56 protein-coding genes are annotated in these 56641 nt (G+C 71.1%); 48 read left to right on the top strand and 8 right to left on the bottom strand.

Annotation, left to right across the window (positions count from 1 at the left end):
* Positions 1-174: 174 nt before the first annotated feature.
* The 19 genes from rpsH to truA all read left to right on the top strand — a co-directional run bounded on the left by rpsH (position 175) and on the right by truA (position 12187).
* Positions 175-573, top strand: coding sequence for a 30S ribosomal protein S8 (rpsH, locus tag ACFZBU_RS22465; protein ID WP_020549223.1), 399 nt, complete (start codon positions 175-177; stop codon positions 571-573).
* Between the two features lie 18 nt (positions 574-591).
* Positions 592-1131, top strand: a complete 540-nt coding sequence (rplF, locus tag ACFZBU_RS22460) for a 50S ribosomal protein L6 (RefSeq protein WP_020549222.1) — start codon at positions 592-594, stop codon at positions 1129-1131.
* Positions 1132-1133: 2 nt separating this feature from the next.
* A complete protein-coding gene (gene rplR, locus ACFZBU_RS22455; RefSeq protein WP_020549221.1) occupies positions 1134-1517 on the top strand; it encodes a 50S ribosomal protein L18 in 384 nt (127 codons plus the stop codon).
* Positions 1518-1563: 46 nt separating this feature from the next.
* Complete coding sequence (gene rpsE / locus ACFZBU_RS22450) at positions 1564-2169, top strand: 30S ribosomal protein S5 (protein ID WP_020549220.1); 606 nt, start codon at positions 1564-1566, stop codon at positions 2167-2169.
* Positions 2169-2351 (top strand): 50S ribosomal protein L30, encoded by a 183-nt coding sequence (gene rpmD / locus ACFZBU_RS22445; protein WP_020549219.1) that lies wholly within the window; start codon positions 2169-2171, stop codon positions 2349-2351. Before rpsE ends, rpmD begins: the two co-directional genes overlap by 1 nt.
* Position 2352: 1 nt before the next feature.
* Positions 2353-2811, top strand: a complete 459-nt coding sequence (gene rplO / locus ACFZBU_RS22440) for a 50S ribosomal protein L15 (RefSeq protein ID WP_391585393.1) — start codon at positions 2353-2355, stop codon at positions 2809-2811.
* A gap of 350 nt (positions 2812-3161) precedes the next feature.
* Complete coding sequence (secY, locus tag ACFZBU_RS22435; protein ID WP_020549217.1) at positions 3162-4484, top strand: preprotein translocase subunit SecY; 1323 nt, start codon at positions 3162-3164, stop codon at positions 4482-4484.
* Positions 4485-5138: an adenylate kinase gene (locus ACFZBU_RS22430; RefSeq protein ID WP_391585392.1), complete on the top strand. Its 654-nt coding sequence runs from the start codon at positions 4485-4487 to the stop codon at positions 5136-5138. It abuts the gene before it with no gap.
* A gap of 146 nt (positions 5139-5284) precedes the next feature.
* The gene (gene map / locus ACFZBU_RS22425) at positions 5285-6076 is read left to right on the top strand and encodes a type I methionyl aminopeptidase (RefSeq protein WP_391585391.1); all 792 of its coding nucleotides are present in this window, start codon (positions 5285-5287) and stop codon (positions 6074-6076) included.
* 70 nt (positions 6077-6146) lie between these two features.
* Entirely contained in the window at positions 6147-6755 is a 609-nt protein-coding gene (locus ACFZBU_RS22420) for a DUF1707 domain-containing protein (RefSeq protein ID WP_391585390.1), read from the top strand.
* A 35-nt stretch (positions 6756-6790) separates the two neighbouring features.
* Positions 6791-7171 (top strand): DUF1707 domain-containing protein, encoded by a 381-nt coding sequence (locus ACFZBU_RS22415; RefSeq protein ID WP_391585389.1) that lies wholly within the window; start codon positions 6791-6793, stop codon positions 7169-7171.
* 197 nt (positions 7172-7368) lie between these two features.
* Positions 7369-7590: a translation initiation factor IF-1 gene (gene infA, locus ACFZBU_RS22410; protein WP_018382544.1), complete on the top strand. Its 222-nt coding sequence runs from the start codon at positions 7369-7371 to the stop codon at positions 7588-7590.
* A 116-nt stretch (positions 7591-7706) separates the two neighbouring features.
* Entirely contained in the window at positions 7707-7820 is a 114-nt protein-coding gene (gene rpmJ, locus ACFZBU_RS22405; RefSeq protein WP_009740505.1) for a 50S ribosomal protein L36, read from the top strand.
* 182 nt (positions 7821-8002) lie between these two features.
* Positions 8003-8383 (top strand): 30S ribosomal protein S13, encoded by a 381-nt coding sequence (rpsM, locus tag ACFZBU_RS22400; RefSeq protein ID WP_020549212.1) that lies wholly within the window; start codon positions 8003-8005, stop codon positions 8381-8383.
* 67 nt (positions 8384-8450) lie between these two features.
* Positions 8451-8852, top strand: a complete 402-nt coding sequence (gene rpsK / locus ACFZBU_RS22395; RefSeq protein WP_020549211.1) for a 30S ribosomal protein S11 — start codon at positions 8451-8453, stop codon at positions 8850-8852.
* 28 nt (positions 8853-8880) lie between these two features.
* On the top strand, positions 8881-9507 hold the full coding sequence (gene rpsD, locus ACFZBU_RS22390; RefSeq protein ID WP_020549210.1) for a 30S ribosomal protein S4: 627 nt from the start codon (positions 8881-8883) through the stop codon (positions 9505-9507).
* 100 nt (positions 9508-9607) lie between these two features.
* On the top strand, positions 9608-10624 hold the full coding sequence (locus tag ACFZBU_RS22385; RefSeq protein ID WP_020549209.1) for a DNA-directed RNA polymerase subunit alpha: 1017 nt from the start codon (positions 9608-9610) through the stop codon (positions 10622-10624).
* Positions 10625-10722: 98 nt separating this feature from the next.
* Entirely contained in the window at positions 10723-11244 is a 522-nt protein-coding gene (gene rplQ, locus ACFZBU_RS22380) for a 50S ribosomal protein L17 (RefSeq protein WP_391585388.1), read from the top strand.
* A gap of 100 nt (positions 11245-11344) precedes the next feature.
* The gene (gene truA, locus ACFZBU_RS22375) at positions 11345-12187 is read left to right on the top strand and encodes a tRNA pseudouridine(38-40) synthase TruA (RefSeq protein ID WP_391585387.1); all 843 of its coding nucleotides are present in this window, start codon (positions 11345-11347) and stop codon (positions 12185-12187) included.
* Positions 12188-12211: 24 nt separating this feature from the next.
* Here the strand turns inward: truA and ACFZBU_RS22370 are convergent, their stop codons facing one another.
* Entirely contained in the window at positions 12212-13270 is a 1059-nt protein-coding gene (locus ACFZBU_RS22370; RefSeq protein ID WP_391585386.1) for a hypothetical protein, read from the bottom strand.
* Between the two features lie 357 nt (positions 13271-13627).
* On the opposite strand from ACFZBU_RS22370, the gene rplM reads away from it, so the two are divergent.
* From rplM to glmM, 3 genes are all read left to right on the top strand, one after another.
* Positions 13628-14071 carry a 50S ribosomal protein L13 gene (rplM, locus tag ACFZBU_RS22365; protein WP_020549205.1) on the top strand — a complete coding sequence of 148 codons (444 nt, stop codon included), beginning with the start codon at positions 13628-13630 and terminating at the stop codon, positions 14069-14071.
* A gap of 41 nt (positions 14072-14112) precedes the next feature.
* Positions 14113-14598: a 30S ribosomal protein S9 gene (gene rpsI / locus ACFZBU_RS22360; protein ID WP_020549204.1), complete on the top strand. Its 486-nt coding sequence runs from the start codon at positions 14113-14115 to the stop codon at positions 14596-14598.
* 161 nt (positions 14599-14759) lie between these two features.
* On the top strand, positions 14760-16127 hold the full coding sequence (glmM, locus tag ACFZBU_RS22355) for a phosphoglucosamine mutase (RefSeq protein WP_391585385.1): 1368 nt from the start codon (positions 14760-14762) through the stop codon (positions 16125-16127).
* A 31-nt stretch (positions 16128-16158) separates the two neighbouring features.
* Here glmM and ACFZBU_RS22350 read toward each other — a convergent pair whose 3' ends face one another.
* Positions 16159-17133, bottom strand: coding sequence for a DUF389 domain-containing protein (locus ACFZBU_RS22350; RefSeq protein WP_391585384.1), 975 nt, complete (start codon positions 17131-17133; stop codon positions 16159-16161).
* A gap of 19 nt (positions 17134-17152) precedes the next feature.
* Positions 17153-18121 carry a type I pantothenate kinase gene (gene coaA, locus ACFZBU_RS22345; protein WP_391585383.1) on the bottom strand — a complete coding sequence of 323 codons (969 nt, stop codon included), beginning with the start codon at positions 18119-18121 and terminating at the stop codon, positions 17153-17155.
* A 93-nt stretch (positions 18122-18214) separates the two neighbouring features.
* Between coaA and glmS the strand changes: the two genes are divergently transcribed.
* On the top strand, positions 18215-20065 hold the full coding sequence (glmS, locus tag ACFZBU_RS22340) for a glutamine--fructose-6-phosphate transaminase (isomerizing) (RefSeq protein ID WP_391585382.1): 1851 nt from the start codon (positions 18215-18217) through the stop codon (positions 20063-20065).
* A 99-nt stretch (positions 20066-20164) separates the two neighbouring features.
* Here the strand turns inward: glmS and ACFZBU_RS22335 are convergent, their stop codons facing one another.
* Entirely contained in the window at positions 20165-20704 is a 540-nt protein-coding gene (locus ACFZBU_RS22335) for a MarR family winged helix-turn-helix transcriptional regulator (protein WP_391585381.1), read from the bottom strand.
* Between the two features lie 112 nt (positions 20705-20816).
* Between ACFZBU_RS22335 and ACFZBU_RS22330 the strand changes: the two genes are divergently transcribed.
* The 6 genes from ACFZBU_RS22330 to tsaE all read left to right on the top strand — a co-directional run bounded on the left by ACFZBU_RS22330 (position 20817) and on the right by tsaE (position 26901).
* Positions 20817-21788 carry an EamA family transporter gene (locus ACFZBU_RS22330; protein ID WP_391585380.1) on the top strand — a complete coding sequence of 324 codons (972 nt, stop codon included), beginning with the start codon at positions 20817-20819 and terminating at the stop codon, positions 21786-21788.
* Positions 21789-21943: 155 nt separating this feature from the next.
* Positions 21944-22312, top strand: a complete 369-nt coding sequence (locus ACFZBU_RS22325; RefSeq protein ID WP_391585379.1) for a holo-ACP synthase — start codon at positions 21944-21946, stop codon at positions 22310-22312.
* A gap of 12 nt (positions 22313-22324) precedes the next feature.
* Positions 22325-23791 (top strand): NAD(P)H-hydrate dehydratase, encoded by a 1467-nt coding sequence (locus tag ACFZBU_RS22320; RefSeq protein WP_391585378.1) that lies wholly within the window; start codon positions 22325-22327, stop codon positions 23789-23791.
* Positions 23792-23921: 130 nt separating this feature from the next.
* Positions 23922-25082, top strand: coding sequence for an alanine racemase (alr, locus tag ACFZBU_RS22315; RefSeq protein ID WP_391585377.1), 1161 nt, complete (start codon positions 23922-23924; stop codon positions 25080-25082).
* Positions 25079-26221, top strand: a complete 1143-nt coding sequence (locus ACFZBU_RS22310) for an alpha/beta fold hydrolase (RefSeq protein WP_391585376.1) — start codon at positions 25079-25081, stop codon at positions 26219-26221. Before alr ends, ACFZBU_RS22310 begins: the two co-directional genes overlap by 4 nt.
* Before the next feature lie 161 nt (positions 26222-26382).
* Entirely contained in the window at positions 26383-26901 is a 519-nt protein-coding gene (gene tsaE / locus ACFZBU_RS22305) for a tRNA (adenosine(37)-N6)-threonylcarbamoyltransferase complex ATPase subunit type 1 TsaE (RefSeq protein WP_391585375.1), read from the top strand.
* Between the two features lie 54 nt (positions 26902-26955).
* Here tsaE and ACFZBU_RS22300 read toward each other — a convergent pair whose 3' ends face one another.
* Both ACFZBU_RS22300 and ACFZBU_RS22295 read right to left on the bottom strand, forming a co-directional pair.
* On the bottom strand, positions 26956-29280 hold the full coding sequence (locus tag ACFZBU_RS22300; protein ID WP_391585374.1) for a transglycosylase domain-containing protein: 2325 nt from the start codon (positions 29278-29280) through the stop codon (positions 26956-26958).
* Positions 29281-29460: 180 nt separating this feature from the next.
* On the bottom strand, positions 29461-30084 hold the full coding sequence (locus ACFZBU_RS22295) for a L,D-transpeptidase (protein WP_391585373.1): 624 nt from the start codon (positions 30082-30084) through the stop codon (positions 29461-29463).
* Between the two features lie 212 nt (positions 30085-30296).
* On the opposite strand from ACFZBU_RS22295, the gene tsaB reads away from it, so the two are divergent.
* The 5 genes from tsaB to ACFZBU_RS22270 all read left to right on the top strand — a co-directional run bounded on the left by tsaB (position 30297) and on the right by ACFZBU_RS22270 (position 34399).
* Entirely contained in the window at positions 30297-30980 is a 684-nt protein-coding gene (gene tsaB, locus ACFZBU_RS22290; protein ID WP_391585372.1) for a tRNA (adenosine(37)-N6)-threonylcarbamoyltransferase complex dimerization subunit type 1 TsaB, read from the top strand.
* 378 nt (positions 30981-31358) lie between these two features.
* A complete protein-coding gene (gene rimI, locus ACFZBU_RS22285) occupies positions 31359-31847 on the top strand; it encodes a ribosomal protein S18-alanine N-acetyltransferase (protein WP_391585371.1) in 489 nt (162 codons plus the stop codon).
* Positions 31840-32883 (top strand): tRNA (adenosine(37)-N6)-threonylcarbamoyltransferase complex transferase subunit TsaD, encoded by a 1044-nt coding sequence (gene tsaD / locus ACFZBU_RS22280; RefSeq protein WP_391585370.1) that lies wholly within the window; start codon positions 31840-31842, stop codon positions 32881-32883. The genes rimI and tsaD overlap by 8 nt, the downstream gene beginning before the upstream one ends.
* A gap of 45 nt (positions 32884-32928) precedes the next feature.
* Positions 32929-33204 carry a hypothetical protein gene (locus ACFZBU_RS22275; protein ID WP_391585369.1) on the top strand — a complete coding sequence of 92 codons (276 nt, stop codon included), beginning with the start codon at positions 32929-32931 and terminating at the stop codon, positions 33202-33204.
* Between the two features lie 295 nt (positions 33205-33499).
* Complete coding sequence (locus tag ACFZBU_RS22270; protein ID WP_391585368.1) at positions 33500-34399, top strand: polysaccharide deacetylase family protein; 900 nt, start codon at positions 33500-33502, stop codon at positions 34397-34399.
* 56 nt (positions 34400-34455) lie between these two features.
* On the opposite strand, the gene ACFZBU_RS22265 is transcribed toward ACFZBU_RS22270, so the two are convergent.
* Positions 34456-35634 carry a methyltransferase domain-containing protein gene (locus ACFZBU_RS22265; RefSeq protein WP_391585367.1) on the bottom strand — a complete coding sequence of 393 codons (1179 nt, stop codon included), beginning with the start codon at positions 35632-35634 and terminating at the stop codon, positions 34456-34458.
* A 245-nt stretch (positions 35635-35879) separates the two neighbouring features.
* Here ACFZBU_RS22265 and groES point away from each other — a divergent pair, with 245 nt between their 5' ends.
* From groES to ACFZBU_RS22250, 3 genes are all read left to right on the top strand, one after another.
* Positions 35880-36188 (top strand): co-chaperone GroES, encoded by a 309-nt coding sequence (gene groES / locus ACFZBU_RS22260; protein WP_161359282.1) that lies wholly within the window; start codon positions 35880-35882, stop codon positions 36186-36188.
* 134 nt (positions 36189-36322) lie between these two features.
* Positions 36323-37951: a chaperonin GroEL gene (gene groL / locus ACFZBU_RS22255; protein WP_391585366.1), complete on the top strand. Its 1629-nt coding sequence runs from the start codon at positions 36323-36325 to the stop codon at positions 37949-37951.
* Positions 37952-38128: 177 nt separating this feature from the next.
* A complete protein-coding gene (locus tag ACFZBU_RS22250) occupies positions 38129-38947 on the top strand; it encodes an SDR family oxidoreductase (protein WP_391585365.1) in 819 nt (272 codons plus the stop codon).
* Positions 38948-39053: 106 nt separating this feature from the next.
* Here ACFZBU_RS22250 and ACFZBU_RS22245 read toward each other — a convergent pair whose 3' ends face one another.
* On the bottom strand, positions 39054-39398 hold the full coding sequence (locus ACFZBU_RS22245) for a WhiB family transcriptional regulator (protein WP_391585364.1): 345 nt from the start codon (positions 39396-39398) through the stop codon (positions 39054-39056).
* 502 nt (positions 39399-39900) lie between these two features.
* Here ACFZBU_RS22245 and ACFZBU_RS22240 point away from each other — a divergent pair.
* From ACFZBU_RS22240 to ACFZBU_RS22190, 11 genes are all read left to right on the top strand, one after another.
* Positions 39901-40512: a response regulator transcription factor gene (locus ACFZBU_RS22240; protein WP_020549179.1), complete on the top strand. Its 612-nt coding sequence runs from the start codon at positions 39901-39903 to the stop codon at positions 40510-40512.
* A 233-nt stretch (positions 40513-40745) separates the two neighbouring features.
* Positions 40746-41339: an RNA polymerase sigma factor ShbA gene (gene shbA / locus ACFZBU_RS22235; protein WP_391585530.1), complete on the top strand. Its 594-nt coding sequence runs from the start codon at positions 40746-40748 to the stop codon at positions 41337-41339.
* On the top strand, positions 41336-41542 hold the full coding sequence (locus ACFZBU_RS22230) for a hypothetical protein (protein ID WP_020549177.1): 207 nt from the start codon (positions 41336-41338) through the stop codon (positions 41540-41542). Before shbA ends, ACFZBU_RS22230 begins: the two co-directional genes overlap by 4 nt.
* A gap of 224 nt (positions 41543-41766) precedes the next feature.
* Positions 41767-43269 (top strand): IMP dehydrogenase, encoded by a 1503-nt coding sequence (gene guaB, locus ACFZBU_RS22225; RefSeq protein WP_391585363.1) that lies wholly within the window; start codon positions 41767-41769, stop codon positions 43267-43269.
* Positions 43270-43419: 150 nt separating this feature from the next.
* Complete coding sequence (locus ACFZBU_RS22220) at positions 43420-44535, top strand: GuaB3 family IMP dehydrogenase-related protein (RefSeq protein WP_391585362.1); 1116 nt, start codon at positions 43420-43422, stop codon at positions 44533-44535.
* Positions 44536-44742: 207 nt separating this feature from the next.
* Positions 44743-46449, top strand: coding sequence for a glycerol-3-phosphate dehydrogenase/oxidase (locus ACFZBU_RS22215; RefSeq protein WP_391585361.1), 1707 nt, complete (start codon positions 44743-44745; stop codon positions 46447-46449).
* A 266-nt stretch (positions 46450-46715) separates the two neighbouring features.
* Positions 46716-48560 carry a serine/threonine-protein kinase gene (locus tag ACFZBU_RS22210; protein ID WP_391585360.1) on the top strand — a complete coding sequence of 615 codons (1845 nt, stop codon included), beginning with the start codon at positions 46716-46718 and terminating at the stop codon, positions 48558-48560.
* A gap of 327 nt (positions 48561-48887) precedes the next feature.
* Positions 48888-50603 carry a serine/threonine-protein kinase gene (locus ACFZBU_RS22205; protein WP_391585359.1) on the top strand — a complete coding sequence of 572 codons (1716 nt, stop codon included), beginning with the start codon at positions 48888-48890 and terminating at the stop codon, positions 50601-50603.
* A 208-nt stretch (positions 50604-50811) separates the two neighbouring features.
* Complete coding sequence (locus ACFZBU_RS22200; RefSeq protein WP_391585358.1) at positions 50812-52662, top strand: protein kinase; 1851 nt, start codon at positions 50812-50814, stop codon at positions 52660-52662.
* Positions 52663-52865: 203 nt separating this feature from the next.
* On the top strand, positions 52866-54251 hold the full coding sequence (locus ACFZBU_RS22195; protein ID WP_391585357.1) for a dihydrolipoyl dehydrogenase family protein: 1386 nt from the start codon (positions 52866-52868) through the stop codon (positions 54249-54251).
* A gap of 140 nt (positions 54252-54391) precedes the next feature.
* Positions 54392-55981 carry a succinic semialdehyde dehydrogenase gene (locus ACFZBU_RS22190; protein WP_391585356.1) on the top strand — a complete coding sequence of 530 codons (1590 nt, stop codon included), beginning with the start codon at positions 54392-54394 and terminating at the stop codon, positions 55979-55981.
* Positions 55982-56641: the final 660 nt, after the last annotated feature.

Here is a 56641-nt window from a genome sequence, read left to right as displayed (position 1 = left end):
CTCGGCGACCGACGCGGCACCCGCACATCGGTCGTCCCGTGGGGACGAACGAGAACAGTAACGACGTCGTAGGTCCCGCACCGCAGTCGTCGCTTCGCCGCTCTCCCTCGGGAGGGCGGCGGGGCGAGGGATCGCACGCCGGGAAACCACGGCGAGAAAGGCCTTGAGGCCGTCATGACCATGACCGACCCCATCGCAGACATGCTGACCCGTCTGCGGAACGCCAACTCGGCTTATCACGACGACGTCGTGATGCCGTTCAGCAAGATCAAGTCGCACATCGCGGAGATCCTCCAGCAGGAGGGTTACATCCAGGGCTGGCGCGTCGAGGACGCGGAGGTGGGCAAGAAGCTCACCGTCGTCCTCAAGTACGGCCCGAACCGCGAGCGCTCGATCGCCGGCGTCCGCCGTGTGTCGAAGCCCGGTCTGCGGGTGTACGCAAAGTCCACGAACCTGCCGAAGGTGCTCGGTGGCCTCGGCGTCGCGATTATCTCGACGTCGACCGGTCTCCTCACCGACAAGCAGGCGGCCAAGAAGGGCGTGGGCGGGGAAGTCCTCGCCTTCGTCTGGTAAGGGAAGGGAAGGAGAGCAATGTCGCGCATCGGACGTCTCCCCATCCCGGTTCCCACCGGTGTGGACGTCACCATCAATGGCCGCGAGGTTGTCGTGAAGGGCCCCAAGGGTTCCCTGTCGCACACCATCGCCGCCCCGATCGAGATCGCAAAGTCGGATGACGGCACCCTCGCGGTGACCCGTCCCGACGACGAGCGTCGCTCGAAGGCCCTGCACGGGCTGTCCCGGACGCTGGTGGCGAACATGATCACTGGTGTGACCCAGGGATACATCAAGAAGCTCGAGATCAGCGGTGTCGGTTACCGAGTCCAGGCGAAGGGCTCCTCGCTGGAGTTCGCGCTCGGATTCAGCCACCCCGTCGTCGTCGAGGCCCCGGAGGGCATCACCTTCGTGGTCGAGGCCCCGACCCGTTTCTCGGTCGAAGGCATCGACAAGCAGAAGGTCGGTGAAATCGCCGCGAACATCCGCAAGCTGCGGAAGCCCGACCCGTACAAGGCCAAGGGCGTCAAGTACGCCGGCGAGGTCATCCGCCGCAAGGTCGGAAAGGCTGGTAAGTAGGCATGGCTGTCGGCGTGAAGACCGGCAAGGGCGTTGCGAAGAAGTCTGTCGCACGCAAGCGCCGGCACATTCGGGTGCGGAAGAAGGTTTCCGGCACCCCGCTGCGGCCCCGTCTCGTCGTGAGCCGCTCCACCCGTCACATGGTGGCGCAGGTTATCGACGACATCGCCGGCCACACTCTCGCTTCGGCCTCCACGATGGACCCGTCCATCCGTGGTGGTGAGGGCGACAAGACCGCTCAGGCTCGCAAGGTCGGCGAATTGGTCGCCGAGCGCGCGAAGGCTGCCGGTGTAGAGGCTGTCGTGTTCGACCGCGGTGGTAACAAGTACCACGGTCGTATCGCCGCCCTCGCGGATGCCGCACGCGGAAACGGGCTCACCTTCTGAGCCCGCTGCTCCGGACAAGCTTCGAACGACAGATGAGGACATTCTGATGGCTGGACCCCAGCGCCGCGGTGGCGGCGCCGGCGGCGGCGAGCGGCGGGACCGGCGGGATCGACGTGATGGTGGCGCAGCCGCCGAGAAGACCGCTTACGTCGAGCGCGTCGTCGCGATCAATCGCGTCGCCAAGGTCGTGAAGGGTGGTCGTCGCTTCAGCTTCACCGCGCTGGTCGTGGTTGGCGATGGCGATGGCACCGTAGGTGTCGGTTACGGCAAGGCCAAGGAGGTGCCGGCCGCGATCGCCAAGGGTGTTGAAGAGGCCAAGAAGCACTTCTTCAAGGTCCCCCGTATCCAGGGCACCATTCCGCACCCGATCCAGGGTGAGAAGGCTGCCGGCGTCGTGCTCCTGAAGCCGGCCTCGCCGGGTACCGGTGTCATCGCCGGTGGCCCCGTGCGCGCCGTGCTCGAGTGCGCCGGCATCCACGACGTGCTGAGCAAGTCGCTCGGTTCGTCGAACCCGATCAACATCGTGCACGCGACCGTCGCGGCGCTCCAGGGGCTCGTTCGCCCCGAGGAGATCGCGGCTCGTCGTGGCCTGCCTCTGGAGGACGTGGCCCCGGCCGCGCTTCTGCGGGCCCGCGCGGGGGTTGGTGCGTAATGGCACGTCTCAAGGTCACGCAGACCCGATCCAAGATCGGTGGCAGGCAGAACCAGCGGGACACTCTCCGTTCGCTCGGTCTCAAGCGCGTCCACGACGTGGTCGTCAAGGAAGACCGCCCGGAGATCCGCGGCATGATCGCGACGGTGTCGCACCTCGTCACCGTCGAGGAGGTCGACTGACATGGGTGCTGACAACCCGCTGAAGGTGCACCACCTGCGGCCCGCCCCGGGCGCCAAGACCGCCAAGACCCGCGTGGGTCGTGGCGAGGGCTCCAAGGGCAAGACCGCCGGTCGTGGCACCAAGGGCACCAAGGCTCGTTACCAGGTGCCGGCCCGCTTCGAGGGTGGGCAGATGCCGCTGCACATGCGGCTGCCCAAGCTCAAGGGCTTCAAGAACCCGTTCCGGGTCGAGTTCCAGGTCGTGAACCTGGACAAGATCGAGTCCCTGTACCCCGAGGGTGGCGAAGTCACCGTCGAGGGTCTGATCGAGAAGGGCGCGGTTCGCAAGAACCTGCCCGTCAAGATCCTGGGCACCGGCGAGATCTCGGTCGCCGTTCAGGTGAAGGTGCACGCCTTCTCCGGCTCGGCGAAGACGAAGATCGCCGCCGCGGGCGGTTCGACCGACGAACTGTCGGTCTGACCGTAGGCGCGGACAAGGTTTGACCGTCATGGCCCGTTCGGATCGGTACCGAACGGGCCTTGACGTCGTTGGAGGCTATAGCGCAGGGGCGTCACGCCGGTAAGGTGGTGACGCCCCTGTGGTCTGCTGTGTCGTGGGGGCGGATCCATTGCCACACCCCACACATGACCTGCTCTGTTTTTGCCGTGTGTTGTGTCATGTCGCAGGAACGTCGGACCGGGGCGATACTTCCGGGCCGTCGGCGCTGTTATTGTCCGTGAGGTTCCCTGTGCGGGACCTGACCAGTGGTCCTCTCCGGACCGACGACTCGATCGACTCGCCCCTAAGACGGGCGGGGCGCAGGAGGCAGTGTGCTCACCGCGTTCGCCAGGGCGTTCCGCACGCCCGACCTGCGCAAGAAGCTGCTGTTCACGTTGGCGATCATCGTCCTCTTCCGGATCGGGTCGCATATCCCGGTACCGGGCGTCTCGTTCGAGATGGTGCGCTCTTGCGTAGAGGACTCCAACCGGAACAGCCTGTTCGGCCTCGTGAACATGTTCAGCGGCGGCGCGCTGCTGCAACTCACGATCTTCGCGCTGGGGATCATGCCGTACATCACGGCGAGCATCATCCTGCAGCTGCTGACCGTGGTGATCCCGCGGCTGGAGGCCCTCAAGAAGGAGGGCCAGTCCGGGACCGCGAAGATCACCCAGTACACCCGGTACCTCACCATCGCGCTGTCGATTCTGCAGTCGACCGCGCTGATCGCCACCGCCCGCAGCGGCGCGCTGTTCTCCAGCGCCCGCAGTGCGACCTGCGACCCGCAGGGCATCGTTCCCGACGACTCGCTCTTCCGGGTGATCGTCATGGTCGCCGTGATGACCGCCGGCACCTCGACGATCATGTGGCTCGGTGAGCTGATCACCGACCGCGGCATCGGCAACGGCATGTCGATCCTGATGTTCGTCTCGGTCGCCGCCGGCTTCCCGGCCGCGCTGTGGACGATCAAGGAGCAGGGCACCATCGGTGGCGGCTGGGTGCCGTTCTTCACCGTCATCGCCATCGGCCTCGTGATGGTCGGCCTGGTGGTCTTCGTGGAACAGGCGCAGCGCCGGATCCCGGTGCAGTACGCCAAGCGCATGATCGGGCGTCGCGCCTACGGCGGGACCTCGACCTACATCCCGCTCAAGGTGAACCAGGCGGGCATCATCCCCGTCATCTTCGCCTCGTCGCTGCTGTACATCCCGGCCCTCATCGCTCAGTTCAGCGGTGGGAAATCGGACTGGGCGGTGTGGATCGAACGCCACTTCGTCAAGGGCGACCACCCGCTGTACATGATCACGTACTTCCTGCTGATCGTCTTCTTCGCGTTCTTCTACGTGGCCATCACGTTCAACCCCGAAGAAGTAGCCGACAACATGAAGAAGTATGGTGGCTTCATTCCGGGGATCCGCGCCGGCAGACCGACTGCGGAATACCTGAACTACATCCTCACCAGGATCACGTGGCCCGGATCGTTGTACCTGGGCATGATCGCGCTGGTACCCAGCATCGCGCTCGTGCTCTTCAACGCCAACCAGAACTTCCCGTTCGGCGGCACGAGCATCCTGATCATCGTGGGAGTGGGTCTGGAAACCGTGAAGCAGATCGAGAGTCAGCTCCAGCAGCGCAACTACGAAGGCTTCCTCCGCTAAATGCGTATCGTTCTCGTGGGGCCTCCCGGCGCGGGTAAGGGAACCCAGGCCCAGTACATCGCCGCCAACCTGTCGATTCCCGCCGTCTCGACCGGTGACATCTTCCGCGCCAACGTGAGTCAGGGCACCCCGCTCGGCCGCGAGGCGAAGACCTACATGGACGCGGGCAACCTCGTGCCCGACGAGGTGACCATAGGCATGGTCCGGGAGCGCCTCGCGCAGCCGGACGTCGCCGCCGGTTTCCTCCTCGACGGGTTCCCGCGCAACACCGCTCAGGCGAAGGTGCTCGACGAGATCCTCGCCGAGAACGACACCGAGCTCGACGTGGTGCTCGAGCTCAAGGTCGACGACTCGGAGATCATCCAGCGCATCTCCGGTCGCCGGCAGTGCCGCGCGAACGGGCACGTCTGCCACATCCTGACCGACCCGCCGAAGGTGCCGGGCGTCTGCGACGAGTGCGGCAGCGAGTTGTACCAGCGCGACGACGACCGCGAGGAGACCGTCCGGCACCGCCTGGACGTGTACAAGGAGCAGACCGAACCCTTGGTCGGCTATTACTCCGAGCGCAACCTCCTGCTGCCCATCCAGGCGACGGGTCCGGTCAAGGAGGTCACCGGGCGCGCGATGACCGCGCTCCGGGAGTTCGGCGCCTGATCGGGCGCCGGCCGCGACAGACATCACACATGGGCGATCCGGGGAAACCCCGGATCGCCCATCGTGTTTTTCAGCCGAGACCATTCGGCCGGGACAATGCCACGGCCGAGACCAGGCTTCGGCGATATACACAGACGAGGACGGCCATGCCGGTGTTCAGGAAGCGGCACATGCGAATCGAGCGCAAGACGCCCGAGCAGATCGAGAAGATGCGTCGTGCCGGGGCCGTCGTGGCAAACACGCTGGAGTTGCTGCGCGAGGCGGCGAAGCCCGGGGTGACCACGGCCGATCTGGACTCGATCGCCGAGCGGTCGATCCGTGCGGCCGGCGCGATTCCCTCGTTCAAGGGCTATCACGGCTTCCCGGCGTCGATCTGCGCGTCGGTCAACGACGTGGTGGTGCACGGGATTCCGGACGAGACGCCGCTGCGGGACGGGGACATCATCTCGATCGACTGCGGCGCGATCCTGGACGGCTGGCACGGCGACTCGGCGATCACCGTGCCGATCGGCACGGTGCGGCCCGAGGTGCTCGAACTGAGCCGGGTGTGCGAGCAGTCGATGTGGGCGGGCATCGAGGCGGCGGTGGCCGGCGGTCGGCTGACCGACATCAGCCACGCGGTGGAGAAGTCGATCCGGGCCAACCCGCTGCCGGGCGGCGCCAAGTACGGCATCGTCGAGGACTACGGGGGCCACGGCATCGGCACCGAGATGCACCAGGACCCGCACGTGCTCAACTACGGCCCCGGCGGCCGGGGTCCGCGCCTGGAGGTCGGTGTGTGCCTGGCGATCGAGCCGATGGTCACCCTCGGCAAGCCGGACACGTACACGCTGCCCGACGAGTGGACGGTCAAGACCACCGCGGGCGGCCACGCGGCGCACTGGGAACACTCCATCGCGATCACCGAGAACGGGCCCGTGGTACTGACCCGTCCCTGATGCCAGACCCCCGTCGATGGTGGGGCTGGCACCATGTACGACGCCGCGGTGCCTGCCTACTGTCGAAGGCATGGTGAGGCATCCGACCATGCGGGCATCCGACGTCGACCGTGAAGCGGCGGTGACGCTTCTGCGCGACCACCACGCGGTCGGACGGTTGACGCTCGCAGAGTTCAACGAACGTATGGGGGCCGCCTTCGGGGCGGTCACGCTGGGGGAGTTGGCCCGGCTGATCTCCGATCTGCCGCCGCCCGAGCACCTGGAGGCGGACGTCGAGGTGATCCGCGCGCGGATGGCCTACGAGGCGGCGCGCACCCGGGCCGTCCTCGCCCGGCCGGTCGCGCCGGAGGCACCGGTGCTTCCGGCGCCGCCGGCGTCGACGACGTGGCCGACGCCCAGACCCGCACCGCCGCCGGCGGTGGCCCGGGACCGGGTGTACCGGGACGTGGGTCCGGTGCCGCGGGAGCGGGACGGGTGGGCCGCCGGGGCGCGGGCCCTGCGGGCGGCGTGGACCACGCTGAACGCGATCACCGCGTTGAACGTGGTGATCTGGCTGCTGGTCGCGGTGGCCGGTACCGGCGTCGTGTACTTCTGGCCGGTGTGGGTCTACGGTCCGGCCGCGGCGGTGCTGGGCTCGATCCAGATGTGCTTCTGGCGACACGGGCGCCCCGCGCCCTGATGACCGGGCTCCGGATCAGGGCCTACGCTCGTGGTATGGACCGTGATCCGAACGCCCTCGCGACCCCCGCGGACCGCGAACGTGTGACCGCCGAGCTGCGCGAGCACCTCGCGTCCGGCCGGCTCGCGCTGTCCGAATACCGGGCGCGCCTGGACGCGGTCCGCCGAGCGGGTACGGTGGGGGAGCTCGACGCGGTCTCGGCGCAGTTGCCGGGCCGCGAGGATCGGGACGACGCGGCGGGTGCGACGCCGCCGCGGGAGTACCACCCATACGTCGACGCGCCTCCACGAGCCGGTGCCTACGGTCCGGCGGAGGGGCGGCGTCAGCGGGTTTCCAACGCGACGCTGAACAAGGTCTGGTTGGTCGTGATGTCGCTCGGCGTGTTGCTATGGGCGCTGGTCTACTTCGTGAAGTAGACCCGCAGGCGCCCCGGCGGGAACGGAACCGATGGTTCCGGGCCCGGTTTCGCTTTCACGCGCCGAGTGCCTTAGACTGACTCGTCGGCTCACATGTAGCCAGGTTTGGCGCGCCCGTCGTCTGGGCGCCAAAAATTTGAGCTTCGTCATGTGGCCGGGTAACGGTAGCTGATCCCGAGATACGAAGCGCGGAGGACATGCCCAAGAAGCAAGGGGCCATCGAAATCGAGGGCACCGTCATCGAGTCGCTCCCCAACGCCATGTTTCGCGTGGAGCTTCAGAACGGGCACAAAGTCCTCGCGCACATCAGTGGGAAGATGCGGATGCACTACATCCGTATTCTTCCGGACGACCGGGTTGTCGTGGAGCTGAGCCCTTACGACCTGACCCGCGGCCGGATCGTCTACCGCTACAAGTAGGCGAGCCCCGGCCCTGCCCACGCCGTGCGTGGTGTGCGGGGCTTGGACGCAAACCGATAACCGACTCGGCGACGGCGGCGTGCCCGCACGCCCTCGTCACACGTACCGGAGAAATCATGAAGGTCAAGCCGAGCGTCAAGAAGATCTGCGACAAGTGCAAGGTGATCCGCCGTCACGGCCGGGTCATGGTGATCTGCGAGAACCTGCGCCACAAGCAGCGCCAGGGCTGAGCAGCAACCCCCTCGCACAACGAGCGATCGACGCGCGACGCACCCCGTAAGAGCCGCAGCACCCGACCCCCGCCTCGTGCGGGACGCCACCCTCGGCCGGAGGCCGAGGACCGAGGACATCTCCAGAAGGTGTGCCGGACCGGTGCTGGGCCAGACCTCCGACTAAACCAGGAGCCACACATATGGCACGCCTCGTCGGCGTCGACCTCCCCCGTGAGAAGCGGGTCGAGGTCGCTCTGACCTACATCTTCGGCGTCGGGCGCACTCGTGCGCTGGACACGCTGAAGAACACCGGTGTCAACCCTGACACCCGCGTCCGCGATCTCGCCGAGGACGACCTGATCAAGCTTCGCGACTGGATCGAGTCGAACTACCGCGTCGAGGGTGACCTCCGCCGCGAAGTTCAGGCCGACATCCGCCGCAAGGTCGAGATCGGTTGCTACGAAGGTCTGCGTCACCGTCGCGGTCTTCCCGTCCGCGGTCAGCGCACCCACACCAACGCGCGTACCCGCAAGGGCCCGCGTCGCGCGATCGCCGGCAAGAAGAAGCCGGGCAAGAAGTAGTCCGCGTACGACGGATCACGCGGTCCTCAATTCGTAGCGGACCGACGACCTCAGGAGTTTCCAGCAGATGCCTCCCAAGAGCCGCGCGGGCGCCAAGAAGGTGCGCCGCAAGGAAAAGAAGAACGTCGCTCACGGGCACGCCCACATCAAGAGCACGTTCAACAACACCATCGTTTCGATCACGGACCCCAGCGGCAACGTGATCTCGTGGGCCTCCGCGGGCCACGTCGGCTTCAAGGGTTCGCGCAAGTCGACCCCCTTCGCCGCGCAGATGGCCGCCGAGTCCGCCGCGCGTCGTGCCCAGGAGCACGGCATGCGCAAGGTCGACGTTTTCGTCAAGGGCCCGGGTTCCGGTCGTGAGACCGCCATTCGTTCGCTGCAGGCCACCGGCCTGGAGGTGGGTTCCATTCAGGACGTCACCCCCGTGCCGCACAACGGCTGCCGCCCCCCCAAGCGCCGCCGCGTCTGACCAGCAGCTGACTAGGAGTTAAAGAACAATGGCGCGTTACACCGGCGCGGACTGCAAGCGCTGCCGTCGCGAGAAGATGAAGCTGTTCCTCAAGGGCAGCAAGTGCGAGGGCCCGAAGTGCCCGATCGAGATCCGGCCTTACCCGCCGGGTGAGCACGGTCGTGGCCGTACCAAGGACAGCGAGTACCTGCTGCAGATGCGCGAGAAGCAGAAGTGCGCGCGCATCTACGGTGTGCTCGAGAAGCAGTTCAAGGGCTACTACGAGGAAGCGAACCGTCGCCAGGGCAAGACCGGCGAGAACCTGCTTCGCATCCTCGAGTCGCGCCTGGACAACGTGGTCTACCGCGCGGGCTTCGCCAAGTCGCGTGACCACGCCCGTCAGCTGGTTCGCCACGGTCACATCGTGGTCAACGGCGTCAAGACGGACATCCCGTCGTTCCGGGTCTCCGACAACGACATCATCGAGGTCCGCAAGGACTCGGTCGAGCTGACCCCGTTCGTGGTCGCCCGTGCCGAGGCCGGCGAGCGCACCGTCCCGGCCTGGCTCGAGGTCATCCCGGGCAAGATGCGCATCCTCGTGCACTCCCTCCCGGCGCGTCAGGTCATCGACACGCAGGTGCAGGAGCAGCTCATCGTCGAGCTCTACTCCAAGTAGGAGCTCCACGGGATCGGGCGGACCGGGATTGTGCCGGTCCGCCCGTATCCTTGTTTCCACTGGCGTCAAATAGCGGGCGCCATCATCAGGAGGCATCCCCATGCTTATCGCTCAGCGGCCGACCCTCACCGAGGACGTCGTCGACGAATACCGTTCGCGGTTCGTCATCGAGCCCCTCGAGCCCGGCTTCGGCTACACGCTCGGCAACTCGCTCCGTCGTACGCTCCTCTCCTCGATCCCGGGCGCGGCTGTCACCAGCATCCGGATCGACGGCGTCCTGCACGAGTTCACCACCGTGCCGGGTGTCAAGGAGGACGTCACCGACCTCATCCTGAACATCAAGCAGCTGGTCGTCTCCTCGGAGCACGACGAGCCGGTCGTGATGTACCTGCGCAAGCAGGGCCCGGGTGTGGTCACCGCCGGCGACATCGCGCCGCCGGCCGGTGTCGAGGTGCACAACCCCGACCTGGTCCTGGCGACGCTGAACGCCAAGGGCAAGCTGGAGATGGAGCTGACCGTCGAGCGCGGTCGCGGCTACGTCTCCGCGGTGCAGAACAAGCAGGCGGGCCAGGAGATCGGCCGCGTGCCGGTCGACTCGATCTACTCGCCGGTGCTCAAGGTCACGTACAAGGTCGAGGCCACCCGTGTCGAGCAGCGCACGGACTTCGACAAGCTGATCGTCGACGTCGAGACCAAGCAGTCCATGCGTCCGCGTGACGCGATGGCCTCCGCGGGCAAGACGCTGGTCGAGCTGTTCGGTCTCGCGCGCGAGCTGAACATCGACGCCGAGGGCATCGACATGGGCCCGTCGCCGACCGATGCCGCGCTCGCGGCCGATCTGGCGCTGCCGATCGAGGAGCTCGAGCTCACGGTCCGCTCGTACAACTGCCTCAAGCGCGAGGGCATCCACACCGTGGGTGAATTGGTCGCGCGCAGCGAGGCCGACCTGCTGGACATCCGCAACTTCGGTGCGAAGTCCATCGACGAGGTCAAGGCGAAGCTCAACGGGATGGGTCTGGCCCTCAAGGACAGCCCGCCCGGGTTCGACCCGACCGCCGCTGCGGACAGCTTCGGCGACGAGGACGACCACGGCTTCGCGGAGACCGAGCAGTACTGAACGACACCTTCGGGTGTTGTCACCACCCGGGCCGACCGGCCCGGGTGGACTGACGTCGGTACCTGACACGGCCGGCGCAGGAATATCTAGGAGAGAACATGCCCAGGCCCACCAAGGGTCCGCGCCTCGGCGGCGGCCCGTCCCACGAGCGGCTGATCCTGGCCGGTCTCGCGACGGCGCTGTTCGAGCACGGTCGGATCACCACGACCGAGGCCAAGGCGCGTCGGCTGCGTCCCGTCGCCGAGCGACTGATCACCAAGGCGAAGAAGGGCGACCTGCACAACCGTCGCCAGGTGCTCACGATCGTTCGTGACAAGAGCGTCGTGCACTCGCTGTTCGAGGAGATCGCTCCCCGGTACGAGAACCGCCCGGGCGGTTACACGCGCATCACCAAGATCGGCAACCGCAAGGGCGACAACGCGCCCATGGCGGTCATCGAGCTGGTCGAGGCGCTGACCGTGGCGCAGACCGCGGTCGGCGAGGCCGAGGCCGCCACGAAGCGCTCGGTCAAGGAGCAGGAGACCGCCAAGGTCGAGACGACGAAGGTCGTCGAGACCGAGGAGGCGCCCGCCGCCGAGGCCGAGCAGGCCGAAGAGGGCAAGGACGCCGACAAGGCCTGACGGTCTTCTCGCATGCTCCACGCGTTCTGATTCACAGTGCGAGCCCGTTCCCCGTATTCGTACGGGGGACGGGCTCGCGCCATGCCCGGAGGTGGTTGACGTGGTGCGCTTGCGCATCGATCTGTCGTACGACGGCACCGAGTTCGCGGGCTGGGCCCGCCAGCGCGAGTTGCGCACCGTGCAGGGCACGCTGGAGAGCGCCCTGACCACCGTGCTGCGGCTGGCCGAGCCGGCCCAGCTGACCGTGGCCGGGCGGACCGACGCGGGGGTGCACGCGCGCGGCCAGGTGGCGCATCTGGACGTGCCGGACGAGGTCTGGGACGCGCTGGGCGACGTGGCCCTGCGGCGGGTCACCGGGGCACTGCCGCGGGACCTGCGGGTGCGGGACATCACCGTGGCGCCCGAGGGCTTCGACGCGCGGTTCGGCGCGATCTGGCGGCGCTACGCGTACCGGGTGTGCGACGCGCCGGGCGGGGTGGACCCGCTGCGGCGGGGCAACGTGGTGTGGCACGACCGGCCGCTGGACGAGACCCGGATGAACGCGGCGGCGCGGCGGTTGTTGGGCGAGCACGACTTCGCGTCGTTCTGCCGCAAGCGCGAGGGGGCCACGACGGTGCGCTGTCTCCAGGACTTCTCCTGGGCGCGCGAGACGCCGACCGGGGCCGATGTGGGGCCCGCGTTTCGACCGGTGATCGTGGCCACCGTGCGGGCGGACGCGTTCTGCCACAACATGGTGCGCTCGCTGGTCGGCGCGATGTTGGCGGTGGGTACCGGGCGCAAGCCGGTGGACTGGCCGCTGGAGGTGCTCGGGCGCGCGGTGCGCGACTCGGGCGTACATGTCGCGCCCGCGCACGGGCTCACCCTGGAGGAGGTGGCCTACCCGGCGGACGAGCTGCTCGCCGATCGGGTCACCGCGACCCGGCGGCGCCGGGACGGCAGCTGAGTCGGGGCGGCAACCGGGGCCGGGTCAGCCCTGGATCTGTTCCAGGGCCTTGCGCCTGTTCTCCTCGTCGATCTGCTTGGACCTCGCCTCGCCGCGCGCGGTGAGCGAGTTCCACAGGAACTTGTCCACGTCGTCCTGGGCCTGGGCCATCGGCTTGTCGTCGCCGACCGGGTCCTTGCCGTCGGCGTACCAGTCGAGGGTGAACAGGGCGTAGCGACCGACCGAGTTCCGCAGCTTGCCGTGCTTTTGCTTCTTGGTGTCCAAGACCTTGACGCCGGGGCCGGCCAGCGGCAGGAGTTCGCCGCCGTCCTTGCCGTTCTTGACCGCGGTGGCCTTGTCCGCGGACGGGAACGAGCCCACCGCGGCGGTGGAGACGATGCCGTCCGGGCCGATCACCGCGAGTCGGATGAGCTGGGTGCACTGCTGATTGCGCGCGGCCGCGCCGAGCTTGGGGTCGGTGCCGTCCGAACAGGTGTTGTCCAGCTTGCTCGCGACCACCGAGTACTGCCGCCCGTTGACGGTGAACTTCGAGCCGGGGAACAACGATTCGACCGTGAACGGCGCGGTGTCCAGGGTCGGGTCGGCGAGCACGGCCTGGGCCGGGGGCGGCGGCGGGACGGTGGGCGCGGGGCGGAAGGTCGGCTTGGCCGGGGCGAAGGAGGCGGCGGAGGGGCCGGTCGAGGAGCCGGGGCCGGCGCTCTTCTTCTTGTCGTCGCCGCCGGACATCGCCATGACCGCGGCGACCACACCGCCGACCAGCGCGAGGCCGAGCACGGAGCCGCCGACGGTGAACAGCAGTCGGCGGCGACGGGCCGCCGCGTCCCGCCGCTCCGCCAGCGCGTCCCAGTCGGGCCCGGCGGAGCCGGCGAACTGCGGTTGCTGCGTTGGCTGTTCGGGCACGGGCCGGGATTGCGCGAAGGGCTGCTGGGGCTGCTGATGCGGTTGTTGCCCGTGCGGGTCGTGCGCGTGCGAGGGGAACGGGTCCCACGCGTGTTGTGGTTGCCCCGGCGTGCCGGGCCCGCCCGGGCGCACGCTCCACGGCTGCTGCCCGTCGTCTCCCGGTGGTGTACCGACCCCCGACATTTCCGCCCCCTGCAAACGGTGACTTGCCTCGGCTCCCCATGCGCCGAAGCTCCAGTCGTTCGGCGCATCGTACCTACCCGCCGATCCGGTGACGGCCGGCGTGGCATGGTAGGAGCACCCGCCTCGATGGCTTACGCTGGGGAGGGGCATGAGCAGATCATTGCCCCATTGCTCGTTTTGACCGGCACCCCCTTGACCCGGTATTGTGCCGGTTCGTTGTGCGTATTGGCTTGCTTGAGTGGAGTCGGTACGCCGGGCCGCCGGCCACCGGAGTCCGCATTCGGTTCGGAATCATCTCCCGGACAGCCAGTCGGCATCCGTCAGCACACACTCACGAAGAAGCGAAGGCTATCGACCGTGCGCACGTACAGCCCCAAGCCCGGCGACGTCCAGCGTCAGTGGCACGTCATCGACGCGACCGATGTCGTGCTCGGCCGTCTGTCCACCCAGGCTGCTGCCCTGCTCCGGGGTAAGCACAAGCCGGTGTACGCGCCGCACGTCGACACCGGCGATTTCGTCATCATTGTGAACGCCGACAAGGTGCACCTGTCGGGTAACAAGCGCAGCCAGAAGATGGCGTACCGCCACTCCGGCTACCCGGGTGGCCTCCGCGCCGTCCGCTACGACGAGCTGCTGGAGAAGAACCCCGAGAAGGCCGTGGAGAAGGCCATCAAGGGCATGCTCCCGAAGAACACCCTGGGCCGGCAGATGTTGTCGAAGCTCAAGGTGTACCGCGGTTCCGAGCACCCGCACTCGGCGCAGCAGCCGGTTCCGTTCGAGATCACCCAGGTCGCGCAGTAGTCACGGCCACCGCCTGACGAACGAATAGTTTGAGGAGAACAGTGGCCGAGACCATTGCAGAAACCCCGATCGAGGAGACCGAGGGTCTTCCGCTCGAGAGCTACACGTCCGAGTCGCTCGCCTCGCGCTTCAGCGAGCCGCAGGCGGGTTCGGCCACCGGCCGCCGCAAGGAAGCCGTCGCGCGCGTTCGCATCGTGCCGGGCACGGGCAAGTGGAAGATCAACGGGCGCACGCTCGAGGAGTACTTCCCGAACAAGGTGCACCAGCAGCTGGTCAACGAGCCCTTCAAGGTGCTCGAGCTGGACGACCGCTACGACGTGCACGCCCGCATCCACGGTGGCGGCGTCTCCGGCCAGGCCGGCGCGCTGCGTCTGGGTGTGGCCCGTTCGCTGAACGAGGCCGACGTCGAGGCGAACCGCCCGGCGCTCAAGAAGGCCGGCTTCCTGACCCGTGACCCGCGTGCCACGGAGCGCAAGAAGTACGGTCTGAAGAAGGCGCGCAAGGCGCCTCAGTACAGCAAGCGCTAAACAGCCTCGCAGCACCCTCTGCGGCTGTTTGCAGCGTCATCAGGCCCCGGGGGCACGGTTCGTGCCCCCGGGGCCTGATGCGTTTTCCGGCGGTACTCCTGCGGGGGTGGCGTCGCGAGGTAGTGTCCGAGACATCCGGAATGTATGCGGGAGATCCAACTGTGGGACGACTCTTCGGTACGGACGGCGTGCGTGGCCTGGCGAATGGCCGGCTGACCGCGGAACTGGCGCTCGATCTCGCGGTCGCCGCCGCGCGGGTGCTGGGCTCACGCGGTCGGGACGGGATTCCGCAATCAGGGCACGGTCGCAGGCCGTTCGCCGTGGTGGGTCGTGACCCTCGGGCGTCCGGAGAGTTCCTGGAGGCCGCCGTGGTCGCGGGTCTGGCGGGGGCGGGCGTGGACGTGTACCGCGCCGGGGTGCTGCCGACGCCGGCGATCGCCTATCTGACCGGGCTGCTCGGCGCGGACATGGGCGTGATGCTCTCGGCGAGCCACAACGCGATGCCGGACAACGGGATCAAGTTCTTCGCGCGCGGCGGGCACAAGCTGCCGGACGAGGTGGAGAACGAGATCGAGGCGCTGTTGGGCACCGCATGGGAGCGGCCCACCGGTTCCGGGGTCGGCCGGGTGCAGGACCACCCCGAGGGCCACGAGCGTTACGTCGAACACCTGTTGTCCTCGCTGCCACATCGCCTGGACGGGCTCAAGATCGTGGTGGACTGCGCGAACGGCGCGTCCTCGGCGGTGGCACCGGACGCGCTGCGCCGGGCCGGGGCCGAGGTGATCGCGATCCACGCGGAGCCGGACGGCCTGAACATCAACGACAACTGCGGTTCCACGCACATGGACGCGCTCGCGGCCGCGGTGGTCGAGCACGGCGCGGACGCGGGTATCGCGCACGACGGCGACGCGGACCGGTGCCTGGCGGTGGACGCGCGCGGCGAGTTGGTCGACGGCGACGCGATCCTGGCGGTGCTCGCGCTGGCCATGCGCGACGGCGGGCAGCTCGTGGAGAACACGCTGGTGGCCACCGTGATGTCCAACCTCGGGCTCAAGCTGGCCATGCAGGCCGCGGGCATCAAGATGGTGGAGACCGCGGTCGGCGACCGCTACGTGCTGGAGGCCATGCAGGCCTCGGGGCTGTCCCTGGGCGGCGAACAGTCCGGCCACGTGGTGCTGTTGGACCACGCGACCACGGGCGACGGCACGCTGACCGCGCTGCGCCTGCTGGCACGCGTCGCGGAGACCGGCAAGCCGCTGCACGAGCTGACCTCGGTGATGACCCGGCTGCCGCAGATGTTGGTCAACGTCGCCGGGGTGGACCGCACCCGGGTGCACACCACGCCCGAACTGGCCCGGGCCGTCGCACTGGTGGAGGAGCGCCTGGGCGACACCGGCCGGGTGCTGCTGCGCCCGTCGGGTACCGAGGCGTTGGTCCGGGTGATGGTCGAGGCGCAGACGCACGACCAGGCACACGACGAGGCGACCGGCCTGGCCGAGGTCGTGCGCACCCTGCTCGCGCTCGACTGACCGTCTTTGGCGGAGTCGAACTCCCTCGGCATCAGGAAGACTTGGCGATCCCCGTCGACGCCGGCGGGGGTCGCCGCTTGCCGTGTGCGGCCTGAAGGCTCCACAAGCCGCGCTGGACGAGCAGGGTGAGGGTGCCCGCGAGCACGATGCCGGCCAGGTTCAGGCCGAGTTGGCCCATCGAGCCGGCCGCCTGCGCGTAGTCGGAGTACCGGATCGCCACCGCGGCGTTGGCCGCGGCGGGCACGGTGGTGACCGAGATCAGCACGCCGATCAGCGCGCCGGACTTGGCGCTGGTCAGCGAGAGCATGCCCGCGACGCCGGCGAGCAGCGCGACCCAGAACGAGAGCCAGTCCGGCTGGAAGATGAACTCGGTGAGCGGGCGCGGGCGTTCGAGCATGTCGCGGTCGAACAGGCCGAGCACGTCCATCAGTGCGGTGAACCCCATGGTGGCCGCCATCGCCACCGGGAAGCCGACCAGCAGGGCGAGCGCACTGCGGCCGGCGAGCCGGGGCCGGCGCTGTACCGCGGCCACGCACAGTCCGGCGAGCGGGCCGAACTCCGGTCCCACCACCATCGCGCCGACGATCAGGATCGGGTTGTCGAGCAGTACACCGCAGGCCGCGATCATGGTGGCCAGGGCCAGGAAGGCCAGGAACGTCACGGAGAGCACGGACTCCTCCGAGGTGGCCTCCTCGATCTCCTCCCACACTACGGCGTCGGCGCTGTCGCCCGGCGCGTCCTGCTCGGCCCGGTCCGCGGACCGGGACAACATCACGTCCAGGTCCTCGAGCGCGATCGAGCCGTCCTCGTGCAGGTCCAGCGCACGCAGTTCGGCGAGCACCGTGCTGGTGGCCTCGCGGGCGAGATCGCAGGCGATCACGTCGCCCGCGGGCTGCACCGCGGCGCCCGGCCACACCACCAGGTGGGTGGCGCCGGGTTCGGTGAGCAGCAGGTCGCGGACCGCGGCACTGCGGTCGGCGGGCACGATCAGGCGTAGATGAAACATCCCGTGAAGGTACTCGGGCTCACAGCTTGCGCAGCCGCAGTCGGCTCACCGAGTGGTCCGCGTCCTTCTGCAGGACCAGGGTGGCCCGGGCGCGGGTGGGGCGGATGTTCTGCACCAGGTTGGCCTCGTTGATGGTGGCCCAGGTGTTCTCCGCGTAGCGGAGCGCGTCCTCGGGGGTCATCACCGCGTACTTGCGGAAGTACGAGGCCGGGTCGCGGAACGCGGTCTGGCGCAGCTTGACGAAGCGTTCCAGGTACCAGCGGCGGATGTCCTGGGTGCGGGCGTCCACGTACACGCTGAAGTCGAAGAAGTCGGACAGCGCGAGCCGGGGCCGGCCGTCCGCGGTGGGCGACGCGGGTTGCAGCACGTTGAGGCCCTCGACGATGAGGATGTCGGGCCGGTGGATGGTCAGTCGCTCGTTCGGCACGATGTTGTAGGTCAGGTGCGAGTACACCGGCGCGGTGACCTCGGGCTTGCCCGCCTTGACGTCGGCGACGAAGCGGACCAGGGCGCGTCGGTCGTAGGACTCCGGGAAGCCCTTGCGGTGCATGATCCCGCGGCGCTCCAACTCCTCGTTGGGGTAGAGGAAGCCGTCGGTGGTCAGCAGTTCGACGTGCGGGTGGTCGGGCCAGCGGGCGAGCAGTTCGCGCAGGATGCGCGCGGTGGTGCTCTTGCCCACGGCGACGCTGCCCGCGACGCCGATCACGAACGGTATCCCCGGGTTGTCGCCGTTGCCCAGGAAGGTGGTCAGCGCGCGGCCGAGGCCCCGGGTGGCGCCGACATAGAGGTTCAGCAGCCGGGACAGCGGCAGGTAGACGTCGGAGACCTCGTCGAGATCGACCACGTCGCCCAGGCCGCGCAGGCGCTCGAGTTCGTCGGCGGTCAGCGGGAGCGGCGTCCCGGCCCGAAGCCGGGTCCAGGCGGCGCGGTCGAGTTCGACGAAGGGGGACAGGTCGCGAGCCGGCCCCTGAGCCGCGAAGGAGTGCACGTGTCCATTGTCCCGAGTGCGCGCCCGCGACCCGTCGCCGGGCCGTCGAACGTGTTTCCGCCGGCCCGATGTCGACCCCGTAGGCTGGCCCCCATGTGCGGGATTGTGGGATATGTGGGCGCTCAATCGGCGCTGGATGTGGTCATCGGCGGGCTCAAGCGGCTGGAGTACCGCGGCTACGACTCGGCCGGGGTGGCCGTGCTCTCCGACGGTGCCCTGGTGAGCGAGAAACGCGCGGGGAAGCTGGCGAACCTGGTGGGTGCGCTGGCCGAAGCGCCGCTTCCGGTGGGGACGTGTGGCATCGGCCACACGCGGTGGGCCACGCACGGTGCGCCCAACGATGCGAACGCGCATCCGCACCTGGACAACGCGAGCCGGGTCGCCGTCGTACACAACGGGATCATCGAGAACTTCGCGGCGCTGCGGGCCGAGCTGGCCGAGCGCGGGCACAAGCTGAGCTCCGAGACGGACACCGAGGTGGTCGCGCACCTGCTGGCCGAGGAGTTCCCGGGCGCGGGCCGGGACCTGGCCGAGGCGATGCGCCGGGTGTGTCGCCGTCTGGAGGGCGCGTTCACCCTGGTCGCCGCGCACGCGGACGCCCCGGACGTGGTGGTCGGCGCGCGTCGCAACTCGCCGCTGGTGGTCGGTCGCGGAGTGGGCGAGAACTTCCTCGCCTCGGACGTGGCCGCGTTCATCGAGCACACGCGCGAGGCGATCGAGCTGGGCCAGGACCAGGTGGTCGAGCTGCGCCGGGACACGATCACGGTGACCGACTTCGACGGTGCGCCGGCGGTGTTTCGCGAGTACCACGTGGACTGGGACGTGTCGGCCGCCGAGAAGGACGGCTACGACTACTTCATGCTCAAGGAGATCGCCGAGCAGCCCAAGGCGGTCGCCGACACGCTGCTCGGCCGGATCGGCACCGACGGGCGCCTGGTGCTCGACGAGGTGCGGATCGCGGACGAGGTGCTGCGCGAGATCGACAAGGTCGTGATCATCGCCTGCGGCACGTCCTTCCACGCCGGGCTGATCGCCAAGTACGCGATCGAGCACTGGACCCGGGTGCCCTGCGAGGTCGAGCTGGCCAGCGAGTTCCGCTACCGCGACCCGATCCTGGACCGGCAGACGCTGGTGGTGACCATCTCGCAGTCCGGCGAGACGATGGACACCCTGATGGCCCAGCGGCACGCCCGCGAGCAGGGCGCCAAGGTGCTGGTCATCTGCAACACCAACGGCTCGACGATGCCGCGCGAGGCGGACGCCGTGCTGTACACGCACGCCGGTCCCGAGGTCGCGGTCGCCTCGACCAAGGCGTTTTTGACCCAGCTGGTCGCGTGCTACCTGGTCGCGCTGTACCTGGGTCAGGTGCGCGGCACCAAGTGGGGCGACGAGATCACCGAGGTGATCGAGCAGCTCGCGGCGATGCCGGAGATGGTGGAGAAGGTCCTGGACACGATGGAGCCGGTGCGCGAGCTGGCCCGTTCGCTCAAGGACGCCGGTTCGGTGCTGTTCCTGGGTCGGCACGTGGGCTACCCGGTGGCCCTGGAGGGTGCGCTCAAGCTCAAGGAGCTGGCGTACATGCACGCCGAGGGCTTCGCGGCGGGCGAGCTCAAGCACGGCCCGATCGCGCTGATCGAGGAGGGCCTGCCGGTGGTGGTGGTGGTTCCGTCGCCGCGCGGGCGCTCGGTGCTGCACGACAAGATCGTGTCCAACATCCAGGAGATCCGGGCGCGCGGCGCGCGCACCATCGTGATCGCCGAGGAGGGCGACGAGGCGGTCGTGCCGTACGCCGACCACCTGGTGCGCATCCCGGTCACGCCGGTGCTGCTCCAGCCGCTGGTGTCCACCGTGCCGCTGCAGGTGTTCGCGTGTGAGCTGGCCACCGCCAAGGGCCACGAGGTGGACCAGCCGCGCAACCTGGCGAAGTCGGTCACGGTCGAGTAGTTCGACCCGGCCCGCCGGCCGCCCCGTGCCTCCTCGAACGAGGAGGCACGGGGCGGCTTTTGCGTGGTGGGGCGGGGCTTCCGGGGGCGCTCGTCCGGATCAGCCCAGGTGGGTGTCGCCCTGGGCGATCAGGAGCTTGCGCAGCAGGCCGTTGAGCTGGTCGCGCTCGGCCTCGTCGAGCACGGCGAGGAAACGCCCCTCGTTCTCCAGGTGGCCGAGCAGGATGTCGTCCACGAGCCGGACCCCCTCCGGAGTCAGCTTGACCAGGACCGAGCGGCGGTCCTCCGCGCTGACCGAGCGCTCCACCAGCCCCTTTTTGGTGAGCTTGTCCACCCGGTTGGTGATCGCGCCGGAGGTCACCATCGCCGAGCGCAGCAGGGAGCCGGCGCTGACCCCCTCGACGCCGCCGGAGCGGCGCAGGGTGGCCAGGACGTCGAACTCGGAGAAGTCGAGCCCGTACCGGGCGAAGTAGGTGCGCAACGTCTGGTCGATGTGCCGGCGCAGCCGGTTCATCCGACCGACCGCCGCCATCACGTCCAGGCTGCTCGGTTCGATGTCGGGGCGCTCGCGGTGCCATTGGTCCCACACGTCGTCGATGGCGTCGCGGGTGTCCACGTCGTGTGTGTCGAGTTCGGTCATGGCACCAATTTATCTCAACGCTCATCTACTTGACGCTCGCAGATCCAAGGTATTTACTTATCTCAACGTTCAGATAGTCACTGCTCGCAAAGCTAACGTTGAGGTGAAAGTCATGGCGGTTCAGGGTGGTAGCAAGGGACTCGGTCGGGTGGGGATGCTCCTGGCGACGGCCGTGGCCCCGGCCACGTGGGGGACCACCTACCTCGTGACCACGCAGATGCTTCCGGCGGACCGCCCGCTGCTCGCCGCCGGCGTGCGGGCGCTGCCCGCGGGCCTGCTCCTGGTCGCCCTGTCCAGACGGCTGCCGACGGGGGTGTGGTGGTGGCGGTCGTTCGTCCTCGGCATGCTCAACGTGGGGCTGTTCTTCCCGCTGATCTTCGCCGGCGCCTACCGGCTGCCCGGCGGGGTCGCGGCCACGATCGGCGCGGTGTCGCCGCTGATCGTCGCGGGCCTGTCGTTCCTGATCCTCAAGGTCCGGCCGCAGGCGCGGGTGCTGCTCGCCGGGGTCGGCGGCGTGGTCGGGGTCGCCCTGCTCGTGCTCAGCTCGCAGGCGAGGATCGACCCGATCGGCGTCGGGCTGATGTTGCTGGCCACCACCTTGATGGCGATGGGCGTGGTGATGTCGGCACGCTGGGGCCGGCCCGAGGGCGTCTCGCTGCTCGCCACCACCGGTTGGCAGCTGACCGTCGGCGGCCTGGTGATCGTCCCGCTGATGTTCGCCGTCGAGGGCATGCCGCCGGTGCCCACCGGCCGCAACCTGCTCGGCTTCGGCTACCTGGTCCTGATCGGCACCGCCCTCGCCTACGTGCTGTGGTTCCGCGGCATCGAGCGCCTCGGCGCCGGCGTGGCGTCCTTCCTCGGCCTGGTCAACCCGGTGGTCGCCACCCTCGCCGGCCTGGTCGTGCTGAGCCAGACGCTGACCCTGCTCCAGGTGCTCGGACTGGTGATCGCCCTGGGCGCGATGCTGCTCGGACAGCGGCAGCCCAAGCGCCGCACCGAGGTGCGGGTCGACCTGCCGGTCACCCGGGTCGCGGATGTCGAGACGAAGGAGCGCAACCGGGCCGAGGTCGTCGAGGCCTCGTGACCCGGCGGCACGACCACACGGCGAGCCCACCGGGCCGCATCCCCTGCGGGATGCGGCCCGGATGCGTGTGTGCCCGGACCCGGGTGGGCTCGGCCCGGGCACAGTCCGCGGTGTTCGCAGGCGGTGTCTGTGGGCGGTGTTTGTAGGCTCTGGGTGTGATCATCGGTGTGGGTATCGACGTGGCGGACATCGCGCGGTTCGGGCAGTCGCTGGAACGGACCCCGGGGTTGGCCGATCGGCTCTTCACCGAGGGCGAGCGCTGGGTGCGCCCCGGACAGGAACGCGGCGTCGCGTCGCTGGCCGCCCGGTTCGCCGCCAAGGAGGCACTGGCCAAGGCGCTCGGCGCGCCCGGCGGGCTGCACTGGTGCGATGCCGAGGTGACCACCGGGGAATCCGGCCGGCCACTGCTCGCGGTCCGTGGCACCGTGGCCGCCCGGGCCGCCGAACTGGGCGTGCGGCACTGGCATGTGTCGCTCAGCCACGACGCGGGCATTGCTTCCGCTGTCGTGATCGCCGAGGGCTGAGGGGGCGTCCGCATGCGGGCAGCGCACGAAGTCGGACAGGTACGGGCCGCGGAGGCCGCGCTGCTGGCCACGCTGCCCGAGGGCACGCTGATGCGGCGCGCCGCGGCGGGACTGGCGAACACGTGCGTACGGGTGCTCGATCGGGTGTACGGCGCGCGGGTCGCACTGCTGGTGGGCAGCGGCGACAACGGCGGGGACACCCTGTACGCGGGCGGCCTGCTGGCCCGACGCGGCGCGCGGGTGGATGCGCTGCTGCTCGCGCCGGAGCGGGCCCACCCGGGCGGCCTGGCCGCGGCGCGGCGGGCCGGGGTGCGGGTGTGGGACGCCCGCGAGCCCTCCCGGTCCGACCTGATCGACCTGCTCGGACGGGCCGACCTGGTGCTGGACGGGATCGTCGGGATCGGCGGCCGCGGTGCGCTGCGCCCGCCCGCGCCCGAACTGCTCGCGCACGTACGGGATGCGATCGTGGTCGCCGTCGACGTGCCCAGCGGGGTGGACGCGGACACCGGGCGGGTCGAGGGCGCCGCGGTGCGCGCCGAGGTGACGGTCACGTTCGGCACCTACAAGCCCGGCCTGCTGGTCGACCCCGGCGCGGGACACGCCGGGGTGCGGCACCTGGTCGACATCGGGCTCGACCCGCACCTGCCGGACCCGCGGCTGACCGTCCTGCAACACGCGGACGTGGCCCGACTGTTGCCCGAGCCCTCGGCCGAGAGCGACAAGTACTCCCGCGGGGTGCTCGGCGTGGTCGCCGGCTCGCCCAGATATCCCGGCGCGGCGGTGCTCGTGGTCGGCGCGGCCGTGCGCGGCGGCGTGGGCGCGGTCCGCTGCACCGGCCCCGCGGACGTGCTGGGCCCCGTGCTCGCGGCCTGGCCGGAGACGCTGGCCACCACCGCGGCGCCCGCCGACGCGGGCCGGGTGCAGGCGTGGGTGGTGGGTCCGGGACTGGACACCGATCCGGACGCCGAGGCGCGCTGGACGAACGTGCTGCGCTCGCAGGTGCCCGTGCTGGTGGACGCGGACGGGCTGACCCTGCTGGCCCGGACGAAGCCCGGCACCTGGTCGGCCCCCGCCCTGCTGACCCCGCACGCGGGCGAGGCGGTGCGCCTGTTCGCCGCCGCCGGCATCGAGACGACCCGTGAGCGGATCGAGGCCGAGCGGCTGGAGCACGCACGTCGACTCGCCGCGCTGCACGACTGCGTGGTGCTGCTCAAGGGCACCACGACGGTGGTCGCCGCGCCCGACGGCCGGGCCCGGATCAATCCCACCGGTACACCGTGGCTGGCCACCGCGGGTAGCGGCGACGTGCTCTCCGGCCTGGCCGGCGCGCTGCTCGCGGCGGGCCTGGACGCGCTGGACGCCGGTTCGGTGGCCGCCTATCTGCACGGCCTCGCCGCCCGTGCGCTGCCCGGCCCGGTGACCGCTCCGGACCTGATCAGGGCGCTGCCCACGGTGTGGGCGGACGTCACAGGCCCGTGACAGGGACGCCGGCCCGGCACGGGCCTGCCACACTGGGACTCTCGAACTCCGGGACGCCCGGTCCCGGATCCGTCCGGGACCACGGTCCGGACTCTCGTCGCTGACCGTCGTCGGAAGGACCACCAGCCACATGCGTGCCGAGGCGCGGATCGATCTCGATGCGATTCGGGGCAACATCGCGGCCGTGCGCGCCCGAGTGGGCTCGGCGGCGGTGATGACCGTGGTCAAATCGGACGCCTACGGGCACGGCATGGTCCCGTGCGCGCGAGCGGCCCGCGAGGCCGGCGCCACGTGGTTGGGCACGGCGGTGGTCGAGGAGGCACTCGCCCTGCGCGCGGCGGGCGACACCGGCCGGGTGCTCACCTGGCTGTGGACCCCCGGGGACAGGTTCGAGGACGCGGTGCGCGCGGACGTGGACATCTCGGTGAGCGGGCTCTGGGCGATGCGCGAGGTGGTGGAGGCCGCCCGCGCGGCGGGCCGGACCGCGCGCGTGCACCTCAAGGCCGACACCGGCCTGGGACGCAACGGCTGCACGCCCGCCGACTGGCCGGCCCTGGTGGACGCCGGGCTCAAGGCGCAGGCCGACGGCTCCGTCGAGGTGGTCGGCCTGTGGTCGCACTTCGCCTGCGCGGACGAGCCCGGGCACCCGTCGGTCCCGGCCCAGTTGGCCGAGTTCACCGCGATGCTGGCACACGCCGAGGGCTGCGGGGTCACCCCCGAGGTGCGGCACATGGCCAACTCGCCCGCGACCCTGCTGCTGCCGCAGGCGTACTTCGACCTGGTCCGGGTGGGCCTGGTCAGCTACGGCCTCTCGCCCGTGCCGGAGGTCGGCGGCCCCGCCGACTTCGGGCTGCGCCCCGCGATGACGCTGGCGGCCGGCCTGGCCGGGGTCAAGCGGGTGCCCGCCGGGCACGGCGTGTCCTACGGGCATTCGTGGATCGCGCAGCGGGACACCACTCTCGCGCTGGTGCCCACCGGCTACGCGGACGGCATCCCCAGGCACGCGAGCAACGTCGGCCCGGTCCTGGTGGCCGGCCGCCGGCGCACCATCGTGGGCCGGGTCGCGATGGACCAGTTCGTGGTCGACCTCGGTGACGACGACGCCGCCGCGGGCGACGAGGCGATCCTGTTCGGCCCGGGCGACCGGGGCGAGCCCACCGCCGAGGACTGGGCCCGGGCGATCGACACGATCAGCTACGAGATCGTCACCCGGATCGGCGCGCGGGTGCCTCGCGTCTACACCGGAACAGCCGGCAGCGGAACGGCCGGCACCGGGACGGTCGCGCCGTGACCACCCCCGTGCCGAGCGGCTCCGGCGGTGGGCGGGCGCTGGGCCGCCGGGCCGGCATCCTGGGCGCCGCGGTCGGCGTGCTCGCGGCCGGTGCCGCCGCGGGCGTGGCGATCGAGCGGATGACCGTCGGGCGGGCGTTCCGCCGGCGCACCGAGGCCCAGTTGGACGCGCTGGCCGAGTTCGGCACGCTGCGCGGCGAGTCGCGTGTGGTCACCACCGGCGACGGCGTCGAGTTGTACGCCGAAGTGGACGGCAGACTCGACGCCGCGGTGACCGTGGTGCTGTGTCACGGCTACTGCCTGGACATGGACTGCTGGCACTACCAGCGGGCCGAACTGCGCGAGGAATACCGGCTGGTCCTGTACGACCAGCGCAGCCACGGCCGGTCCGGCCGCGGCGCGCCGGAGACCTCGACGATCGACCACCTCGGCGCGGACCTGTACACGGTGCTGACCGAACTGGCGCCCGAGGGGCCGCTGGTGCTGCTCGGCCACTCGATGGGCGGGATGACCATCATGGCGCTGGCCGATCAACATCCGGAACTGTTCGGGGACCGGGTGATCGGCGTCGCGCTGATGAACACCTCGGCGGGCCGCTGGGCGACCGTGACGCTGGGCATCCCGGCGGCCGGCGCCCGGCTGGTGCACCGCGTCGCGCCGGGATTGTTGCGCACGCTCGGCCGCCGGGCCGCACTGGTGGAGGCGGGTCGGCGGGCCGCCCGGGATCTGGTCTACCTGTTCACCGAGCGGTACGCGTTCGACTCCGAAGTGGACGCGACCCTGGTGCGTTTCACCGATCGGATGATCTCCGGCACCCCGATCGACGTGATCGCCGAGTTCTTCCCGGCCTTCGAGACGCACGACAAGCTGGCCGCGCTGCCTGCGCTGGCGGATGTACCGACGCTCGTGGTGGCCGGCGAGGGGGACCTGATCGCGCCGGCCTCGCACAGCGAGGCGATCAAGGAGGCGCTGCCGGACGCCGAGTTGCTGGTCGTGCCGCAGTCGGGACACCTGACCCCGCTGGAGCACCCGGAGGTGGTGAACGCGGCGCTGCGCGAGCTTCTCGCGCGCGCCGTGCGGGCACCGAAGCGGCGGGTCGGGCGATCCCGTGGGCACACGTGCGACGAATCGTCCGCATAGGTCGGAATCGACGGAGAGCGGGATCCTGATGGACAGTGATCTCGAGCGGTGATCCCGAGTCGCGACCCCGAGCACGATCGGGGCCCGATCGGGGACGGCGGACCCGAGGCGGTTCGGGCCCGCGAGTTCGGTCTGGTGGGAGTGCTGAAGTGGTGCGAAGTGTGACGGTGACGGTCGGCGGCGGTGCGGACACGCGCGCGCTCGGCACACGCCTGGCGAAGCTGCTGCGGGCCGGCGACCTGATCGTGTTGTCCGGCGGGCTCGGCGCGGGCAAGACGACGCTGACCCAGGGCATCGGGGTCGGCCTCGGCGTGCGCGGCGCGGTGACCTCGCCGACGTTCGTGATCGCCCGGGTACACCCGTCCGAGGTCGGCGGGCCGGCCCTGGTGCACGCGGACGCCTACCGGCTCGGCGGGTCGGCCGACGTCACCGCCGAGATCGACGGCCTGGACCTGGACGCGTCGATGGAGGAGTCGGTGACCGTGGTCGAGTGGGGCGAGGGCATGGTCGAGGAACTGACCGAGGACCGCCTGGAGATCGCCATCGCGCGCGATCAGGTCGGCGCGGATGCGCTCGCGGGGAGCCCGACCGACTTCGCCGGCGACGAGGTGCGCACGATCGTGGTGACCGGGGTCGGCGCCCGCTGGGCGAGCGCCGACCTGGACGCGCTGAACGGCTGATCTGCCGACCGCCCGACCGCCCGACCTGCCGACCGGTTTTCCGGGGGCGACGGATCACGGGCCGGGTGCCGCCGGCGACTCGGGTGCGGTCGGGACAACGGGCGAGTTCGGGGCCCGGCTGGGCGGGCGGCTGGTCGCCGCGCCGCCGGAGCCGGTCGGCCCGGCCGAGCCGGCCGGCGGACGGGTGCCGGTCGCCGGGGGTGTGCTCGGCGGCGCGGTGGTGCCGGTGTCGCCGCCGGCCGGCGGGCTGCTGCTCGCGGTGGCCGGGGCGCTGGGCGTGGCGCTGGAGGTGTCCGGCGGCACCAGGCTGGTGTCCGCGCCGCCGAGGCCGCCCGAGGTGTCCTCCGGGAACTCGGCGACCGGATGCCCGGCGAGCGCGGCCCGCATGTAGGTCGTCCACATCCGGGTCGGCAGGTTGCCGCCGTCCACCCGGGCCAGCCCGGCCACCCCGGACATGGACAGGAACGCGTGCGTGTTCGCGTCCTCGCGGAACATCCCCATCGAGGTGGCCAGGTCCGGGGTGTACCCGACGAACCACGCCGCGCGGTTGTCGTCGGTGGTGCCGGTCTTGCCCGCCGCCGGGCGGTTCAGCGCCTGCGCGCGAGAACCGGTGCCACCGTCCACGACACCGCGCAGGACCTGGGTGACGGCGTTCGCCTGCCGGTCGTCGTAGGCGTCCTGCACGTCGTGCTCGGGCAGGTCGATCGAGTCGCCGGACCGGGTCAGTTTGTCCACCGGATAGGCGTCGCGCTGCTTGCCCTCGGCCGCGAAGGTGGCGTACGCCGAGGCCATGTCCAGCGCACTGGGGGTGGAGGTGCCCAACGAGACGGAGGGCACCGGTCGCAGGCCCGGCGTGCTCGTGGGCAGTCCCGCGTCCACCGCGGCCCGCACCACCCGGTCGGGGCCGACGTCCATGCCGAGTTGGGTGTAGACGGTGTTCACCGACCTGTCCATCGCCCGGGCCAGGGTGATCTGCCCGTAGCTGACGCCGTCTTCGTTGCCGGGTTGCCACGGCACGCCGTCCTCGAGCACGGGCCTGCCGTTCGGGTAGCGGATCACCACGTTGTCGTTGCCGTTGTACATCGTGCGCGAGCTGATCCGGTCGCGCCTGCCGTCGCCGTCCTGCACCCCGTCGCGCAGCCCCGCCGCGAGCACGAACGGCTTGAACGTGGAGCCGACCTGCACGTCGCGGCGGGTGGCGTCGTTGACGAACTGCCTGACGTAGTTCGGGCCGCCGTAGACCGCGACGATCCGCCCGGTACCCGGCTCCACGGACGCGGCGGCGACCCGCACGCCGACGTCGGCCGAGCGCTCGGCCGGGTCCAGCGACTGGGCGAGCTGGTCCTGCACGGTCCGGTACAGCGCCTCGGTCCTGCCCTTGTCGAACGTGGTGGTGATCGCATAGCCGCCCGCGTCGAGGCGGTCCTCGTCGACCACCTTGTGGTCGAGCAGATAGCGCTTGGCCATCTCCACCAGGTAGCCGTTGACGCCGGCCAGGTTGGCCGCCGGGCGCGGGTCGACGGGTTCGGGGAAGACCATGCCGGCGCGTTGTTCGGGAGCGAGCCACTTCTCCTTGACCATGCCGTCCAGCACGTAGTTCCAGCGCGCGAGCACCCGCCGGCGGCCCGCCTCGGTGCTGTCGCGCACGTCGTTGGCACTGGGCGCGTTCAGCAGCACCGCGAGGTAGGCGCCCTGCTCGACGGTGAGTTGCCCGACGTCGATGCCGTAGTACGCCTGTGCGGCGGCCTCGATCCCGTACGTGCCGCGGCCGAAGTACACGCTGTTGAGATAGCCGGCGAGAATGTCGTCCTTGGAGACGGTGCGATCGAGCTTGACCGAGATGATCGCCTCCTTGAACTTGCGCGCCAGTGTCTGTTCCTGGGTGAGGTATACGTTCTTGACGTACTGCTGGGTGATCGTCGAGCCGCCCTGGAGCCCGCCCCCGCCGCCCGCCGCGTTGCGCAGCAGGGCACGCACGGTGCCGGTGATCGAGACACCGGAGTTGGAGTAGAACGAACGGTCCTCGGCGGCCAGCACCGCGTGCTGCACGTCGATCGGGATCGCGGACAGCGGCACGGTCTGCCGGTTGGTGGCACCGGTGCGGGTGATCTCGGTGCCGTCGCTCCAGTACCAGACGTTGCTCTGTTGCCGGGCCTGGGCGTTGACGGCGTGCGGGACCGGGGTGACCGCGTAGACCAGACCGACGGCGGCGAACAGGCCGGAGAGCACCAGGAGGACGAAGGTGAGCAGGTGCTTGAACGAGGGCAGCCAGCGCCGGAGTCCCTGCCGATTGCTGCGCGGATAGTCGAACAGCCTGCGCCGGGGAGCCGGCCCCTGGACGTCGCCGGGACTGCTCGGGCCGGAGGAGTCGTGCGCCACGCCGCCACCATTTCCTCGGTGCCATTGCCCTGACGGGCCCCTGTCCGGTCAGTCGCGCGTGCCCCGTGGGGCGGTGGGACCGGAGGGATCATCGTCCTGATGATATGGGGGCAATACCTGGAAACAGTCGCAGGGCGGGGCAATGATGGGCGTGGCGTGGCATATCGGACAGAGTGTGGGTCAGGGCACCACGATGACCGGCGTGCCGACCGGGGCGAAGGCCCACAGGGCGGCGCCGTCCTCCGTGTTGGAGCGGACGCCCGCGCTCTGCTTGGCGGGCGGTGCGGAGGTCCGCGGGCGGGCGGTGCCGCTGGGGGAGGGGGTGGACTTGTTGCCGGTGTCGATCTTGTCCAGCGGGGTGTCGGTGGCCGCGAAACCGAGCGGGATGCCCTGTACCGCCCCGAAGCGCACGGAGTGGGTGATCCGCAGGCTGTCGCTGCCGGTCTGCGCCTCCTCCTTCTTCAGGGTCACCTGGTACGAGCCCGGCTGCGGCTTGACCGGCGCGTTCACGACCCGGTACTCGCGCAGCGTGCGCTCGGCCTCGTCGACCAGCCAGACGTGGCTGTCCTTGAGCGAGTAGACGACCCGCTTGCCGGTGCCGGAGTTGGCGGGCACGGGCGGCGGGACGTAGACCGGGGGTGCGGGTGCGCCGGACGCGGCGGACGGCGTCGGCGTGCTCGTGCGCGCTATCCCCCGGTTCTCCGGTGCCGAGTTCGCGGCCTGTGCCGCGAGGAATCCGACGCCGACCAGCGCGGCGATGGTGATGCCCGCGACGGCCACGCCCGGGTTGAGCCGCTTCGCCATTGCCTTGGGTCCCTCTTCCGCCGTGTGGTGGCCTCCATGGTGCCGGCAGGTGCCGCCCGCGCGTCGGAGCCGGGTCCATTTTTCGTTCGCCGCCGGGGCCGACGCGCACCGCGGACGCGGAAGGGCGGTTGCCCGGTGCGGGAGTTGTGTCCTTTTGGGCGGGCGCGGTCGGTCGTGCTCGGAGGGCCGGGTGTGGTCGGTAGCCTGGTGCGGTGCTGCTGCTTGCCTTCGACACCGCGACCCCGGCCGTTACGGTCGCCCTCCACGACGATTCCGGCGTCCTCGCCGACTCCACCCGGGTCGACGCACGTCGCCAGGGCGAACTGCTCGCACCCGGCATCGTCGACGTGCTGCGGGCGGCGGGTCGAACCCGCGCCGAGCTCACCGACATCGCGGTCGGGGTGGGCCCCGGGCCGTACACGGGCCTGCGGGTGGGCATCGTGACCGCGCTCGCGCTGGGCGACGCGCTCGGCATCCCCGTGCACGGCGTGTGCACCCTGGACGCGCTCGCGTACGCGGCGGGTCGGGACGGCACGGTCACCGGGCCGTTCGTGGCGGCGACCGACGCGCGGCGCAAGGAGGTGTACTGGGCGCGGTACGACGCGGCGGGTGCGCGCGTGGCGGGCCCGGCGGTGGATCGGGCGGGGGACCTGGGCGAGGAGGTCCGGGGGCTGCCGGCGGTGGGTGCGGGTGCCGCGCTGTACGCCTCGGCGTTCGGTGACGTGCGGTTGCCGGAGCACCCGGATGCGGCGGCGCTGGCGGCGTTCGCCGTTGAACGGCTGGTGGGGGGTGGCGAGTTGCTTGCTCCCGAGCCGTTGTATCTGCGTCGACCCGATGCGCAGGTTCCCGTGGGGTACAAGGTTGTTACGCCCGCTGGGCCGGGGGGACGGGGCTAGCGGTCGGGCTGGTTCGCCTCATGCGCCGGCGGGGCTGGGTGGCCTCATGCGCCGGCCGGGCTGGGTTCGCCTCATGCGCCGGCGGGGCTGGGTGGCCTCATGCGCCGGCCGGGCTGGGTTCGCCTCAAGCGCCGGCGGGGCTGCTTGGCCTCAAGCGCCGGCCGGGCTTCGTTCGCCTCATGCGCCGGCGGGGCTGAGTGGCCTCAAGCGCCGGCCGGGCTGAGTGGCCTCATGCGCCGGCCGGGCTGGTTCGCCTCAAGTGTCGGTTGGGTGGGTTTGTTGGGTTCGGGTTTTGGTTGGGGTGGTTGGGGTGGAGTGTTTGATGGGCTGGGGTTGGATGCGGTGAGGGCTTGGTTGGGCTGTCGATAGACTTCGGGCATGGAGACCGGGCCTCGGCTGCGGCGGATGCGGTGGTGGGACATCGAGGACGTCATGCGACTCGAGCATGAGCTGTTCGTCGAGGATGCGTGGTCGGCCGGGATGTTCTGGTCGGAGTTGTCCGAGCCCGAGTTGCGCTATTACGTGGTCGCCGAGGACGACGCCGGGGGGCTGGCCGGGTATGCCGGGCTCGCGGTGATCGGGGACGAGGGCGACGTGCAGACGATCGGGGTGCGCCGCGATCGGTGGGGGAAGGGCCTGGGCGCGGTGCTGTTGACCGAGCTGCTCGACCTGGCGGTCGAACGCGGCTGTCGGGACGTACTGCTGGAGGTGCGCGTGGACAACTCCCGCGCACAGGCGCTCTACGAGCGCTTCGGATTCAAGGGGATCGGCGTGCGGCGGGGCTACTACCAGCCCGCCAACGTGGATGCGCTGGTGATGCGCTGCGATCTCCGGGAACGTCGGGAAGGAACGGCCACCGGTGGCTGACGAACCACTCGTCCTGGGCATCGAGACCTCGTGCGACGAGACGGGTATCGGCATCGTGCGCGGCACCACGCTGCTCGCCGACGCGGTTGCCTCCAGCGTCGACGAACACGCCAGGTTCGGCGGTGTCGTACCGGAGGTGGCCAGTCGTGCGCACCTGGAGGCGATGGTGCCGACGGTGCGTCGGGCACTCGCCGACGCCGGCGTCACGATGCACGACATCGACGCGATCGCGGTGACCTCGGGTCCCGGCCTGGCGGGTGCGCTGCTGGTCGGCGTCGCGGCGGCGAAGGGCTACGCGGTCGCGCTGGACAAGCCGCTGTATGGCGTCAACCACCTGGCCTCGCACGTGTGCGTCGACCAGCTGGAGCACGGCAAGCTGCCCGAGCCGTGCATGGCGCTGCTGGTCTCCGGGGGGCATTCCTCGCTGCTTCTGGTCCCGGACATCACCGCCGACGTGCGGCCGCTCGGGTCGACCATCGACGACGCGGCCGGCGAGGCCTTCGACAAGGTCGCGCGCGTGCTCGGGCTCGGTTTCCCGGGCGGACCGGTGATCGACCGGTGGGCGCGCGAGGGCGACCGCTCGGCGATCGCGTTCCCGCGTGGGCTGACCGGGCCGCGGGACGCGCCCTTCGACTTCTCCTTCTCCGGCCTCAAGACCTCGGTCGCGCGCTGGGTCGAGGCCCGGCAGCGGGCCGGCGAGACGGTGCCGGTGGCGGACGTCGCGGCCTCCTTCCAGGAGGCGGTCGTGGACGTGCTGACCCGCAAGGCGATCCGGGCCTGCAAGGAGAACGGCGTCGAGCACCTGATGATGGGCGGCGGCGTCTCCGCCAACTCCCGCCTGCGCGCGCTGGCGCAGGAGCGCTGCGACGCGGCCGGGATCGTCCTGCGGGTGCCGCGGCCGGGCCTGTGCACCGACAACGGCGCGATGGTCGCCGCGCTCGGCGCCGAGATGGTCGCCCGGGACCGGGCGCCCTCCACGCTGTCCATCCCGGCCGACTCCTCGATGCCGGTCACGGTGTCGCAGGCACTTTCGTAGCGGCGCCGAGGCACACGAGACGTCCGAGCGAACGGAAGGGACCGGATGGCGATCGCGGCGATGTGGGAGGCCAGGACCGAGGTCGGTCGGGGGGCGGCGCTGGCCGAGTGGGTGCATGCCTCGGCCCTGCCGGCCGTGGTCGGCGCGCCCGGCCTGGAACGGGTCGAGGTATTCGCCGCCACGGACGAACAGGGCGGCGATCGGGTGGTGGTGATCGCGCTGTGGACCGGTTCGCCGGTGCCGCTGCCCGACCCGCCGGCCACCCTGGTCGCCCGACCGCCGCACGAGTGGAGCTTCGAACGGCTCAGCGTCGGCCCGTGACCGGCGGAGTCGGTCACGGGCCGACACCGGCTCCGGGCGCGCTCTCGGTCCGCGCAACACCCGACCCGCATCCGACGAGGAGGCCATTCGCAAGCCGGACGCGGGTCGAGTGCCTTGGCTGATGGCTGCGTGCCGCCGCACGTGCCATTGGCCTTGCCGGGAGTGTGCCCAGCTCATCGGCTGCTCAACAGTCCTTCGACAGTCCCTTGGACAGGGCTTGTCCGGACCGTGACAGGCCGCCGCGGCGCGTAGCGTGGGCCGGATCCGACCAGGCGAGCGAAAGGCCCCGGCGACAGTGGTGCATCGAACGGTACAAAAGCGGCGGCGTGCGGCCCTCGCCTCGATCGGGGTCGGCGTGGCCGGCCTACTGCTGGTCGCACTGACCGGCTGCGGCGGCTCCGACGACACCGCGTCGGTGAAGGCGAGCGGGCGACCCTCCGACGGCGCGGTCACCGGCCCGGGCCCCGCCAAGCCCACCCCCGCCGCGAAGCCGGACACCCCGGGCGCCGACTCGGCCGTGCTCGCCGCCAAGTGGAACCTGAAGCCGTTCGCGCCGCCGCCCGCACCGCCCGCGGTCAAGCCGATCAAGGCCGGCGGGGCCAAGCCACCGGTGGTGGAGAAGATTCCCACCCAGGAGAAGATCGTGTTCATCACGATCGACGACGGGGCCGAGAAGGCCCCCGAGTTCCTGGACATGATGCGGGACCTGCGGATCCCGGTGTCGATGTTCCTCAACGACACCTACGTGCGGCAGGACCCGGAATACTTCCGCAAGCTCCAGGCGCTGGGCGCCACGGTGCAGAACCACACGCTGTCCCACCCCGACCTCAAGACCCTGAGCGCGGACGCGCAGAAGCATCAGATCTGCGGACAGCAGGACCGGCTCGCCGAGATCTACGGCAAGCGTCCGACGCTGTTCCGCCCGCCCTACGGCAACTGGAACGCGACCACGCAGACGGTGGCCGGCGGCTGCGGCGGGATCGACGCCATCGTGAAGTGGCAGGAGTCGATGCAGATCAACGACATGCAGTACGTCGGGGAGAAGAAGCTGCACCCGGGCGACATCATCCTGGCCCACTTCCGCGGGCCGAGTGAACTCAAGGGCACCACGATGACCGAGATGTTCGGCAACATGCTGCGCAAGATCCAGGCCCAGGGCTACACGATCGCCCGCCTGGAGGACTACATCGGCTAGCCAGGCTTTGTCCGGCGGTCCCGGCGGGGCCGCGGGACGGGCGGAAGGCCGCCCGCCTACGCCGTCGACACCGGTTGCCCGATCAGCATCGTGGGCGCGCCCGCCACCCGGGTCAGCAGCACCGTGGCCGCGTTCGGGCCGGTCGGCCTGACCCGGCGGCGGACCTCCTCCGGCTCGACCGCCGAGCCGCGCTTCTTGACCGTGAGGTTGCCGACCCCGCGCTCGCGCAACAGCGCCTTGAGCCGCTTCAGGTTGAACGGCAGCACGTCGGTGATCTCGTACACGCTCGCGAACTCCGTGCCCACCAGCCGGTCCGAGGTCAGGTAGGCGATCGTCTCGTCCACCAGGTTGCCGTCCACCAAGTCGCCGACCTCGGACACCAGGTGCGCCCGGATCACCGCACCGTCCGGCTCGTAGAGGTAACGGCGGATCGGGCCCACCGGCGCCGGGCGGGCCCGGCCCGAGGTCAGCGCCGCGCCGCCGGGCAGCACGGTGGCGCGCAGGGCGGTGTGCGCGAGCCGGCCCCACCACAGCACCGCCTCCTTGACGTCGCCGCGATCGGAGACCCACTCGGCCTCCATGCCCGCGGGCACGATCTCGTGCGGGATGCCCGGCGCGACCTTGGCCGCGCCGCAGGGCACCCGGGCGGCGAGGGTGGTCAGGAACGAGAACGGCGGCGCGTAGGCCTCCGGGTCGAAGGTGCGTCCGCGTGCGGTGCGCCGGGCCGGGTCGATCAGGGCCGCGTCGTAGCCGTCGAGGTCCACCTCGGTCACGTCCGCGCACTCGACCGTGAGCAGCCGGGCCAGGCCCAGCGCCTCGGCGTTGGCCCGGGCCACCGCGCAGGTCAGCGGGTCCAGGTCGACCGCGTGTACGGCGATCCCGGCGCGGGCCAGCGCGAGCGCGTCGCCGCCGATGCCGCAGCACAGGTCCACGGCCCGGTCGATGCCGCCGGCCGCGACCAGCCGGGCGGCCCGGTGCTCGGCCACCGAGGTACGGGTGGACTGTTCCAGCCCATTGGGGGTGAAGTACATCCGCGCCGCGTCCGCGCCGAACTTGGCCCGCCCGCGCTGCCGCAGCCGGGACTGGGTGAGCGCCGCGGCCACCAGCTCGGGCGGGTGTTCCCGACGCAGCCGGGTGGCCAGCGACAACTCGTCGCCGACCGCGTGGTCGGCGAGCAGGTCCAGCAGCGAACGGCCCTCGTCGGTGAGCAGCGCGGTGAAAGCTTCGGTGTGCACGCGGTCATTCTCGCCGAGCGAGTCGGCCCGCCGATTCGACGGCCACCGGTATGAACAATGCGATCCGACGCGCTGAATCTGGCACTCTGGTTGACGGAGTGCTAACCGCCACCTAGTGTCTGTGCTGGCACTCTCCCCATGAGTGTGCCAGTGCGATACGAGCAGGTCCGGCACCCGCGACGACGGATCTGTCCCATCGCCGACAGACATTTTTCCGTGAGATCTCCGAAGGGGGAGGTCGCATCGTGACGACCGCCAACACCAAGGTTGCCATCAAGCCGCTCGAGGACCGCATCGTGGTTCAGACGCTTGAGGCCGAGCAGACCACCGCGTCGGGTCTCGTGATCCCGGACACCGCCAAGGAGAAGCCCCAGGAGGGCGTCGTCCTGGCCGTGGGCCCGGGTCGTTTCGAGGACGGTCAGCGTCTGCCGCTCGACGTGAGCGTCGGTGACACCGTGCTGTACAGCAAGTACGGCGGCACCGAGGTGAAGTACAACGGCGAGGAATACCTCGTTCTCTCGGCCCGCGACGTGCTCGCGATCATCGAGAAGTGACATCGCGCTGACGCGCCGGAACCGGTGACGGTTCGACGACCCCGCCCCGGATCGCCCTGCCCTCGCGGCCGGTGGACCCGGGGCGGAGTCGGTTGTACGACGTCGACTAGCAACCTTTAAGGACGAAGACCCTCATGGCGAAGATCCTCCAGTTCGACGAGAAGGCCCGACGGTCGCTGGAGCGCGGCGTCAACGCGCTGGCCGACACCGTCAAGGTCACGCTCGGCCCGAAGGGCCGCAACGTCGTGATCGACAAGAAGTTCGGTGCCCCGACCATCACCAACGACGGCGTGACGATCGCCCGTGAGGTGGAGCTCGAGGACCCGTACGAGAACCTCGGCGCGCAGCTGGCCAAGGAAGTCGCGACCAAGACCAACGACATCGCGGGTGACGGCACCACCACCGCGACGGTGCTCGCCCAGGCGCTGGTGCGCGAGGGTCTGCGCAACGTGGCCGCCGGTGCGGCCCCGATGGACCTGAAGAAGGGCATCGACCTCGCCGTCGCCGCGGTGTCCGAGCAGCTGCTCAAGACCGCCCGCGCGATCGACGGCAAGGACGACATCGCCGCCGTCGCCGCGCTCTCGGCGCAGGACAAGCAGATCGGCGAGCTGATCGCCGAGGCCATGGACAAGGTCGGCAAGGACGGTGTGATCACCGTCGAGGAGTCCCAGACCATGGGTCTGGAGCTGGAGTTCGCCGAGGGCCTCCAGTTCGACAAGGGCTACCTGTCGCCGTACATGGTCACCGACCAGGAGCGTATGGAGGCCGTCCTCGACGACCCGTACATCCTGATCCACCAGGGCAAGATCTCGGCCATCGCCGAGCTGCTCCCGCTGCTCGAGAAGATCATCCAGGCCGGCGCGTCCAAGCCGCTGCTGATCGTCGCCGAGGACGTCGACGGCGAGGCGCTGTCGACCCTGGTCGTGAACAAGATCCGCGGCACGTTCAACGCCGTCGCGGTCAAGGCCCCGGGCTTCGGCGACCGCCGCAAGGCGATGCTGGAGGACATGGCGATCCTGACCGGCGGTCAGGTCATCGCCCCCGAGGTCGGCCTCAAGCTCGACCAGGTCGGCCTGGAGGTGCTCGGCAGTGCCCGTCGCATCACCATCACCAAGGACGCGACCACCCTGGTGGACGGCGCCGGCGACGCCGCCGCGATCGCCGACCGGGTCAAGCAGATCAAGCGCGAGATCGACGACACGGACTCCGACTGGGACCGCGAGAAGCTCCAGGAGCGCCTCGCGAAGCTGGCCGGCGGCGTGTGCGTGATCCGCGTGGGCGCGGCCACCGAGGTCGAGCTCAAGGAGAAGAAGCACCGTCTCGAGGACGCGGTCTCCGCGACCCGCGCGGCCATCGAGGAGGGCATCGTCGCCGGCGGCGGCACCGCCCTGGTACACGCCGTCTCCGTGCTCGCCGACAACCTCGGCCAGACCGGCGACATCGCGACCGGCGTCTCGGTCGTGCGCCGCGCCGCGGTCGAGCCGCTGCGCTGGATCGCCGAGAACGCGGGCCTCGAGGGCTACGTGATCGTGAACAAGGTGCAGGAGCTCGGCGTCGGGCACGGCTTCAACGCCGCCACCGGCGAGTACGGCAACCTGGTCGACTCGGGCGTCATCGACCCGGTCAAGGTGACCCGTTCCGCGCTGCAGAACGCCGCGTCGATCGCGTCGCTGCTGCTCACGACCGAGACCCTGGTCGTCGAGAAGCCGGCCGAGGAGGAGCCCGCCGCGCACAGCCACGGCGGCCACGGCCACTCGCACTAGTTTCACCCGCGACACCCCCGACGGGCCCGACCGCTTTCCAGCGGTCGGGCCCGTCGGCCTTTCCGGTGCCGGCCCGATCTGCGAGAGTGCCCGGAGCCGTTGACTGACGGTCCGTCAGAAGCCTGGTCGGGCGACTGTCGTCGAGCACTGTCGGTCGAGCACCATCGAAGGAGAAGCATGGGTACCTACGCGATCACCGGCGCGGCCTCGGGCCTGGGCGCCGCCACCAAGGCCCGGCTGGAGGCGGACGGTCACCGGGTGATCGGCGTCGACCTGCACGACGCCGACGTCGAGGTGGACCTGAGCACCACCGAGGGCCGCACCGAGGCGATCACGAAGGTCACCGAGCTGTCCGGCGGCGTGCTCGACGGCTTCGTGCCGTTCGCCGGGCTGGCGGCGGCCACCGGGCGCTCGGGCGGCCTGCTGGTGGCGGTGAACTACTTCGGCGCGATCGCCCTCCTGGAGGGGCTGCGCCCGCTGCTGGCGGCCGGGACGAACGCGTCCGTCGTGCTGATCAGCTCCAACTCCACGACGGCCCAGCCGAACTGGCCGGTCGAGGTGGCCGAGTTGTGTCTGGCGGGCGACGAGGCGGGCGCGGCGAAGGCCACCGAGGCGTTCGGCGAACTCGCCGCGCTTCAGGCCTATCCGGCGAGCAAGGCCGCGCTCGCGTGGTACGCGCGGACCAGGTGCGCCGAGTACATCGCGGACGGGATCCGGCTGAACGCCATCGCGCCGGGCCTGATCGAGACCCCGATGACGGCCGAGGGGCGCAAGGACCCGCTGACCGCCGAGGGCATGGAGATGTTCCTGAGCACGATCCCGGCCGGCCGGGGCGGCCGACCCGAGGAGATCGCCGCGCTGGTGGCGTTCCTGCTCGGCGGCGAGTCGACGTTCTTCGTCGGCTCGGTGGTCTTCTGCGACGGCGGCACCGACGCGGCGTTCCGGGGCAAGGACTGGCCGAAGGTGTGGGAGATGGACATGTCCGCGTTCGGATAGCCGACCGGCCGGCCGCACCCGGTGACACGTGCGTGACGAGGCTCGGCGGCCGGCCCCCGATCGGGGGCCGGCCGCCGAGCCTCGTTCGGTTGTGGCCTTCGATGTCTCAGTGCCTCAGCGCCTCGGACCCGCGGTGCGCCACGGCTGCCGCCGCCCGCTCCGCGGCGACCCCGTGCCGGCGGTCGCTGTCGAGTTCGACCCGTTCGTCCTCGGTGAGCCCGCCCCATACGCCATACGGCTCGCGCACCTTGAGGGCGTGCGTGGCGCACTGGCGACGGACCGGGCACCGCATGCAGACTTCCTTGGCCGAAGCCTCTCGGGCGACCCTGGCGGCGCCGCGCTCGCCTTCGGGATGGAAGAACAGTGCGCTGTCGACTCCGCGACAGGCTGCCGAGAGCTGCCAGTCCCACAGATCGGCGTTGGGGCCGGGGAGTCGCGAGAAATCAGCCATGACTCGTCCCTCTTGCTTATCGCGTACGAGTTGTCGGTGAGCAGGGTTGCCACCTCGGGTGCAGACCGTGCAGAACAGTCGTGATCAAGCGATCAGAAGTAGGTGCGACTGTGTCACGAATTGATCAGTTCCAATCCTAATTCCCACTTATGCACCTAAAGCAGAAAAAATTACTCACTCTGGTGGCGTATGGGGGCGCAGGGGGGCGTGAGTGGGCGCAAACCGGCGGGATTCGGAGCGGCGACGCCGTGGAATGTGACGGTGGGTGCGCGAGGGATCACCCCTGCGTGTCCTCGGGGTTGGTCGTGTCGTTGTCGTAACGGCGGAGCGGAACTCCCCCCGTAACCCTTTCGAGTGATGCTCGTTGGGGTGGGTGAAGCGGTTGGCGACGAAGGCGGTCGGGGTCGAACCCCGTGCCCCGTCCTTCGGGACCGCCGCAAAGGAAACGGTACGTACAGGCGTGGAGGCTCAACGTGACGCGGATCCACTGCGGAGGCCGGCGATGACGACCGTCCTGGTCTGCGACGATTCCCCGCTGGTCCGGGAGACCCTGCGGCGGGCGGTGGCCACGGTCCCCGGCGTCGAGAGGGTGACGACGGCCACGAGCGGCGAGGAGGTACTGCGGCGCTGGGGCGCGGAGCGGTCCGATCTCGTCCTCATGGACGTGCGGATGCCCGGGCTCGGCGGCGTCGAGGCGGTGCGCCGCCTTCTGGCCGGCGACCCCGGCGCACGGGTGATCATGCTGACGATGGCCGAGGACCTGGACGGTGTGGCCCTCGCGGTCGCCGCCGGGGCTCGGGGATATCTGCACAAGGACGCGTCGCGCGCGGAACTGCGCGCGACCGTCTCCCAGGCGCTCGCCGATCCGACCTGGCGGCTCGCACCCCGGCGACTGCGCTCGCCGGACATGGGCGTGGCGCCGACCCTGACGGCACGTGAGATCCAGGTGCTCGAAGGCATGAGCCACGGGCGCAGCAACGCCGAGATCGGGCGTGAGCTGTTCCTGTCGGAGGACACGGTCAAGACCCACGCACGCCGGCTGTTCAAGAAGCTGGGCGCATCCGACCGGGCCCATGCGGTCGCGCTCGGATTCCGGTGGGGACTCGTGCGATGACGCACGCACGCGAGGACTCCCCCGGCCGTGGGGGCCCGGGGAGTTGCTCCCCGGGTGGGCACGGTCGGTGGGGACTTGTGCGATGACGCGCGTGCCGGCGGCCCCCGACGGGCGAGGGTCCGTGCGGTGATTGCCGTTGCCCGGGGGGCCGGATGAGTCCCCCGGGTCGGCATGGCCGCGATTCGGTCGCCGATCCCTGCATACTGAATGGCATGGGTGGGACCCCCGAGCGAATGCCGGACGAGCCGTACGAAGCACACGCGCAGGCCGACGACGGCATGCGTGCCGTCGTGGTTCGCGCGGTCCGAGGGGACGTGCAGGCGACCGACGAACTGCTCGCGTACGTCCGACCACTGGTGTTGCGCTACTGCCGGGCCCGGCTGGGTCGGGTCTCCGGCGCCGAACACGCGGCGGACGACGCGGCGCAGGAGGTCTGCCTGGCGGTGCTGTCCGCACTGCCGCGCTATCGCGACGAGGGCCGTCCGTTCGAGGCGTTCGTGTTCGGCATCGCGGCACACAAGGTGGTCGACGTGCAGCGCGCCGCGATGCGCGGCGCGGTGCCCACGTGCGATCTGCCCGAGGCGGTGGACGACCATCCGGGCCCCGAGGATCAGGTGGTGCGGCGCAGTGACGCCGCCCACGCCCGGGCCCTGCTCGGTCGGCTGCCCGACAACCTGCGCGAACTGCTCGTGCTGCGGGTCGCCGTCGGGCTCTCCGCCGAGGAGACCGGGCGGGCGATGGGCATGTCGCCCGGTGCGGTGCGAGTCGCGCAGCATCGTGCGCTGACTCGCCTGAGGGCGTTGGCGGGCGAGGAGAAGACCGCGTGAGCGGCGGCGGTGTGCGGCTCGGCGGCCGATCCGGCACCGCCGACCTGGGCCTGCTGCGCCAGGACGACGAACTCGTCGAGCAGTTGCGGAGGCGCCGCCCCACCCCCGCCCAGGACCGGGTCGCTCGGCTGTTCGGTGCGCTGCTCGCCGAGGTCGACGGCACCGCGGCGAACCGCCGTCGGGCGGTGCCCGACCGCTGCTGAGGCGGGCCGGGAATGGCGCGGACCCGGTGGGTGGTTGTGCTCACCATCGGCAAGCGGGCTCGAAGCACCGCGCGGGGCCAGTAGCATGAACCCTCAATCCACCCATCCGCTTGCCGAGAGCGCGTTCCGCCGTACCCGGGGACCCGCCCCCCGTCTTTTCGAGGAGCGGGCCGGCGGGGAGCGGACCGGCGGAGCGGTCCATCGGAATACCTTCGGAAGGTGTCATGAGTCTCACGGCCGACGGCGTACCCGAGAAGTTCGCGATGCTCGGGCTGACGTACGACGATGTCCTGCTGCTGCCGGGCGCGTCCGACGTCGTGCCGAGCGAGGTGGACACCTCCGCCCGGGTCACCCGCAACATTCGCGTCCGGATCCCGCTGCTGTCCTCCGCGATGGACACCGTGACCGAGGCCCGGATGGCGATCGCCATGGCCCGTCAGGGCGGCGTCGGCGTGCTGCACCGCAACCTCTCGGTCGAGGACCAGGCCGCGCAGGCGGACACGGTCAAGCGCTCCGAGGCCGGCATGGTGCTGGACCCGATCACCATCGGCGCGGACGCCACGCTCCAGGAAGTCGACGCGCTGTGCGCGCGGTTCCGGATCAGCGGCGTCCCGGTCACCGACGACAACGGTCGCCTGCTGGGCATCGTGACCAACCGCGACCTGCGCTTCGAGGTCGACCACTCGCGCCGGGTGCGCGACATCATGACCCCGATGCCGCTGGTCACCGGCAAGGTCGGCACCACCGGCGACCAGGCGATGGAACTGCTGCGCCGGCACAAGGTGGAGAAGCTGCCGCTGATCGACGACGCGGGCAAGCTGCGCGGGCTCATCACGGTCAAGGACTTCGTCAAGAGCGAGCAGTACCCGAACGCGACCAAGGACGCGGACGGCCGGCTCGTGGTCGGCGCCGCGATCGGCACCGGCGACGACAGCTACCGCCGGGCGCAGGCGCTGGTCGAGGCCGGCGTCGACTTCATCGTGGTGGACAGCGCGCACGGCCACTCGCGCAACGTCCTGGAGATGATCGCCAAGGTCAAGGCGAACACCAAGGTCGAGGTGATCGGCGGCAACATCGCCACCCGCGACGGCGCGCAGGCCCTGATCGACGCGGGCGTGGACGGCGTCAAGGTCGGCGTCGGCCCGGGCTCGATCTGCACCACCCGAGTGATCGCGGGCGTGGGCGCGCCGCAGGTCACCGCGATCTACGAGGCGGCCCAGGCGGCCCGCGCGGCGGGTGTGCCGGTGATCGGCGACGGCGGCCTGCAGTACTCCGGCGACATCGCCAAGGCGATCGCGGCCGGCGCCGACACGGTGATGCTCGGCAGCCTGCTCGCGGGCTGCGAGGAGAGCCCCGGCGACCTGATCTTCATCAACGGCAAGCAGTTCAAGTCCTACCGGGGCATGGGCTCGCTCGGCGCGATGCAGTCGCGCGGCCAGGCCAAGTCCTTCTCCAAGGACCGCTACTTCCAGGACGACGTGCTCTCCGAGGACAAGCTGGTCCCCGAGGGCATCGAGGGCCAGGTCCCCTACCGGGGCCCGCTCTCCGCCGTCGCGCACCAGCTGATCGGCGGCCTGCGCGCGTCGATGGGCTACGCCGGTGCCGCCACCGTCGCCGAGCTCCAGGACAAGGGCCGCTTCGTGCGGATCACCTCGGCCGGGCTCAAGGAGTCGCACCCGCACGACATCCACATGACCCAGGAAGCGCCGAACTACCACTCGCGCTAGTCCGTGTGCGATCCGCCGGACCCGGCCGGATCGCACCGCACCCCGAGGGGCTTCGTCCGTACCGCGGGCGGGGCCTCTCGGCGGTTTGCCCGCCCCGTACCCTGGGATACGGGTTTTCCCATCCACCGATTCCAGCAGGAGAGGCGCAACGTGACTGAGGTCGAAATCGGCCGGGGCAAGCGTGGCCGGCGTGCCTATCACTTCGACGACGTCGCCATCGTCCCCAGCCGGCGGACCCGGGACCCCGAAGAGGTCTCGATCGCGTGGCAGATCGACGCGTACCGGTTCGAGTTGCCGTTCCTGACGGCACCGATGGACAGCGTCGTGTCGCCGCAGACCGCGATCGAGGTCGGTCGCATGGGCGGCCTGGGTGTGCTCAACCTCGAAGGGCTGTGGACGCGCTACGAGGACCCGACGCCGCTGATCGAGGAGATCGGCGCGCTGGACGAGGACGCGGCCACCCGGCGGATGCAGGAGATCTACGCCGAGCCGATCAAGGAGGAACTGATCGGCGCGCGGATCAAGCAGATCCGCGACTCCGGCGTGGTCACCGCCGCAGCGCTGTCGCCGCAGCGCACCGCGCAGTACCACAAGGCCGTGATCGACGCGGGCGTGGACGTGTTCGTGATCCGCGGCACCACGGTCTCGGCCGAGCACGTGTCCGGGCGGGCCGAGCCGCTGAACCTCAAGCAGTTCATCTACGACCTCGACGTGCCGGTGATCGTCGGCGGTTGTGCGACCTACCAGGGCGCCCTGCACCTGATGCGGGCCGGCGCGGCCGGTGTCCTGGTCGGCTTCGGCGGCGGCGCGGCGCACACCACCCGCCGCGTGCTCGGCGTCGCGGTGCCGATGGCGACCGCGGTGGCCGACGTGGCCGAGGCGCGCCGCGACTACCTCGACGAGTCGGGTGGTCGGTACGTGCACGTGGTCGCCGACGGCAGCGTGGGCCGCAGCGGCGACATCGCCAAGGCCGTCGCGTGCGGCGCGGACGCGGTGATGATCGGCTCGGCGCTGGCCCGGGCGAGCGACGCCCCCGGCGCCGGCCACCACTGGGGCTCGGAGGCGCACCACCCCGAGCTGCCGCGCGGTCGGCGGATGAACCTGGGCGCGGTGGGCACGCTGGAGGAGATCCTGCTCGGTCCCTCGCACGTGTCCGACGGCTCGATGAACCTGTTCGGCGCGCTGCGTCGGGCGATGGCCACCACGGGCTACTCGGAGCTGAAGAAGTTCCAGCAGGTCGAGGTCACGGTCTCGCCCGCGCACTGACCGAAGTCGTCGAACGGCCCCGAACACCCCTGGTGTTCGGGGCCGTTCGCGGTTGTGGCGGCGGCTCCCGGTGGCCCGGCATCGGCGCCCGAACGCACTCGGGACGACGGGGCGCGTGGTCGCCCACGGGCATTGGGTAGACGGGGGAGGGGCGAGTCGCCCGATCGGTGTGGTCCGGTAGGTGGGGATCGGTTTCGGAGGTGGCTGATGCGGACCACGGCGATGGGACCCGCGGAGCGTACGCGGGCGCTGCGACGGATGGCCGAACGCGAGTCGGACGTGGTCGTGGTGGGCGGCGGCGTGGTCGGTGCGGGTACCGCCCTCGACGCGGCCACGCGCGGCCTCTCGGTGGGCCTGCTGGAGGCGCGCGACTGGGCGTCCGGCACCTCCAGCCGGTCCAGCAAGCTGATCCACGGCGGCCTGCGCTACCTGGAGATGCTCGACTTCGCGCTCGTGCGCGAGGCGTTGCGCGAGCGCGGGCTGCTGCTGCAGACGCTCGCGCCGCACCTGGTCAAGCCGGTGTCGTTCCTGTATCCGCTGCGCGGGCGGGGCTGGGAACGGCCGTACGTCACCGCCGGGGTGACGCTCTACGACGCGATGGCCGCCTCCGCCGGACGCAGCCGCGGGCTGCCCCGGCACCGGCAGCTGACTCGACGTCAGGCGCTGCGCCTGGCCCCGGCGCTGCGCAAGGACTCGCTGGTGGGCGCGGTGCAATACCACGACGCGCAGATGGACGACGCGCGCTACACGTTGACGCTCGTGCGCACCGCCGCCGGCTACGGCGCGCAGGTGGCCTCGCGCGCCGCGGTGACCGGATTCCTGCGCGAGGGCGAGCGGGTGGTCGGCGTGCACGTGCGCGACATGGAGACCGGCGGCACGTACGACATCCGGGCCGGGCAGGTGGTGAACGCGACCGGGGTGTGGACGGACGAGACGCAGGCGATGGTGGGCGAGCGCGGGCAGTTTCACGTGCGCGCGTCCAAGGGCATCCACCTGGTGGTGCCCAAGGATCGCATCCACTCCTCGACCGGCCTGATCCTGCGCACCGAGAAGAGCGTGCTGTTCGTGATCCCGTGGGGCCGGCACTGGATCGTGGGCACCACGGACACCCGTTGGGACCTGGACAAGGAGCACCCCGCGGCGAGCCGGGCGGACATCGAATACCTGTTGGAGCACGTGAATCGGGTGCTGGCGGTGCCGCTCACCCGCGAGGACGTCGAGGGTGTGTACGCGGGCCTGCGCCCGCTGCTGGCGGGCGAGTCGGACGCCACGTCGCAACTCTCGCGCGAGCACACCGTGGCACACCCGGTGCCCGGCCTGGTGGTGGTCGCGGGCGGCAAGTACACGACGTATCGGGTGATGGCCTCGGACGCGGTGGACGCGGCCGTACACGGGTTGGACCGCAAGGTCCCGCCGAGCTGCACCGAGACGGTGCCGCTGGCGGGTGCGGAGGGGTACCCCGCGCTGTGGAACGCGCGGGCCTCGATCGCGGCCCGGGCCGGGTTGCACGTGGCCCGGGTGGAGCACCTGCTGAACCGGTACGGGTCGATGATCGAGGAACTGACCGCGCTGATCGCGGACGAGCCGGAGTTGGGCTACCCGCTGGACGGCGCGGACGACTATCTGGCCGCCGAGGTGGTCTACGCGTGCACCCACGAGGGCGCGCTGCACCTGGACGACGTGTTGGATCGGCGGACCCGGGTGTCGATCGAGATGTTCGACCGCGGCGCCCGGGCCGCGCGCGCGTGTGCCGCCCTGATGGCCCGGGTGCTCGGGTGGGAGGAGGAGCAGCAGCGACGGGAAGTGGACTACTACCTCAAGCGGATCGAGGCGGAGCGCTCCTCGCAGGAGCAGATGGACGACCACACGGCGGACGCGGTGCGGCTGGGTGCGCAGGACATCGTGCCAGGGTAGAGGGCGCCCCTCCGGTCGGGAACCGCCCGGCCTGAGTCGGGTCCGACCGCGCTGCGGATCCGGGCGGTCGGGCCCGCCGCGGTTGATCGTCCGGCGGCGTGGGCACCTTCCCGGGCGTCGCCGCGTTCCACCGATACGCCGGCCAGGTGTCTTTCGGCGATGTTCGTCCCCGAACCGGTGGACCCCACCAGCCGCCGGACTGGAGTATGGGAAAGGCAACCACCCGATTGCGCGGCGGGGCCGCGGCTGCATGGGGAGCGAGAGATTTGACCGACCCGGAGGCACCGGAGCGTTTGGTCGCGGGGCGATACCGCCTGGGTGATCAACTGGGCCGGGGCGGGATGGGCACGGTCTGGCGGGCCGTGGACACCATGCTCGATCGCGACGTGGCGGTCAAGGAGATGCGGCTGCCCCGCTTTGTGGACGACGACGACCGCAGCACGCTGAGTGCGCGGATGTTGCGCGAGGCCCGGGCGGCGGCCCGGATCGACCATCCGAACGTGGTGACTATCTTCGACGTGGCCGAGGAGGACGGGCGGCCGTGGATCGTGATGGAACTGGTCCGCGGTCTCTCGTTGGCCCAGGAGTTGGACAAGGAGGGGCCGATCCCGCCCGAGCAGGTCGCCGAGCTGGGTCTGCGGCTGCTCGCCGCGCTGGAGGCCGCGCACGAGGCCGGTGTGCTGCACCGCGACGTCAAGCCCGCCAACGTGCTGCTCGCCCGCAACGGCCGGGTCGTGCTCACCGACTTCGGGGTCGCCTCGGTCGAGGACAGCGCGACCCTCACCCAGGCCGGCGCGATGGTGGGATCGCCCGAATACCTGGCACCCGAGCAGATCGCCGGCGAGCCGCCCGGACCGCAGGCCGACCTGTGGTCGCTGGGCGCCACCCTGTTCGAGGCGGTCGAGGGCCGTCCGGCGTTTCGCCGCAACACGCACGCGGCCACCCTCGCCGCGGTCGCCGCGGGCCGTTTCCCGGAGGTCTTCCTGGCCGGTCCGCTGACCCCGGTGCTCCGGGCGCTGATGGTCAAGGACCCCGCTCGTCGCGCGTCCCCGGAGCACGTGCGCGATCTGCTCGCGGAGGTCGCCGAGGGCGCGCCCACACCGGCCGGCGGCCTGATCGCGGAGCGCTTCGTACCGGACCGCTCCCGGCCCGGCCCGGTCCGTCGGCACGGCGTGCGGGTGTCCGGCCGGCCGCAGACGGCGATTCGCTCGCAGACCCCCCGGCCGCCGGGCAAGGTCGGCACCGGCGCCTCGCGGCCGCACCGGGGCAGCCTGCACGAGACCTCGCCCAACGTGCGACTGCCCCGCGAGGGCGGCGTCTTCCGGGCCCGCTACCGGCGCTGGCCGCGCTGGTGGTTCCGGCACTGGACGACCATCCTGACCTCGGTGGGCATCGCCACCGCCGCCGGCGCGCGCTGGCTGGCCGCGTTCGGCAGCTGGACCGGGATGTACACGATCGTGCTGCTCGCGCTCGCGTTGAGCGTGTGGCTGGTGCTGCCGCACCGGCGGATCTCCCGGTCCGTGCCGGTCGCGATGTTGCTCGGAGTGATCGCCGGTGGTGCCCTGGAGGCCGCGAAGATCAATCCGAATCCGATCGTCGTGGGCGCCCTGATCGGCGGCTGCCTGGTGGTCGGCCCGCTCGTGGACAACAAGGTGATACCGCGACTGCGCCGTCGGCGACGCACCGATCTGGGCTTCGCGCTGCCCGTCCCGGAGGGCTGGACCTGCACGGACAGCCCCAGCGGCCTGACGGTGGCCGATCCGGACCGGCTGATCTCGGTGACCGTCACCGTCGACCGGGGCATCGTGATGGCCCCCGAGGAGTCGGTCGCGCACCGCGAACACGGCAGTATCGGCGGCCGGGAACGGTTGGACGGCGAGGACTACGAACGCCTGCTCCTGCGGGTCACCGACTACCGCGGGCACGAGGCCGCGGAGTGGGAGTACGTCTGGCGCGGACAGGACCTGACCACCTATCACGGCAAGGACCTGGTGGTCCGCACCACGTCCGGCGTGCGCTACTGGCTGACCGTGCGCGGGCGGGACGACCTGTGGGGCACCGCCGGCGCGTACTACGAGCACGCGCGCGGACACCTGTCGATCGCGGGTTGATCCGGGGCGACCCGGGAAGGATCGGGTCGGCACGCGCGATCGGGCGACCGTCGTCCGGGCCGGCCGCCGACCCCCGGGGAGCACGCACCGCACGATCGACACATGCCCTTGTTCCGGGCCGGACCCGGGACTTCCGGATCGTTGGCCCGGACTCCGGTTCGATGCCGGTGCGTTCGGTCCTCGTCACGGCCCGGAGCGATTTCGCCGGGTGGCCGAACACAAGCCCTCGGGCGGAACCTTCGGAGCACGCCGGACGTCCTACACGTGACGCCAATGACGCGCCGACAAGGCGGATCGGGAGATGTCCACGGTCTTGGGGAGGACCACGTGGCACACGACAGCGACACGCACGGTCGCTTGGTGGACGGGCGCTATCGGTTGGGCGAACCGCTCGGTCGGGGCGGGATGGGCACGGTCTGGCTGGCCTTCGACGAGCTGCTGCGCCGGGACGTCGCGGTCAAGGAGGTCCGGATACCGGACGACCTGGACGAGATGGAGACCCAGGGGCGCTGCGAGCGCGCACTGCGCGAGGCCCGCGCGGCGGCCCGGATCACCCACCCGAACGTGGTCACCATCTTCGACGTCGCCGAGGACGACGGGCGCCCGTGGATCGTGATGGAGCTGGTCCGCGCCCCCTCGCTCACCGACGTGCTGGACGAGGGTCGGATGGCCCCGCACGAGGCGGCCGAGGTCGGCCTGGCGGTGCTTGCCGCGTTGCGCGCCGCGCGTGCCGCCGACGTGCTGCACCGGGACGTGAAGCCCAGCAACATCCTGATGGCGCCCGGCGGCCGGATCGTGCTGACCGACTTCGGCATCGCCACCGTGGCCGGCTCGGTCACCCTCACCGCGACCGGGATGCTGGTCGGGTCGCCCGAATACCTCGCGCCGGAACGTGTGCTCGGCCGTCGGCCCGGGCCCGCCTCGGACCTGTGGTCGCTCGGGGTGACGCTGTATCAGGCGGTGGAGGGCTTCTCGCCGTTCCGGCGCACCGGCGCGATGGACACGCTCACCGCCGTGCTCACCGACGAGCCCGCGCCGCCGCGCCGGTCCGGCGCGTTGTGGCCGGCGATCGAGGGTCTGCTGCGCAAGGACCCGCTGGAGCGCGCCGACGAGGACGAGACCGAACGACTGCTGATGGCGGCTCTGGTCAGCGGCGGTGTGCCGGCCTCCGAGGCGCGGGGTGTGGAGCTGCCGATCCCGCCGGGCACCGCGACGGTGGAGGACCCCGCCGGGGTGCGGGGCGTCACGCACTCGTCCCGGCAGCCCGCGCCGCAGCCGACGCCCACCCCGCCGACGCCGCAGGTGCCGCCGGCGCCGGTGTGGCAGCAGGAGTCGCCGGTGACCCCGGCGCCGCCGTTCGGCGCGGTGAGTCGGGCCGATCCGGACGGGCCGACCGGCGGCTACCCGATGACCGGGGAGCACGCCTACTCGCCCGCCGACGCGCTGCACGGTTCGGCCACCGCCGACGACCGGCCGAACCCGGTGCTGATCGGCGCGGCCGGCGGGTCCGGCGGCGCGGCCGGCTCCTCGGCGCCGAACGCCGCAGCCAGGAAGCGGCGCCGCACCATCGCGCTCGGCGCCATGGTCGTCGCCGCCGTGAGCGCGCTGGCGATCTGGGTGCCGTCCGCGCTGGGTAGGCAGGGCGACGGCGAAACCGGCTCGGACTCGCCCAGGAACGGCGGCGTGTCGCAGGGCGCCTCGGTCGCCCCGAACGCGCCGGGCAGCCAGGGCCGCAGCGACGTCCTGCACACCACCGGGACCTCCGGCGGCGCCGGGCAGAACGACACCGGGACCTCGGGCAACAGCAGCCAGGGCGGTGGATCGACCCGCACCGCGCGGCCGACCCACACCACCGACCCGGGCACGGCCCGCCCGTCCACCACGGCCCCGACCACGTCGCGCCCGCCGACCACCAGCCGCCCGCCGACCACCAGCCGGCCGCCGGTGACCACGCGTCCGCCGACCGACGCGTCCAAGGGCGGCAGCGGTGGTGCGCAGAGTGGTGCGCCGCTCAACGAGGGCGGTGCGGGCACCACGAACTGACCCGGGAAAGGCACGTGCGAACCGCCTGTCGGCCGACCCGCCGGCTGTCGTGGGCCGGGTCGACGCTCCGCCGGCGCGTACCCGTGCGGGCGATCGGCGCCCCCCGAGGTTTCGATCCGCCCGCCGCACCCGGGGCCGTCGCATCTAATGTGACGGGTTCTAGTCTGGAGATGGCCGGCGGGACAGTCGGCTGACGCGGGGAGGGTAAGTGGCACAGACCGGGGGCACGCGCGGCCGGATCGTCGGCGGGCGCTACCGGTTGGGCACCATGCTCGGCCGAGGCGGCATGGGCACGGTGTGGCGTGCCGTCGACGAGATGCTGCACCGAGACGTCGCGATCAAGGAGTTGCGGCTGCCGGACCACCTCGACGACGAGGAGAAGGAGCTCGCCCGCGAGCGCACGCTGCGCGAGGCGCGCGCGGCCGCCCGGATCGGTCACCCCAACGTGATCACCATCCACGACGTAGTCGAGGACGGCGGCATCCCGTGGATCGTGATGGAGCTGGTCGAGGCCCAGTCGCTCGCCGAGATCCTGGAGACCCAGGGCACGCTGACCCCGGCGGATGCCGCCGAACTCGGTCTCAAGGTGCTCGACGCGCTGCTCGCCGCCGACGAGAAGGGCGTGGTGCACCGCGACGTCAAGCCCGCGAACATCCTGGTCACCACGCACGGGCGGGTGGTGCTCACCGACTTCGGCATCGCCACCGCGACCGGCACCGCGACGCTGACCACGACCGGCATGCTGGTCGGCTCGCCGGACTTCCTGGCGCCCGAACGGGCCGAGGGCAGACGTCCGTTGCTCGCCGCCGACCTGTGGTCGCTGGCGGTCGTGCTCTACATGGCGGTGGAGGGCCGGAACCCGTTCCGCCGGGGCACGATGATCAGCACGTTGAACGCGATCCTGACCGACCAGGCCGATCCGCCCCGGCACGCGGGCGCGCTCGAAGCGGTGATCGACGGCTGGCTGATCAAGGACCCGGACCAGCGGATGGGCGCCGAGGAGGGGGCCCGGATCCTGCGCGAGGTGGCCGCCTCGACGCCGTCCCGGCAGTTCGACGCGGTACCGCCGCCGCCCACGCACAGCCTCGGGGCGCCGGAGCAGCCGACCACGCCGGCCGGGGCGTACGACCCGCACCAGCACGCGCAGCCGGGATCCGAGAGCGGCGCGGCCCAGCACCCGGGCGGCAACACCCCTCCCGGCGCGTGGTCGCAGCCGGGGTATTCGCCCGCCGACCCGGGAGCGTCGGCGACCCGCACCTCCTCGATGGCCGGCACGCCGCCGCTTCCGCCGCAAACCCCGCCGGAGCCGTATCGCCCGGTGCCCGAACCCCGTCGCCGCGGCACCGGTCGCGTCGTCGCGGTCGTCGCGCTCGTGGTCGCGCTGATCGTGGGCGGGGTGGTGGTGGGGATCCTGGTCACCAAGGACGACGGCAAGGACGACACGGCCGCGAATCCGACTGCGCCGCAGACGGGCGGGCCGAGCACGCCGGGCCGGTCCTCCGGCCCCACCACGTCCACCGGCGCATCCGTGGTGCCACCGGCCCAGCCGCCGTCGCCGGGCAGTTCGAGCGGCGGCACGGCCGCGCCGGCCACGCTGCCGGGCTATGTGTGGACCAGGGACCAGATGGGCTTCAGCCTGTTCGTGCCGACCGGCGCCAAGCGTGAGGTGACCGGGGTGGAGAAGGACCAGATCGACTACCGCACCGCCGACGGCAAGGTGTTGATCCGGATCGGCCTGACCAAGGTCGGCGGGAACCCGCTCGCCAACTTCCGCACCAACGAGAAGAACTTCAAGTCCGTCTACTCGACGAGCTACAAGCAGATCCAACTCGACGACTACGCCGGATATCGGCCGGGCTGGCAGGCGGCGGTCTGGGAGTTCACCTGGACCGGCGACCCGCTCGCCACCGGCACCAAGAAGCCGGCACACGCGATGGACCTGGGCATCGTCACCGACAGGAACACCGACTACGCGATCTACGTCGCGTCGTACGAGACCGACTGGACCAAGGCCCACGACGCGTTCCAGAACGTCGCGAGCTACTTCCAGCAGAACTGAGCGGTTTCCGGCCGACCGAGCGGCATGCCGGCGGAACCGAGCCGGCCGATCCGGCACGGGCGGCCGACGGGACCGACGGATCGACCCGACCGGGTGATCGGCGGAACCGGACGGCCGCCGGCACCCCGCGCGCGGCGCCGCTCGCCGAATCATCGGATCCGGCGGGGTACCGTGCGAATTACCCGACCCACCCGGAGGTACCCGTGAGCCCGCAGTCCCCCGACCCCATCGACGTCGACGTGATCGTGCTCGGTCTCGGCGTCGGCGGTGAGGCCGTCGCCGGCAACCTGGCCGCGGCCGGGCTGGAGGTGGTGGGCATCGAGGACGGCCTGGTCGGCGGCGAGTGTCCGTATTGGGGCTGCATTCCGTCCAAGGCGATGGTGCACGCGGCCGACCTGGCCCGGTTCGAGGCGCGGCCGGACTGGTCGAAGGTCGCCGCGCGGGTGCGCGAGCTCACCGCCGACTGGAACGATCGGGCCGCCGTGGACCGGCTCGTGGACAAGGGCATGACCTTCGTGCGCGGCGCCGGCCGGATCACCGACGTGGACACGGTCGAGGCGACCGGCGCCGACGGCGTCGTGCGGCGCTTCCGGGCCCGGCACGCGATCGTGGTCGGCACCGGCACGAAGGCGTTCGTCCCGCCGATCGAGGGACTGGCGGACACCCCGCTGTGGACCAATCGCGAGGCGATCGAGGCGGATGCGGCACCGCGCTCGCTCGCGGTGCTCGGTGGCGGCGCGATCGGTCTGGAACTGGCCCAGGTGTTCGTCCGGTTCGGCACGGACGTGACGATCGTGGAGAACGGCGACCGGGTGCTGGCCGCCGAGGATCCCGAATCCTCGGACCTGGCCGCGTGGGCGCTGACCGAGGACGGCGTGCGGATCCACCTGGGGGTGCGGGCCGAGCAGGTCGCGCACGACGGCAAGACCTTCACGCTCTCGCTGTCCGACGGGCGCACGATCGAGGCGGAGAAGCTGCTGGTGGCCACCGGCCGCCGGGTGGACCTGGTCGCCCTCGGCGCCGAGGCGCTCGGCGTCGACCCGCACGCGCACGCGCTGCCGGTGGACGGGCAGTTGCGGGTACAGCCCGGTGGCGAGCCGCCGGCGGTCTGGGCGGTCGGCGACGTCACCGGCCAGGGGGCGTTCACCCATGTGGCGATGTACCAGTCGGCCATCGTGACCAAGGCGATCCTGCACACGACGGGCCGCGGTGCGGCGGGTCCCGACGCGGACCACAGCGCGCTGCCGCGGGTGACGTTCGTCGACCCGGAGATCGGCGCGGTGGGCCTGACGGAGCATCAGGCCCGAGCCGCCGGCCTCACCGTGCGGGTCGGCATCGCCGATCTGGCCGCCTCCTCACGCGGGCACATCACCGGCGCGCGGGGTTTCGTGAAGGTGATCGAGGACGTCGACCGGGGTGTGCTCGTCGGTGCGACCGCCGCGGGTCCGGCCGGCGGCGAGATCCTGGGCGCGCTCGTGGTGGCCGTGCGCGCGGCGGTCCCGGTGGCCACATTGCGGGACATGATGTACGCGTATCCGACCTACCACCGCACGATCGAATCGGCGCTGGCGGACCTCGACACGGACTGAGCACGGACCGAGCACGGACCGAGCACGGCGGGGCGGGCGAGGGCTTTCGGCCGGTCGTTCGGGGCGGGTACGCGGATTGTGCGCGCCCTTGCGGCGGGCGGTCCTTGTTACCGGAAAGTAGTGCTGTCTACGCTGGCGCCATGACGGACATCGCAGCGCCCGCGCCCGCAGCAGCAGCAGCACCCATCGACCTGCCGAGCCTGCCCGTCGAGCGGCTCGCCCGGCGCGTGGTGACCGGCCCCGTGCCGACCATGGTGACCACCAGGAGTCCGTTCGACGGGTCGCCGATCGCCGAGCTCCCCGAGTCCACGCCGGAGAACGTCACCTCCGCCTTCGCTCGCGCGCGGCTCGCGCAGACCGCGTGGGCCAAACGTTCCGTGCGTGAGCGGACGGCGGTGTTCCTGCGCTTCCACGACAGGGTCCTGGAGCGTCAGTCGGAGATCCTGGACATCATCCAGACCGAGACCGGCAAGGCCCGCAAGCACGCGTTCGAGGAGGTTCTGGACGTCGCGCTGTGCTCGCGGCACTACGGCCGGCGGGCCGTGGGCTATCTGCGCGAGCGCCGTCGCGCCGGGGCGCTGCCGGTGCTGACGAAGGCGATCGAGGTGCGGCACCCCAAGGGCGTGGTCGGCCTGGTCTCGCCGTGGAACTACCCGCTGGCGCTGTCCATCGGCGACGCGATTCCGGCCTTCATCGCGGGCAACGCGGTGGTGATGAAGCCGGACACGCAGACCGCGCTCACCGCGTTGTGGGCCCAGGACGTGCTGATCGAATGCGGCCTGCCCGAGGACCTGTGGCAGATCGTGCTCGGCGACGGCCCGGTGGTCGGCACCGCGGTGGTCGAGGGTGCGGACTACGTCGGCTTCACCGGCTCCACCCGCACGGGCCGCGAGGTGGCCCAACGGGCCGCCGCACGCCTGGTCGGCGCGTCGCTGGAACTGGGCGGCAAGAACGCGATGATCGTGCTGGCGGACGCGGACCTGGACCGGGCCGCGGAGGGCGCGGTGCGCGCGTGCTTCTCCTCGGCCGGTCAACTGTGCATCTCGATCGAGCGGATGTACGTGCACGCCGACATCCACGACGCGTTCCTGGACCGCTTCCTGGCCCGGATCCAGACCATGCGGCTCGCGGCCGGCTACGCGTGGGACACCGACATGGGCTCGCTGGTCTCGCGCCGTCAGTTGCAGGCAGTCACGCGCCACGTGGACGAGGCCCGGGCGGCGGGTGCGCGGGTGCTGATCGGCGGCACCGCGCGACCGGACCTGGGGCCGCTGTTCTACGAGCCGACGGTGCTCGCGGACGTCACGCCCGAGATGGCGGTCTGCGCCGAGGAGACGTTCGGCCCCGTGGTGTCGGTGTACCGGTTCACCGAGGAGGAAGAGGTCGTCACCCGCGCGAACGAGACCGCGTACGGGCTCAACGCGAGCGTGTGGACGCGGAACACCCGACACGGCGGCGCGCTGGCGCGGCGGCTGCGTGCGGGGACGGTGAACGTCAACGAGGGCTACGCGGCGGCCTACGGCAGTGCGGGTGCGCCGATGGGTGGCATGGGGGACTCCGGGCTCGGTCGGCGGCACGGCGCCGAGGGCATCATGAAGTTCACCGAGGCACAGACCGTTGCGACCCAGCGGCTGTTGCCGATCGCCGCGCCGTTCGGGATGAGCGACGAACAGTGGGCGCGGTCGCTGACCCTGTCGCTGCGGGTGATGAAGGTGCTTCGGGTGCGGTAGCGCTTCGCTTGGTGTGGGGTTTTGTGCCCACCCGCCCGCCCGTTGCGTGAGGTGGGAAGGTTGCGGATTTCGGGCGGGGGGGGGGGTGGGCGGACCGGGGCCTCGTGGCCAGGGGCGGGGGTGCCTGTCCCCTTCGGGGCCACGGGTCGGGCGGTTGCTTTGTGCCGGGTTGGGCGTTCCATGTGGGCCCTGGGCTTGGCGGCGGTGCGGATCGGTGTGTGGGGCGTGGGGTGCGGCTCGCGGGGCGTGCGGGTGCGGAAGGGTGAATTCCGGGCCGCGGGCGGGGGCGGAGTGGGTGACGCCAAGTCGGGACAAAGTGACATCTATCGACCGGTTAATGATCATCATTTGCGCTAACCGGACGCCTTTGGCTCGGGTTCGCGGTTCGGCGGAACCGCCGATGCGGGGCGGGAATCCCGCTACTCTTGGCGCTGCCGGCGGCAATGGCGTGAAAGATCCGCTTCGCGGTGAATGCTTTGCGGTGAATGAGGCACGTCGGAGTTCGGTGCGTTCGGGGCGATCCACGGATCGGCCCAAGGCGCGGCGGGGGGGGGGGGGGGGGCGGCCCCCCCCCCCCCCCCCGGGGGGGGGGGGGGGGGGGGGGGGGGGGGGGCCCGCCCCGCCCCCCCCCCCCCCACCCCCGCCCCCCCCCCCCGCGCC

Origin of the sequence: Embleya sp. NPDC008237, from assembly GCF_042956465.1 — a bacterium.
Classification (GTDB): Bacteria; Actinomycetota; Actinomycetes; order Streptomycetales; family Streptomycetaceae; genus Embleya.
This window is presented reverse-complemented; position numbering and strand designations above follow the sequence as displayed.

Coding starts and splice junctions, on each gene's coding strand:
- ACFZBU_RS22430 (WP_391585392.1), top strand. CDS start 4,485: ATGCGTATCGTTCTCGTGGGGCCTCCCGGCGCGGGTAAGGGAACCCAG.
- glmS (WP_391585382.1), top strand. CDS start 18,215: ATGTGCGGGATTGTGGGATATGTGGGCGCTCAATCGGCGCTGGATGTG.
- rpsE (WP_020549220.1), top strand. CDS start 1,564: ATGGCTGGACCCCAGCGCCGCGGTGGCGGCGCCGGCGGCGGCGAGCGG.
- alr (WP_391585377.1), top strand. CDS start 23,922: ATGCGTGCCGAGGCGCGGATCGATCTCGATGCGATTCGGGGCAACATC.
- rimI (WP_391585371.1), top strand. CDS start 31,359: ATGGAGACCGGGCCTCGGCTGCGGCGGATGCGGTGGTGGGACATCGAG.
- rplF (WP_020549222.1), top strand. CDS start 592: ATGTCGCGCATCGGACGTCTCCCCATCCCGGTTCCCACCGGTGTGGAC.
- ACFZBU_RS22330 (WP_391585380.1), top strand. CDS start 20,817: ATGGCGGTTCAGGGTGGTAGCAAGGGACTCGGTCGGGTGGGGATGCTC.
- ACFZBU_RS22295 (WP_391585373.1), bottom strand. CDS start 30,084: ATGGCGAAGCGGCTCAACCCGGGCGTGGCCGTCGCGGGCATCACCATC.
- shbA (WP_391585530.1), top strand. CDS start 40,746: ATGCCGGACGAGCCGTACGAAGCACACGCGCAGGCCGACGACGGCATG.
- ACFZBU_RS22350 (WP_391585384.1), bottom strand. CDS start 17,133: ATGTTTCATCTACGCCTGATCGTGCCCGCCGACCGCAGTGCCGCGGTC.
- infA (WP_018382544.1), top strand. CDS start 7,369: ATGCCCAAGAAGCAAGGGGCCATCGAAATCGAGGGCACCGTCATCGAG.
- ACFZBU_RS22240 (WP_020549179.1), top strand. CDS start 39,901: ATGACGACCGTCCTGGTCTGCGACGATTCCCCGCTGGTCCGGGAGACC.
- rpmJ (WP_009740505.1), top strand. CDS start 7,707: ATGAAGGTCAAGCCGAGCGTCAAGAAGATCTGCGACAAGTGCAAGGTG.
- ACFZBU_RS22415 (WP_391585389.1), top strand. CDS start 6,791: ATGGACCGTGATCCGAACGCCCTCGCGACCCCCGCGGACCGCGAACGT.
- ACFZBU_RS22320 (WP_391585378.1), top strand. CDS start 22,325: ATGCGGGCAGCGCACGAAGTCGGACAGGTACGGGCCGCGGAGGCCGCG.
- ACFZBU_RS22275 (WP_391585369.1), top strand. CDS start 32,929: ATGGCGATCGCGGCGATGTGGGAGGCCAGGACCGAGGTCGGTCGGGGG.
- ACFZBU_RS22215 (WP_391585361.1), top strand. CDS start 44,743: ATGCGGACCACGGCGATGGGACCCGCGGAGCGTACGCGGGCGCTGCGA.
- map (WP_391585391.1), top strand. CDS start 5,285: ATGCCGGTGTTCAGGAAGCGGCACATGCGAATCGAGCGCAAGACGCCC.
- groL (WP_391585366.1), top strand. CDS start 36,323: ATGGCGAAGATCCTCCAGTTCGACGAGAAGGCCCGACGGTCGCTGGAG.
- rplR (WP_020549221.1), top strand. CDS start 1,134: ATGGCTGTCGGCGTGAAGACCGGCAAGGGCGTTGCGAAGAAGTCTGTC.
- guaB (WP_391585363.1), top strand. CDS start 41,767: ATGAGTCTCACGGCCGACGGCGTACCCGAGAAGTTCGCGATGCTCGGG.
- ACFZBU_RS22370 (WP_391585386.1), bottom strand. CDS start 13,270: ATGTCGGGGGTCGGTACACCACCGGGAGACGACGGGCAGCAGCCGTGG.
- rpmD (WP_020549219.1), top strand. CDS start 2,169: ATGGCACGTCTCAAGGTCACGCAGACCCGATCCAAGATCGGTGGCAGG.
- ACFZBU_RS22420 (WP_391585390.1), top strand. CDS start 6,147: ATGGTGAGGCATCCGACCATGCGGGCATCCGACGTCGACCGTGAAGCG.
- ACFZBU_RS22385 (WP_020549209.1), top strand. CDS start 9,608: ATGCTTATCGCTCAGCGGCCGACCCTCACCGAGGACGTCGTCGACGAA.
- rpsK (WP_020549211.1), top strand. CDS start 8,451: ATGCCTCCCAAGAGCCGCGCGGGCGCCAAGAAGGTGCGCCGCAAGGAA.
- rpsD (WP_020549210.1), top strand. CDS start 8,881: ATGGCGCGTTACACCGGCGCGGACTGCAAGCGCTGCCGTCGCGAGAAG.
- ACFZBU_RS22190 (WP_391585356.1), top strand. CDS start 54,392: ATGACGGACATCGCAGCGCCCGCGCCCGCAGCAGCAGCAGCACCCATC.
- rplQ (WP_391585388.1), top strand. CDS start 10,723: ATGCCCAGGCCCACCAAGGGTCCGCGCCTCGGCGGCGGCCCGTCCCAC.
- rplO (WP_391585393.1), top strand. CDS start 2,353: ATGGGTGCTGACAACCCGCTGAAGGTGCACCACCTGCGGCCCGCCCCG.
- rpsH (WP_020549223.1), top strand. CDS start 175: ATGACCATGACCGACCCCATCGCAGACATGCTGACCCGTCTGCGGAAC.
- rpsM (WP_020549212.1), top strand. CDS start 8,003: ATGGCACGCCTCGTCGGCGTCGACCTCCCCCGTGAGAAGCGGGTCGAG.
- ACFZBU_RS22245 (WP_391585364.1), bottom strand. CDS start 39,398: ATGGCTGATTTCTCGCGACTCCCCGGCCCCAACGCCGATCTGTGGGAC.
- ACFZBU_RS22335 (WP_391585381.1), bottom strand. CDS start 20,704: ATGACCGAACTCGACACACACGACGTGGACACCCGCGACGCCATCGAC.
- ACFZBU_RS22250 (WP_391585365.1), top strand. CDS start 38,129: ATGGGTACCTACGCGATCACCGGCGCGGCCTCGGGCCTGGGCGCCGCC.